The organism is Methylomonas sp. 2F7 (assembly GCF_057126975.1).
This window is the reverse complement of sequence record NZ_CP195203.1, coordinates 1,785,642-1,843,312: the sequence shown is the minus strand read 5'-3', so window position 1 is coordinate 1,843,312 and position 57,671 is coordinate 1,785,642. Positions and strand designations below refer to the sequence as shown.

Here is a 57,671-nt window from a genome sequence, read left to right as displayed (position 1 = left end):
ATGGTCCGCATTCTTGAATATAAAGCCATAAATCCTGGCGGCGAAAATGCGCTTGACCCCGCATGGTGGCGAAAGTGCTGATGATCATTTCGCCGACAAAGATCAACATCTCCTTGCCATGCTGAACCGCTTTGCCGGTGCTGACTACTAAAGCCTGCGACCAGGAAGTCTGAGTTTGGTCACGGTGCGCATCGACTCGCTCCGGCACGGCGGAAACCAGCGTCAATAAGCCCTGAATCGAGGTTGGCAGGGTAGATTTATCGACCGCGACAACTTTTTGCGAAGCGTAGTCAATCAGTTTGATTAACTCTGTGACCAGCATGCTGTCCCAACGCCTCAGGGCCTCGGTCGAGAAGACGATTTTTTCGATAGTATTGGTTTCAATCTGCGCCAATACCGGTTCCAGCGGGGGTAATTGCGCATCCAGCACCCAGTCTCCGTATAGCGCAATTTCCAAGGCCTTTGCCTGACGAATCGCGCTGATGGCACAAGTTGGAGCACTATTGGTGGTTGGCGGTAGGATCTTTGAATTTTTCATCCCTGTTGATACTAATAAAACTTAGCCACAAGTATGCGCAGAACGCCGACGCATGGCAATAGCCGACAGATAAGTATTTTTAGCGCAACACTCCTAAAAATAGCCTGATGCAACTGCTTTAACTGAATGCCCCCGCATGCTCAAAATCGGCATGTCGGCAGCGCAAAGCTTATCAGTACCTATCAAATTTTCGCCAATTCGCGAATTTCCCAGTCGGCCTTGATTTGCAAAATTTGCGGTTGGATATCCAGAAAACAGGCCACCATCGCCGGATCGAAATGCTGCCCGGCACCGTCGCGGATAGTCGCGACCGCCTTCTCGACCGGCCAAGCTTCCTTATAGGGCCGGCGCATGGTCAATGCGTCGAACACATCGGCCACTCCGACAATACGCACCGATTCGGGAATGCTTAGGCCCGCCAGCCCATTTGGGTAGCCGGTCCCATCCCATTTTTCGTGATGCGACAAGGCCACTTCGGCCGCCAGTTTAAAAATCGGTGCATCGCTTTTCGACAGGATATCGTAACCAATCTGGCAGTGCCGACGCATGATTCGCCATTCGTCTTCATCCAGCGCCCCCGGTTTACTCAGTACCGCATCGGGCACGCCGATTTTGCCGGTATCATGCATCGTCGCGGCAAACTCCAGCAATTCGGCGTCGGCACAAGTCCAGCCGACATTTAAGGCCAAGGCTTTAGCATAAGCGGCCATCCGCCAAATATGTACCCCGGTGTCGTTGTCGTTATAATGTCCGGCTTCGCCCAGCATATAGATTGCATCGCGGTGGCTTTTTTCCAATTGCGTGGCTCTCACTAGCGACAAATGAGTTTTCACCCGCGCGCGCACCAGACTGGGCACCACCGGCTTACTCAAGTAATCTACGCAACCCACCGCAAACCCCTGCTCCTCATCACCCAACTCAGATAAAGCGGTGACGAATATGACCGGGATGGTTTCGGTGGCCGGATCGGCTTTCAAAGCCCGACATACGTGGTAGCCGTCCATATCAGGCATCTGGATGTCCAACAAAATTAAACTCGGCCTATGCTTGGCAACCGCCAGCAGAGTTTCCTGACCGTTACGCGCAAACACCAAATGATATGTAGGCTCGAGAATTTCGCGGAGTATCGCCAAATTCGCGGGTTCGTCATCCACGATCAAAATAGGATTATTAGGCATGGGTATTTTACTGAGTTGGTATATCGAGCTGGTTTATTAACGCCAAAGCTAAGCTTTCAGCTTCCCGAAAATTATAGTCGCGAATTTGCGTAGCGAGCGGCGCCAATAAATCGGCGTCAACCAAGCCCTCCAGTTTAACCATTACGCGTTCGGCATGACCTGGGTTGTCTTCATCCATCGCCGTTAATAGTTCGCCCAGCAAGAATTTGGCCCCACCCAGCGCTTCGGCTTGGGTGTGATGATCAAGCGCTGATATTGTGTTTCGGCTTAAGTTGCCGATGCTGCTGATAACCACGTCAAGCGCCTGTTGCAGCGCTGCGGAGGCCGCAGCTAGAGGCTCACCGCGATTCAAGGCCGTTTCCAGTTCGGCGCTGCGTTTGGCTACATCCGTCAGTGCCAAACCATAAGCCGCGCCTTTTAGCTTGTGCGCCAAGGCCGCTACCTCGGTAAGCTTCCCTTGCTCTGCTGCAGCACTGATTTCCTGTCCGGCAGCGCGATACTGATCAACAAAGCATGTTAGATAGGATTGATATAGATCAAGCTTATGCCACATTTTTAGGCCGGCGTTAACATCGATTCCTGGCCAATCGTCTTGGCCTGGATTTGTCGGCGCAATCAAAGGGACGGATTGGTCGCTGGAAATTACCTCGTCACGCCGATCACCGGATGCAGGCCGCGTAAGTCCGAGAGGCGATTTTCTTCCTGTCCAACGCGTGATCAAAGCCAGCATTTGCGGTACGTTAAAGGGCTTGGCGATAAAATCGTTCATACCCGCTTCCAGCGCTGCATCCTGCAAGTTTTTAAATGCGCCGGCCGTGAGTGCCAGGATGGGCAAATCAGACCACGTCGGGTTTTCGCGTATCCGCCGAGTGGCGGCATAACCGTCCATGCGCGGCATTTGCACATCCATCAACACCAAATCCACTGCGTCAGGATGTCCAAACAGCCAATCCACGGCGTCTTGACCGTCGCTTGCTAAACTGACTTGCGCCCCCTCGGACTCCAAAATGCGCCTGGCCACTTCGCGATTGATGTCGCTATCGTCCACTACCAATATCCGCAAACCTTGAATCCGCGTGCCCGCCGAATTAGGCGATGTATCCGGCGCGGCTAACGGCAACGGTGGCTGCGGCGCTTTTGACAATACCGCCGCGACAGCGTTATACAATGCTGAGGGCGTTACCGGTTTACTTAATATCCCATCGACATGATTCATGTCGGCATGAGCTGCCAGCCGTTCACGGGAATAGGACGCGCTGATCATCAGAATAATGGCTATTTGCGGCTGATCGAGCTCAACAGCGGACAGAGACGCGCGGATAGCTTCGGCTGCGCTGATGCCGTCGGCTCCCGGCATGGGCCAATCCAGCAATACCACATCATAGGGAGCGGCGCTCTCAAGACTGGCTAACAGCTCGACGATTGCCGCCTGGCCCGAAGCGACCAGAGTGGTATCCCAATCAAGACCCCGCGCCGACATATGCACCGCTTCGCGCGTATTCTCGCAGTCATCGACCACCAGTAATTTCAAATTGTGCAAGGGCGGGATGGCTTGCGTCTGATTGAAATCCAGGTGGCACTGCAAGCGCAGCACAAACCAAAACTCGCTGCCTTGGCCGGCGACACTGCTTACCCGTAACTCGCCACCCATCAAATCCACCAGCTGACGACAAATTGTCAAGCCAAGGCCGGAGCCGCCAAAGCGGCGACTGATCGTATTGTCTGCCTGGGTAAAGGCGGCAAACACATCATCCAGTTGCGGTTCTGAAATACCGATTCCGGTGTCGCGCACGGCAAAACGCACCGCCACCGTATCGCCGTTTTGCCAGTCATCGACAGTAACCCGCAACACGACCTCGCCGCGTTCGGTAAATTTAATCGCGTTGCCGAGTAAGTTGATCAAGACTTGCTGGATACGCAAGCCATCGCCAATTAGGGCATCGATACCCGCCGGCGGGATGATGATCAATTCCAGATTTTTGTGGTCGGCCGATGCCGTCATCAATGCCGCGAGGTGATCGAACATATCGCTGAGCCGGAAAGGTAGGTTTTCGATTTCCAGGCGTCCGGCTTCGATTTTGGAAAAGTCCAGAATATCGTTAATGATCGCTAACAAGGAGCGCCCGGCATCGCGAATTTTCCTCACCAAACTGCGTTCTTCTTCGTTCAGGGCGTGCTGTTCCAGTAAATAACAAAAGCCCAGTACCGCATTCATGGGCGTGCGGATTTCGTGGCTCATATTCGCCACAAAACTGCTTTTTACCCGCGTCAAACGCTCTGCGCGCTGCAATGCTTGGTTGAGTTCTTCGGTACGTTGTTCGACCAAGTTTTGCAAATGATCCCGATATTGCAGCAGTTCCATCTCTTGTTTTTTACGCACGCTGATGTCCTGTACCGTGGCAACCCGGTACATCACCTTTTGCTCGGCATTTTTAACGCTGACCAAATCCACCGCCACATCAAACTCAGAGCCATCCTGGCGTCGATAAACCGATTCGTAGCGTATTTTGCCGAATTGGTCGGCTTCATGGAGATGGCGTCGGGCCGACTCGACGTGTTCAGGCGCATACAGGGACAGAATCAATTGACCTTCAAACTGATCGGCGTTGTCGTAACCCAACATGTCGGCGAAGGCCGGATTGCAGGTCACTAGACGCCCCGTCTCGGGATTGCCTATGGCTATGCCATGCCCGCAATAGCGGAAAGCATCGATCCAACGCTGCTTTTCGGCGGCCGCGCGTTTGGCCTCGGTGATGTCTTGCACTGTCCCAATTAAACGCAAGGGTTGACCATCGGCCGTGGTCTCCAGTTTGGCTTTGGACAACACCCAACGCTGCTGGCCTTGCGCGGTGCAAATACGGTATTCCAAACCGTTACCGCTATTGCCCGCCAAACAGTCCTGATGCCAGGCGCTTCTGGCTGCACGATCATCGGGATGCACGGTATCCAGTAGCTGTTCCATGGATAAAGCTTGATCGGTTTCGGGTGATAGGCCAAACAGCCGGAAGGTTTCCTCGCTCCACATCGCTTGCCCGCCCGGTAGGTAGCGGACCCACGAACCAATATGAGCGACGGCCTGAGAATCTGCCAACAACCGTTCTTTTTCTATCAGGCTTTGTTCGATTTGCCGGCGTTCGGTGATGTCTAAGACAATACCTCGATAGAGTAGCGGCCGACCTTTCTCATCCAATTCTGGTTGCCCACGCGACATTAGCCAGCGCTCCCGGCCGTCAACGAGTTCGGCAAGCCGCCATTCCACGTTCAACTCGATATTTTGCTGTACCGCTTGGTGAATTGCCGCTTGCGCGATGGCGCGATCATCCGGATGCACAGTGGACAGCCAGACGTCGTAGCAGGCTTGGCAAGAAAACGGTTCCAAGCCGTACAAGCGCCATAGACCTTCATCCCATCGATTTTCGTTGGTCTGTAAATTCCACTCCCAGATACCGGCGTTAGCAGCGCGTAGCGCTTGGTTCAAACGCCGGTGATTAACATCCGATTCCAAACTGGCCATTCGCTGCAACTCAGCTCTGGAGCGGCGCAATTGTTCGAAAGCCAGATTAAACGACAGCCCCATCAAGGCAAAAATAGCCGTGGAATAGTAATAGCGCACGTCCGCAATGTTAAAACTTCCCTCAGGCGGGATAAAAAAATAGATTCCAATAGAAACGGCGATGGCTGTTGCAATTAGACCGCTAAGTAACCCTCCCAAGTAGGCACTTAAAAATACCGCCGGGTAAAACAATATCCAGGTCAGTGGCGACAGTGCGGACCATAACGACCATTGCAGTAAACCGGCGGCGATAGGAATCGCCAAAGACAGGACCGAAGTCGAGTTTATTGGCAACTGGCGGAAGCGGATGTTAAGCATGACGATGAAACTGCCGGCAATCTGCACTTGCGGACTGCAAACAACGCCAGAACTTATACATGCAAAACCATGCTGACAGTCACTCTATTGCCGATGACACGGTAATGCAGGTTGTCAGATGCCAAGCTGTTGGCTTTTAACGATATCGCTGCGGCGCGATGGCGGGGGTTCTTGATGTCAAGGAAACTCTGAACGCGCTGATTATGTTCGTGGTTCGCCAAGCCTGTTATGAGTTCGTCGAAGGAGTTAATCCGAGCATCCTCACGCAAAAAAAAACCGCAAGGAGCGTGCAGTGTGTCTAGCGGCTGTCGTGCAGTGCTGGCAGTCGGGGTTTTAGACCCCGCGTTTTGCACACGCAGCTCCGCAAGTGCCGACCTACACGTTTCGTCACCCCCTATTGGAAACTTGTGCGAACCGAAAAGCATGCGCCCCTCTAAATTTTATTGGTACCAGTCTAACGCGTTAGCTTACCAGATGAGTTTGTTGTGGCAAATATCTAGGGCTGGCAATCTCAACAGATTAAGGGGTATCTGAAGCTAGTAGAGTTTTTGATGGCACCGAATAAACGGATTTCGCACGCTATAAAAAAGCCCCTGAGCAGGGGCTTTTTGTTTGTTATCAGGTGTCCGTTAAAATGGAATATCGTCGTCGAAATCGTCATAAGAAGCCGGCGCCGCTGGCGAGCCTGACGGCGCGGACGGGCGATTATCGTAACTGCTGGCCGGCGGCGTATTGTTGTCTGAATAGCTGGCGGTACCGCCGCTCTTGCTGTCCAGCATATGCATATTGTCGGCCACGATTTCCGTCGTATAACGCTCCTGACCGTCCTGGCCTTGCCATTTTTGCGTGCGAATCCGGCCTTCTACATAACATTGGCTGCCTTTTTTCAGATACTCGCCGGCGATTTTCGCCAGACCGCTGAAAAACACCACCCGATGCCATTCGGTTTCTTCCTTACGTTCATTGGTGTTGCGGTCTTTCCAGCGGCGGCTGGTGGCTAAGCGGATGGTGGTAATGGCATCGCCGCTCGGCATATAGCGGACTTCCGGATCGGCGCCGAGGCGGCCGATCAGCATAACTTTATTGAGCATGGTGTTCTCCGTGTAAAAATTGCGAGTAACAGCGGCTTACTGCCACTGCTTCAAAAAAATACCTAGTTGGTTTTTGTCGAGCTGCTGGTTATCGACTTTCAAATACGCGGCATTTTCTTCAAAATGCAGCCGTACTTCCTCAATGCCGTTAATCGCTAACAACTGCTTAGAAAATTCCTCTCCACGTTCGGGTTTGACCGCTTGCAATGACAACAGCAAGTTGGCCCAATAGCGCGGGGGCGACATGAACAGCGCGATCACTATCCAACTGGCGGCGATGCCCGCCGAAAACATAAACACCGCCGCGGCACCGAATTCACCGTACAACCAGCCGCCGGCGCCACCGCCCAAAAACGCGCCTAGGAATTGGGCGCTGGAATAGATGCCCATGGCCGTACCTTTGAGATCGCCGGGCGCGGTTTTGGAAATCAGTGAGGGCAAGGTCGCTTCCAACAGATTAAAACCGCAGAAGAAAACCCACAAGCAGGCAATCAAGCCGATCAATTCGCCGTGAAATAACACAAAACCAATGTTAGCTAACACCAAGGTGGTAATAGCGCCGATAAATACTTTTTTCATCTGCCGTTTTTTCTCGGCGATGATCACGAAGGGGATAATCATCGCCATCGACGTCACCAACACCGGCAGATACACCATCCAGTGACTGCCGCCTTGCAGACCCGCGTCGCGCATCAGTAGCGGCACCACGACGAAACTGGCCATCAGGATCAAATGCAGCGCAAAAATGCCGTAGTTCAGACGCAACAAATCGGCATTTTTGATCACCGAACCCAGTTCAGAAGGGATATATTCGGCATCGCGATGCGTGGTAATTTTTTCGGGATTAGGCACCACAAATAGAATCACTAAAATCGCCAGTGCCGCCAGTACGGCAATCATCCAGAAAATACCGGCAATACCAAAATGATGGGCAATAATCGGACCCATCGTAATCGCTACACCAAACGACACGCCGATGCTGGCGCCTATGGTAGCCATGGCTTTGGTGCGGTGTACTTCTTGAGTCAAGTCGGCCAACAAAGCCATTACCGCAGCGGAAATCGCCCCGCAACCCTGCAAGGCTCGCCCGATCAAAACGCCATAAATATCGGTAGCCAGCGCGGCCCAAATGCTACCCGCCACGAACAGAATCAGTCCGATCACAATCACCGTCTTACGGCTGAAACGGTCGGACAGCAAGCCGAACGGAATTTGCAGGATGGCTTGCGTCAAGCCATAGATACCCATCGTCAAACCCACTAACTTAGGCGTCGATCCCGGCATTTGTTCGGTAAACAACGACAACACCGGCAGCAGCATGAACAAACCCAGCATTCTGAGAGCATAGATACTGGCCAGCGATACGGTAGCCCGCTTCTCCATGGCCGTCATCGGACTGGTAATATCCTGAACCTGTGTCAAACCCAAACTCCCCTTTTGCGTCGAATCTTTAAAGTTGGCTATAGTACCAGTTTATTCAAATCCTCGGAATTCATGACCGCAGCCAGCGGCGGATTTACCCCTAAACCGGCAGCTATCAAATCAAATACGCCAACACCCTACCCTCTAAACAACACACGCGCCGATTCGTATCTCAAGACCAACTCGCGCCAATTCAGTGCATCGCGCACCAAGTTTGAGAGTTTTCTTTCAAATATGGCTACAGCACCTACCAACCCTACTAATCACTCGCCAAGGCCGTTTTGGCCAAAGTATGCGGACCTCCGACGTCATTTCGACTCATGAACATAATTTACAGCTAAAAAACAAGATTAACGTCCAGGGAATACGTCAAAAACGCCATTTTTAAACTCAGCTCGCTGACTAACCGTCTTTGCATGCCATTCAACGCCTACCCGCCGTCAGCCGGCACAATTACTGCTTATGGATACCATGCGACTAGCACCAGACCCTACTTCATCTATCCTTAGGCCTATGCCTTATTCCGATATCTCCCAGGTTTTCAGTTCCAGCCTGCAGAAGTTATTGCAGGATAGAGAACGCATGTTAAGTACCTTAATGAGCAACTTGAAAGGTATGGTTTACTGCTGTCTGGTAGACCAACATTGGACAATGGTTTTTGTCAGTGAAGGTTGCCAAGCGCTCACTGGCTATAGCGCAGACGACTTATTGTTTAACCGCCGTATCACATACGAAGAACTAACCCTAGAAGACGATAGGATTTGGATTCGCGAACACATCAACGCCGCGGCGCTTAGCGGCGAACAATTCGAGTTGGACTACCGCATCACCCACGCCAATGGCAGCATTCGTTGGGTCAGGGAAAGTGGCGTCGCCCTGTTTAACGAACAAGGTGAATTGGAGGCCTTGGAAGGTTTTATCCAAGACATTACCGCGCACAAGCAAAGCGAGCAACTGGCACGTGAAGCTGAGGAGCGCTACCGCTCCATTTTCGAAAATGCCATCGAAGGGATTTATCAAACCACACCGGCCGGCCAATACTTAAATTTCAATCCGGCCTTAGCCCGCATTTACGGCTACGACTCCACCGACGATCTGATGCGTGCCATCAGCGACATTCAAACCCAAATCTACGTAGAGCCGGGCAAGCGCGCAGAATATATCGCCATGATGCAGTGTGATGGTCGGGTGCTGAATTTTGAAGCCCAGGTTTACCGGAAGAACGGCGACATTATCTGGATCACCGAAAACGCTCATGAAGTGCGAGACTTAAACGGCAATTTGCTATTTTATGAGGGCACCGTCGAGGATATTTCCGAGCGCAAACAATACGAGCAGCAGATCGAATATCAAGCCACGCACGACACCCTCACCGGGCTACCTAATCGCACTATGCTGGCCGATCGGCTGCAACAGTGCATGCATTTTTGCGACCGCTATGCCAACAAATTAGCGGTGGCCTTTGTCGATCTCGACCAATTCAAACTGATCAATGACAGCATGGGCCACCATGTGGGTGATCAGCTGCTGGTGACCATGGCCGAGCGTTTGGGCGCGTGCCTGCGTGAATCGGATACAGTTGTGCGGCTGGGCGGTGATGAATTTGTATTGCTGCTCACCAACGTCCAAAAAATAGAAGATCTTACCCACACCATGCAACGCATCCTCGCCGCGGTGGTAACACCGTGTATGATCGATGGTCGCGATTTTGTCGTCTCTTGCAGCATCGGCATTGGCATTTATCCGGACGACGGGCACGACCCCAATACCCTGCTCAAACACGCCGACTCGGCGATGTACAAGGCTAAGCAATTAGGTCGCAATAATTTTCAGTTTTTCACCCCGGAGTTGAATCAAGCCTTAACCACCCGAATCAAGATCGAGTACCGTCTACGCCACGCCATCGAAAACGACGAGTTTTTATTGCACTTTCAACCTAAGGTGGATTTTGCCACCGGCGCTATCTGCGGCACCGAAGCCCTGATCCGCTGGCAACCGCCGGGCGAACCGCTAATTTCCCCAATGAGTTTTATTCCAGTGGCCGAAGAAACCGGGCAAATTGAAGAAATCGGCCGCTGGGTTTTGATCAATGCTTGCCGAAAAGCCTGTGAATTCCAACAACGCACCGGCTGCAAGTTTCCCGTCGCTGTCAACGTCTCCCCCAGGCAATTCCGGCAACTCGATTTGGTCAATACCGTTAAATCGGTTCTCCAAATAACCGGCATTGATCCCCAGTGCTTGGAGTTGGAAATCACCGAAAACAGTTTGGTCCATGATACCCGGCATTTCATTCAAACCCTACACGATCTGAAAGCCTTGGGCGTTAAACTCGCCATAGACGATTTTGGCACCGGCTATTCCAGCATGGCTTACCTAAAGGACTTTCCGGTCGATCGGCTGAAGATCGACAAAGTATTCGTCGGCAATCTGGAAACAGAGCCGACGAATGTTGCCATTCTCAAGGCCATTATCGCTCTTGGCCATGGTTTGAACATAAAAGTGGTCGCCGAAGGCGTGGAAACGGCGTATCAGCAGCAATCTTTGCAGGACATGGGCTGCGACGAGTTACAAGGCTACTATTTCAGCAAACCCTTAACGGCAGAATCCTTTGTGGCACTTCTAAAACAACAGGATGCTGAGTTGATTACTGCCCCCATCGGCATCTATGTTTAGCGACTAGATAAATCGACGAGCAGCAAATCCGCTTTGCTCGAGGCGAACCATTCCCCGTATAGTATCCCGTTGTCAAAAACTCTAGGAATGCACAGCAGTGGACACCATCAGCATACGCGGCGCCCGCACTCATAATCTAAAAAACATCGATCTGGACTTGCCGCGCGACAAGTTGATCGTCATCACCGGTCTGTCTGGTTCCGGCAAATCTTCGTTAGCATTTGATACCATTTATGCGGAAGGCCAACGCCGCTACGTGGAATCGCTGTCGGCCTACGCCCGCCAGTTTTTATCGATGATGGAGAAACCGGATGTCGATCATATCGAAGGCTTGTCACCTGCTATCTCCATCGAACAAAAATCCACCTCGCACAATCCGCGCTCGACAGTCGGCACCATCACGGAGATTTACGATTATTTGCGTCTACTGTATGCCAGAGTCGGAATTCCGCGTTGTCCGGAGCATGGCGTCTCCCTGGAGGCGCAGACCGTCAGCCAGATGGTCGATCAAGTGTTGGCGCAGCCGGAAGGCGAGCGCTGGATGCTGTTGGCGCCGGTGATCAATGACCGCAAGGGCGAGCACGTGCTGCTACTGGAAGATTTGAAGGCCCAAGGCTTTTTGCGGGCCCGCATCGACGGCGAAGTCTACGAGCTGGACGAACCCCCTGCCCTGGATTTAAAGAAAAAACACACCATCGAAGTCATCGTCGACCGCTTCAAAATCCGCGATGACATCGCCCTGCGCCTGGCGGAATCCTTCGAAACCGCGCTGCGCCTGTCTGAGGGCTTGGCAATTGCCGCGTCGATGGAAAGCGATCAGCAACTGTTGTTCTCCGAGCGTTACGCCTGCCCACATTGCGGCTATAGCCTGAGCGAGTTGGAACCGCGCATTTTCTCCTTCAATAACCCAAAAGGCGCCTGCCCCAGTTGCGACGGCCTGGGCGTGCGCCAGCATTTCGACCCGCAACTGGTGGTGCACAATCCCGAGATCAGTCTGGCCGGCGGCGCGGTGCGCGGTTGGGACCGGCGCAATGCTTATTACTACCAGATCATTTGCGCCTTGGCCGCGCACTATAATTTCGATCCGGAAGCGCCGTTTTCGCATATTTCCAAGGACATTCAGGCAGCGATTTTATATGGCAGCGGCGAGGAGAAAATAAGCTTTACCTTCCAGATGGGTAACGGCAAACCCAAAGCCAGCCGGCATGTCTTCGAAGGCATCATCCCAAATATGCAACGCCGCTACCATGAAAGCGACTCGCAAATGGTCCGCGACGAATTATCCAAATATCTGGCGCAACAGACCTGCTCGGTGTGCGACGGCGCACGGTTAAATCTCGGCGCGCGCAATGTGTTTGTCGCGGAACAACCGTTACATCACGTCACCCGCTTGCCGATAAAACAAACCTTGGGCTTTTTTAAGGGGCTAAATATTCCCGGCCACCGTGGTGAAATCGCCGCGAAGATAAATAAGGAAATTCAGGAACGCCTGGAATTTTTAGTGAATGTGGGCTTGGATTATCTGACCCTGGATCGTAGCGCCGACACCCTATCCGGCGGCGAAGCGCAACGCATCCGCTTGGCCAGCCAAATCGGTGCCGGCTTGGTGGGTGTGATGTACGTGCTGGACGAACCGTCGATTGGTCTACATCAGCGCGACAACGAACGCTTGTTAAACACGCTTTATCGACTGCGTGATTTGGGTAACACCGTCATCGTGGTGGAACACGACGAAGACGCGATCCGCGCCGCCGATCATGTGGTGGACATCGGCCCCGGCGCCGGCGTGCATGGCGGGCAAATCGTCTCACAAGGTACGCCAGCGCATATTCTGGCCGATCCCAACTCCTTGACTGGCCAATATCTGTCCGGCGGCTTGAGCATTGATATCCCCAAAAAAACCACGCCGCGCGACCCGAGCAAACAAGTCACCATTCGCAAAGCCAGCGGCAATAATCTGCAAAACGTCGATGTCAGTTTCCCGGTGGGCTTGATGACCTGCGTCACCGGTGTTTCGGGGTCGGGCAAATCCACACTAATCAACGACACTTTATATAGCCACGCCGCGCGGCTGATCAACGGCGCCAGCTGCATCCCGGCGCCGTGCGAAGCCATTGAAGGTCTGGAACAATTCGACAAAGTGGTGGACATCGACCAAAGCCCCATCGGTCGCACCCCACGCTCTAACCCGGCCACCTACACCGGCATTTTCACGCCGGTGCGCGAGTTGTTTGCCGCGACGCCGGAAGCCCGCTCCCGTGGCTACACGCCGGGCCGCTTCAGTTTCAACGTCAAAGGTGGCCGCTGCGAAGCCTGCGCCGGCGATGGAGTGATCAAGGTGGAAATGCACTTTCTGCCGGACATCTTCGTACCGTGCGACATCTGCCACGGCAAGCGCTATAACCGGGAAACCCTGGAAGTCCGCTACAAAGGCAAGACCATCCACGAAGTATTGGAAATGACAGTGGAAGACGCCACCCAATTCTTCTCCGCCATCCCCAGCCTGGCCCGCAAGCTACAAACCCTGATCGATGTGGGTTTGAGCTACATCACCCTCGGCCAAAACGCCGTGACCCTGTCTGGCGGCGAAGCGCAGCGCGTCAAACTAGCGAAAGAGCTATCCAAACGCGACACCGGCACCACGCTTTACATCCTCGACGAACCCACCACCGGCCTGCACTTCCACGACATCAAACAATTACTGACGGTGTTGCACACCCTGCGCGACCACGGCAACACGGTGATCATCATCGAGCACAATCTGGACGTGATCAAAACCGCTGACTGGATTGTGGACATGGGGCCGGAAGGCGGCAGCGGTGGCGGTATGTTGGTGGCGGAAGGCACGCCGAAGCAAATTGCCAAGCACAAGAAGTCGCACACCGGGACGTATTTGCAGCGGTTTTTCGCGTGAGTTACAACTGAAACCATGAACGAGCTACAAGCGGAATTGACCAAAGCGATTCTGGCTCATGCGGCAGTCGATGCGATTTATCTGTACGGCTCCAGGGCCAAAAATACCGCCCGACCCGATAGCGATTGGGATATTGCGGTGATTTTCAGCGATTACGAAACCGATCCGCTGGAACGGGCGGTGCTTCCGCAAATGCTGGAAGCCGAAGTCGAACGCGAATTAAAGCGCTACAACCAAATCAGCATCGTCGATCTTGAAACCGCGCCGGCCTTGCTGCAAGTTGGCATCTTGCAGTCGGCTGTCAAATGGTACGACCGCAATGTACCGCACGTTAGACGCGTCGAGCAAAGCATCTGGTCGAAATGGGAAAAGGATTATGAGAGATATTGCTTATGAACAGGCGCTGATCCGCCACCGCCGCAAAATGCTGCGTATTCCGGACGAGTACAGCCAGGAAAATATCAACAATTGGACCGAACGCGACCTGCTGGCGATACAGCGCGCATTACAGGTCTATATCGAAGCCTTCATCGGCATGGCGCGTTATTTCGTGGAGCAAAAATACCAGCTGACAGTCAGCCAGTCTCGGGAAGCGTTAGACGAATTGAAAAGCCACGGCGATTTGCCGGCCGAGCAGCATGCCGACTTGATGAAAATCCTCGGCTTCCGCAATGTGCTGGTGCACGACTACCTGGACCTCAACGACGGCATCGTGCAAGCCATTGTCACCAAAAGGCAGTATGCGATTTTGGAAGAGTGGATGGTGGTTTGGCAGCAGAAGTTGGATGAATGTAAGCCGAAATGAGTTCAATCGGTCTAGCCTTTTTGGTTCCCGCGCGCTGTGTGGTAACCAGAAAGCACCGCGTTGCGGTGCCTGAATAACCAGCCAAGCATTCCAACGCAGCGCGTTGGAACGAGACAGAACAAGTATCAACAACCTCGTTATATGCTTACGCTGAAATCACGCCTAATCGTTTCGGAAGCGTCATATATCGCAACTATTGTTCCTGCCCCTGGAGAGTAGGAACAAGTACATTTGTACATTCATTATGGAGAGCCTGTGGCAAAAATAGAGTTTCCGAAATCCCTGAGAGAACTGCTCGAGGAGAGTGATCTTCAAGCCCCCATCCGCAGCCTTGCTGACCGGGTCGGAGAAATCCTTGCAGACAATAAACTCCCATTTTTCCCCGACTACACCGACCACGGGGTTGAACATATCAACTGTGTGTTGAAGTGTGAAGTTGAGCTAGTTCCGAAACCAATTTGGGAACATAGCAAAAAGGATTCCGACCCACGCTTGCTTTGCGACGCCGACGCCGTGGTAATCATCGGTGCAACGCTGTTGCATGACATCGCCATGCATCTCAGGCCTAATGGATTTCTCGAATTAGTTGGAAAAGATTCCAGATTTCAACCTTTGCCTTGGTTCAAAGATGACCAAGAAGGCAACGTAGCCAATATTGCCTGGCATTTGTTATGGGATGACTATGCTCGAGAAGCACGGCGGTTTAGCGACCGCCAATTGACCAACATCATAGGAGAGCAATCGGCCAGAGTTTGGAAGTTCGAAGACTTCCCTGAGGATACCGGACAATGGGAAACCAACCATTACTTGATCGTCGGTGAATTTATTCGGCGCCACCATGCTCGTCTTGCCCACGAAATTGCGATCTACGGTTTTCCAGGCCTTCCAGTCGGCTCGGGTGAGGGACAGTTCCCCGCCATGGGCAAAGAGCAGGGCCACCCGTTGATGCGACTGGCCGATCTGATTGGGCTAAGCGCGCGTTCGCACGGGATGTCGCTGCGCGTTTGCAAAGCTTACTTGGATTCCAGCCCACTCTACCCCGGGACCCCAAAACCAATGGGCTCGGCTGTACTTTACCCCATGGCTCTATTACGGGTAGCCGATTACCTTCAGATTGACCAACAGCGCGCACCGGCAGCTTTGCTGCAATTGCGGGATCCGCAAAGCCCGGTTTCCATACAGGAATGGCGTAAACACCGTGCGGTGCAGCAGATTAGTCCGGCCAGCGACCCTCGCGGCAAGATGGTCACCGTCGCAACCGATATAAGCTTGTCGCTCTACCTGCAACTGCGCGACCTGTTGTCCGGACTGCAAACAGAAATGGACCATTCAACCGCAGTATTGGACGAAGCCTACGGCGCGCGGACCGACCTTGGTCTGGATCAGCTAAATCTCGCTATTCGTCGTGTCTATTCTAACCTGCATAGTCCGGCGTTTCGCGATAGCCTGCCCTATATTCCGAATCGGACCGGGTATACCGCTGATCCGAATTTACTTACTCTCCTTGTCGAGCCGCTATATGGTAAAGCACCGGGCGTCGGGGTTCGCGAATTAATGCAAAACGCAGTCGATGCCGTTTGCGAATTACACGCATGGTGTAAAAACCACAAGGTCGCTATCGAATCACTCGATTTGCCAGAGCAAGAAGGCGACGTATCGATAGACTTTATCAAGCGTGAGGATGGCTCATGGTACCTGCGTGTCCGCGACCGTGGCATCGGCATGCGTGCCGATACCATTCAAAACCATTTTTTGCGAGCCGGCGCCTCGTTTCGCAGCAACTCCGAATGGGCTAAAGAATTTCTAGACGATTCAGGCAAACCGCGTGTAATGCGCTCTGGACGCTTTGGGATAGGCGCCTTTGCAGTCTTTCTTCTAGGAGCTTCTTTCAAACTTTGGACACGGCACGTTAGCTCAGACAAATCCACGGGCAATATGTTGGAAGCATCCGCTAATAGCCAGCTCATTGAAATCCGCCGTGTCGACGGTTTGCCCATCGGAACCACTATCGAAGTCGAAGTCAGCAGTGAATCTGTGAAAGCGTTAGGACTCGAAAAAGAAAAATATTCGGGCTACGAAGGTCCAAGGAAACAAATTGACTGGTATTGCTGGGATTGGCCTAAAGTCATTAATCGCGTAATCAGAAGCCCTAATCCCGAAAAGCTGGATCAAGAATTCGTATTCCCCGTGAAAAGTAATAACTTACCGAAGGAATATTCCGTAATCTACCCAGATGGTTTCGACGCGGTTTTTTGGACTTTTGAGAAATACCCTGCTCTTTCGTGCAACGGTTTAATAATTGAAAACCGAAGTTCATACTCACTTCCCAATTTTGATTGGCCTAAGTACATCCAAACTATACGACCAAATATTGCTGTTCTCGACAGTGCTGGAAACTTACCTTTGACCACTCAGCGCTACCAGCTTTCTAAAAAGGCCGTTCCGTTTATCGATGAGTTGGCGCGAGATGTCTTATTATCCATCATCGCTTATGCACTCATTTGCGGCCCGACATCTCGGGACGAGGCTCTTTCCTGCAAATATCGGCATCCTCTTCAAAAGGATCCGGTCTCTATTTACGAATTCGGTCAAAAAAAAGATTCTCTGTTCGCTGAAGGCCTTCTACGTTGGTGTGCCACCAAAGCCGCAATGGTTCCTGTAGATCCTTGGCTTTATTCACTTCTAAATGCTGAATCCTACCTTTTGTTTGGCAGTTTGAACTCTGTCAATTCTCTAGACGGGAGGCAACTGTCGGCGTCCACTAGTTTGTTTGAACCAACTAACGAAACCGGCCATGCCGTTTTACAATGGATGGGGACCATAAATATCGAAAGCGATGAGGATTGGCTCGATAAAACTCGGTTCTGTGTTTTTAACTTTTTCAATACGCTTGCGAGTGAAGGGATTGTAGCCTTAGGCACCGCAACAGCCATTCGCTTGGTCGCCGTCGAAAGTCAAAAAGGTCTTTTCAAGCTTAATAAGACCGGAAGGTTTGCACCAGTGGTGTATGACTTATTCGAAGAGCCGACGATTTGGAAGACAATTAGCTGGCCCGGAGGAAGATCTTGTATTGAAGTGCAAACCGGCACATTCGACACGAACGTGCAGTTACAACCAATTCTTGAAATGATTGAAGAAGTTTTGGAAGCAAATAGAGAATATGTAGACGCTGTTTTTGTGGCGGAGATTAAAACGACTAGTGCAAATTCGCCAGAATCTTTGATAGCCAAAATCTGGAATGAATGCCTAGGTCCTACCGCCATCCCTTTCGATCCAATTGCGCGAGATGCGCTGATTACCAAAGGCTACCAGCATCCTGAACTAAAACGTCAAATTGATGCGTGGCAGGAACTGAAGCGCTCTGGCTCTAAATGGACGTCATATACTGGCAACCATCATTGGCGTCGGTAAAATTCCGACAAACGGTCTTTATCTAAATTCGCCAATTATTTATGATGAGCCAGGTTCGGTCGATTAGTTTTCCTATTCCGCTACCGACCGCCGCTTCTCGCTTGCGGCAAGTAGCCTCGATGTAATCGAGGATTCGGAGGGCCAACCCCTCGATTTCGCTAGCGCTGCATCGAGGCTACAGAAGCTCCATTCGATTGCCACTGATTAGAGGTGCAATTGGCTGACAACTGTCGGATAAATAAAGCAAGAAATCTACCCAATTGACCTTGCACGGTGATTTAATCGCCCTTAAACCGCGTATAAAGAGGTTCTCTTTCCCACAATGTCCCACCGCCTCGCCATCATCTCCGACACCCACGGCTTGCTTCGCCCTGAGGTGCTGGCGGCGTTGCACGGCTGCGAGCGGATTTTCCACGCCGGCGACGTCGGCAAACATGAGGTGTTGCAGCGACTGAACGAGTTGGCTCCGGTCACGGCGGTGCGCGGTAACAACGATAAAGGGGCTTGGGCTGAGGAACTGCCCATCTGTGCCAGCGTCATGGTCGGCCAAGTTTCAATTTATTTGATCCACGATCTGGCAGAGTTGCCCATCGATCCGGTCGTGGCCGGAATTCGCGTCGTCATTTCCGGCCATTCGTATAAACCGTCGCTTCAAGAGCGTGACGGCGTACTATATCTAAACCCCGGCAGCGCGGGCCCACGCCGGTTTAAATTGCCTCTAGCAGTTGCCGAACTGATCATCAACGATAAGACAGTCGAGGCCCGGATCATCGAGCTGGAAGTATGACGCGATTCGCGGGAGCCAGTGATCGATTGCTGATCAGCATTTACGCCAGCGAACTGAGCGGCTGGCATTATGCAGTGGTACGCAGTAGATTGTGCGGCCGCTCTAATTGAACTGAAGTTGGCCGCCGGTGCCGGCGCCGTCTTTGACTTCCTGGGCTTTGTAATTCCTTAAAGATTGCACCAGGTTGTTGTAGGCATCAAAAAACGCGGCGGCGGTGGATATACCTTCCGGGGTTCGGGTAAAGCTCGCCAAGCCAAAGCCGCCGACAGCATTCTCGCCTAAGAATCCGCCCCACCCCGAAGCCTGCAAAGCATTGGCGGTTGCGCTGCCCTGGGATATGCCGATTTGTACTGTCGAGCGGATATCGATCAAGGTCAGAGCTACGTCCGTACTGCGTTTATCGGCGGCACCCGCTGCGGCGCCCGCCAATGCGTCTATAAAAATCCCACCCAGCGAGATTTGCCCCGGCGGAGCGTAATGCTGATGCATGCCGCCGCCGTAAAGGCCGGCTCTGTTGCCCTGGGTGGATTCGTTGAGGACGATGACCTGCGGTTCCAGTAGATAATCGGCGGCGACCCGTTGGCCTTTTTGCTGTTTGGACCCGGCCCGGTACTCACCGGATTCACGTTGCTGTGAGGTAATAGCATTGAGTAATGCCAAGGTGGCCTGATTGCCGATGCCGGTAATCACAAAGCAGTTGGATTGCTGCACCGCCAAACGAATCAATGGGTCAACGGTGGTTACGGCGCTGGCACCGGTGATACGGCCGTCGCTGACCGCCAGGGTACCTAATGGGCTGGCGCAATGTTCCAGCGTTTTATTGGCATTGACGCTGGTAGACCCACCCGCCGAACCGCTAATGAGGTTGGCACTGCCGCCGGTTTGTACGCCCGGTTTTGTACAAGCGTTCAACGAAATCATCACTGCCAGCCAGCTTAGTTGTTTGGTTTTTATGCAGATCATACCAACACACCCCTGTCGAAATTAGCAAGCTCGGAAACTGAAATTTAGCACTCTGAGAAAATGTTAGAGTAAAACCCTAGCGGAATGCAAACAAATCGCAGTGTGTGTTAAATGCCAGGAATTTCACCGCCGAATTACGGCGCTTCGACTCCTACCCACGAGACGCCTAGAGGTTCTACTTTTAAGGGCAAAGCTCCGAAACTTTGCCAAAGCTAACGAACGAATTAACCGAAACTCGAAAAGCCCCAAAATGACTTATTATCGGAAAGGTTTCGCAGTCACTGGCGCAACTGGCTATGCGATAGCAGCAAGGCAAAACCGGAGGCGTGGGCAGTGGGTTCGGCATTGGAAGATAGGGAATCGCATACATACAGCGATTACCGGGGAGTCGCTATTTTTGCCGAAAGATTTTTTCGGGCATCCTGCTGGAAAAAATCGGCAAAAATTACGCGACCGCTTATGCCTTCGGCGCCCCGATTCGTCCGCGTCACCTCGTTCCGACCCAACAAGGGGTCGAAACATCGGCTCTCGCATGACTTAACGCCGTGTCGCGATGCCTTGCAGGTTTTCTCCGCTTCGCTGCGAAAACCCGCCCGGCGCTACGGCTATCGGGGACTAAAAATCTTCACTTCGCTGGCGCTCCGTTGTTGAGTAGACCGCAGGCACTTCCCCCGCAGCCTCTCGCAGAACGGTACGTGAACCTCTCGATTCATACCGCTCCCATCAGGCAAACGCACCTATCATTCCCGCTCGCCAATGAGCGAACAAGTTTGGATATTGATCAGCAATCTTCGCCAGAAACATCATAGCCTTGATCTTGTGCTGGCGAAGCGGCTTGAACTTACGCCTCGCCCACCTCACCAGAGTCATATTCACGTGGCGACACAGTCCGTACAACGCTGAGCGGGTATAACAACCATAATAGGCTAGCCACCCATTGATGATGGGATTCAACCATTTAGCGATCTCTCCCAAACTCAACTCGGTACGTGTTCGCACCCGTAACGTTCTAATCTTTTGCCGCATTGACTTCAGCGCCGCTTTACTCACTGCGGGCGTAAAGTTTACAAACACGCTGTTTCTCTTACGATTCCTACAAAGTCGCCGTCTAAACGTATATCCGAGAAAATCAAAGGATGTATGCTCATATTGCCCTTTGCGACTACCATCTTTACAGTAAACGATCTTGGTTTTCACCGGATGAAGTTCAAGTCCACAGGACTGAAAGCGTTGTTTCAATACTTCCAGCATACGTTGGGCTTCCGCCTCGCTACAGCAGTGCACCAGACCATCATCGGCATAACGGCACCAGACTGTATTCGGGTAATGAGTTTGCAGCCATTTGTCGAATACATAGTGCAGAAACAGATTACTGAGCACGGGACTGACAACCCCACCTTGTGGCGTGCCTTTTCCCCGACTGATCAACTCTCCATTTGGCATCTGCATCGGCGCCGTCAACCAACGTTCAATATATAACCTCACCCAGGGTGTATCCGTATGTTGATAGACCGCTTTAAGCAATAAATTGTGCGGTATATTGTCGAACAACCCCTTGATGTCAAATTCAAGCACCCAGTCGTAACGCCAACAACGTTCTCGCGTGACGCCCACCGCATCCAATGCTGACTTATTCGGCCTGTATCCGTACGAGTCAGGCAAAAAGTGCGGCTCAACCTGGGGTTCAAACTCCAGCTTGACGACCATTTGAGCAATACGATCACTCACGGTGGGTATGCCCAAAATCCGTTCGCCGCCCGCTTTCTTTGGTATGGCTACCGCTTTCACAGGCGGCGGGAAGTAACTGCCAGACGATAGCCGGTTCCATAGCTTGTAAAGATTGGCTTTCAGATTTCTTTCAAAATCTGCTAACGATTGCTTATCAACGCCAGCGGCACCGGCATTGGCTTTCACCAATTCAAATGCGCGCATGACTTGTCCTTTTGAGATGACAAATGGCTTTGCCCCGCTCACATCATCCTCCTGCCATTAGACAGTTGTGACATCAACAAAGGCTGCCTGATGTTGCCCCTTCGCTCCACGTTCATTACAAACGTTTCCTCGCTACTACGGGCAACTCCGCCCCAGTATCACGCATCGGTACTCTCATGCTCATAAATTGAGTTATTTGCATTTCTCCCTTAGCATCATGATGACTGGTTCCCACAGTTCCCATTGAAAGCCCAGTACAGAGTCACGCCCACTATACGCCGGACACCGCCTGCACAGCCTTCGGATTCGCTTACAGGCTAATCCCAAGAGTCTTGGACGCCCCTGGTTTTGATGTCAAATCTCTGAATAACGACGCGTCAACATAGGTTCGGTTTAACTCGTCTCTCTGTACCCTACCTACTAATTATGAATTAGCTTTTCCTCAACGCTCACTACCTGCACTCTTAATACAAGCAGCTTGAGGTGGTTTAAAGCCAGTTTCCGACAACAGACTTTGATGGGCCTACCATCATCTTCCAATGAGCTTATACACATCTGATCGCTATTTCCTTACAGCCTCAGTTTGTGTGCCTGTGGCACACTCCAAGATTTTCAGCGTTTGAATTGGCCGGACGATATACGTTACGAGCTGACCGATGGCGACGCTTTTGATGTCACAGGCACCTGATTTGCCGCATCAGGATGTGGCGGGGGAAACTTATTTCCAAACTCGGCAAGCACTAGCGGGCAAATCCTACCGTGCTTTTATCGCACCCGTCGATGTGCGTTTACCCAAAGCCCAGGAAGCTGACGATTCTATTGACACAGTCGTGCATCCCGACGTATTGGTAGTGTGCTGTTACTGTATTTTTGGGTGTTACTGTATGTTTGCGCAGTAACTTAGACGATTTCACTAAATCTACGCGCATAAAAAAACCATAAGTTCTTATGTGTAAAGGACTTATGGTTAATCTGGATACTGCTAAAGCTATAAATGGTGGCGATACCGGGGATCGAACCTGGAACCTCGGGGTTATGAATCCCGCGCTCTAACCGGATTGAGCTATATCGCCACTGGGAACAGCTTTGAAAAGACGCGTATTATAGGACGCGTCTTTTCTATTGTCAAACATTGAAACGAAAGTGCATCACGTCACCATCCTGGACTTTGTACTCCTTGCCTTCCAACCGCCATTTACCGGCGTCTTTGGCTCCTTGTTCGCCGTTGTAAGCTATAAAATCCGCATAAGACACCACTTCGGCGCGGATGAACCCCTTTTCGAAATCGGAGTGAATCACGCCCGCGGCTTGCGGCGCGGTGGCGTTGACAGGAATGGTCCACGCTCTGACTTCTTTGACGCCTGCGGTGAAATAAGTCGAGAGATTCAATAGTTCGTAGCCGGCACGTACCACCCTATTCAAGCCAGGCTCTTCCAACCCCAAGTCTTCGAGAAATTCTTTCTTTTCGTCTTCATCAAGTTGCACGATTTCGGCTTCTATAGCTGCGCAGACAGCGACAACCTTGGAGCCTTCGTTTTCGGCAAACGCTTTGACTTTGTCCAGCATCGGATTGTTCTCAAAACCGTCGTCTTGAACATTGGCAACATACAGCGTGGGCTTGATCGTGATCAGGCACAATTCCTTGATAAGCTTGGCTTCATCTTCGCTTAGACCTAAAGTCCGCACGGCTTCGCCGGCATTGAGGTGTTCCAGCACCCGTTCCAGAACTTCCTTTCTGGCCAGCTCGTCCTTGTTGCCGGACTTTGAAGCTTTTGCGGCTTTTTGCAACGCTCTTTCGACGGAAGACATGTCGGCCAGAGCCAGTTCGGTATTGATGACTTCTATATCGCTGATGGGATCGACTTTGCCGGCAACGTGAATCACGTTGTCGTCATCAAAACAGCGCACCACATGCACAACGGCATCGGTTTCGCGGATATTACCGAGAAATTGGTTGCCCAAGCCTTCGCCTTTCGACGCGCCGGCCACTAATCCGGCGATGTCGACGAACTCAATGGTGGTCGGTAATACGCGTTCAGGATTGACGATGGCCGCCAGTTTATCCATTCGTGGATCAGGAACCGGCACCACACCTACGTTTGGGTCTATTGTGCAAAAAGGATAGTTTTCAGCCGCAATGGTGGCTTTGGTCAGCGCGTTGAACAGAGTTGATTTACCGACGTTGGGCAGCCCAACGATTCCGCAATGTAGTGCCATGAATTTTATACAGAAGGATTAATTTAACAGGAGCCGGATAAACCGGAAGAGTGCGGGCTCGATTATACAGAGAATTTTCGGATATGACCGCGCCGACACGAGGAGTAGCGCATCGTTTGCAGACGATGCGCTATCGGATTGTTACTTGACTTGCAAAACACCACCTTGACCGCTGCCGCCACCGCCCTGTACTTCCTGCGCTTTATAGTTTCTGAGCGATTGGACCATATTGTTATAGGCATCAAAAAAGGCTGCCGCGGTAGCTATGCCTTCCGGGGTTCTGCTGTACATGCCTATGCTACCCCCGGCCGCGCCGGCAAAAAGTCCGCCCCAACCGCCAAACGCGCCGCCGCCCGAGGTACTCATATTGTTCGCGGTGGCACTGCCTTGGGAAATGGCAATTTGTACGGTAGAACGAATATCGGTCAATGTCAGTGCCACATCGGTAGTTCTCGTTTCCACGGCATGCGAAACCGCGCCGGCAATGGCGCCTAGACCGCCCAAACCGGCAGCACCTAATCCGGCACCGATTAATCCGGCCCCGATGGAGCCCCCTTGTCCGCCTGTCGATTCGTTAGCGACGATAATCTGCGGGTCAAGTAAATAGTCTGCGGCAACACGTTGGCCTTTGTGTTGTTTTGAACCTGACCGATATTCTCCGGAGTTTCTTTGTTGGTCGGTGATTCTATCCAGCATGGCGCTGGTGCTCATATTGCCAATACCGGTGATAATAAAACAATTGGATTGCTGTACCGCCAAGCGGATTAACGGATCAACTGTGGTTACACCTGATGCTCCCGAAAAACGGCCGTCGCTGACCGCTAAGGTACCCAATGGGCTGGCGCAGCGCTCCAAAGACTTATTGGCGTTGACGCTGGTCGCTCCGCCGGCAGAGCCAGAGACTAAATTTGAACTACCACCTGTCTGCAAGCCAGGCTGTTGCGCGCAGCCGGCAAAAGCAAAAACAGAGACCAGTAATGATAAATCTCGAATTGATTTAACGCTCATCCAAAAAACTCCAAAAAATTGCCGTTCAGTTAATGACGCCTAGCAAACTAAAAAATTCGAGCGATAATAGACCAAAACTTATGAAAAGAAAAAGGAAATACTCATGCATTCAAAAAAGCCTTTTTTGTCAACGCTATTTGTATTATTCGTAGCGTTTGGCCTTGTCGCGTGTACACATCAAGAGAAACAAGTTAAGTCAGACACCATCAGAATTTGCGACGAGAATGGCTGTGCGGATCGCCCGAAAGACTATGCCTCTTTTCAGCCGGAACCGGCAATGTCCGCCGAAGACGCTGCAAAAATGAAGGCACTTGAAGAGCTGGCCGCAAACGACCCACGTGCCGCTTATGATTTGGCTCTGCGTTTCTTTAGAGCTGACGGTGTTCGCCAAGATACTTATAAGTCGATCAAATGGATGCGTGAATCCGCCGAGAAAGGCAACTTCGACGCGCAAAAAGCCTTGGGCAGGGTTTATCTGACGGGTCTCGGTGAAATGGGCTCCGATCCGGGCGAGGCTGAAAAATGGTTGTCCATTACCGCCAACAAAGGCGACAAAGAAGCAAGCAGCTTACTTAAAGAGGCAGTAAAAGCCCGCCAATCGGAGCAAGCCGATTACCAATGGCGGAGACGATGGCAACAGGTTTTTTACAACAACTGGTATTCCGGCTATCGCTACAATTGGTACTGGGGAACCGGGAGGTGGTATTTGTATTAATATGAACAAACTCCGGTATTTGCTTAATTAAAAACCAAGTACCAGAATCGCAACGATCCCCCGTTTTACGCGAAGTGTAAAAGTTCACAATTTTAGCTACGGAATCAGGTTACGAATAACCTAAAAATGTTTTTAACCCTGATCTGAGCAGGCTTCGCCGAATACTATTGTTTTATCTCGGCCACTTGCTTTGGCTTGATACAAGGCGGCATCGGCGTAATTAATCATTTGATCGATGTCTGGGGTTTGTTCGGATTGAACCAAGTCGCCATTCAGGCAATACAAACCAATACTCAGGGTCAAATTAACCACCTCTTTATCGATAGACCATTCCAGAGCTTTAATTTCTTGCCGAATACGTTCCGCGAATGTTTTACCGCTATCGCAACGGGTGTTGGTAAAAATCGCGACAAACTCCTCACCACCAAAACGCACCAGAATATCGGTATTGCGAACTTGCCGCTTTAACGCGTTAGCCACGCCGGTTAATACTTGATCGCCAAACAAATGGCCGAAGCGATCATTAATCACTTTGAAATGATCAATGTCCATCACCAGCAGACAAAAACTAGTTTTGTAGCGCTTATGATGAGCGATAACGACTTCGACTTGGTCGTAAAAATACCGCCGATTATGCAGGCCTGTTAATTGGTCATGCATGGACATACTGGCAAAATGATCTTTAAGTTGATTGGTTTCGGCGACCAAGCTCTCCAACTCGGCCGTCCTCAACGCAATTTGCTGTTCCATTTGCTGAACCAGGCGCCGAGTGGTGATCAACTGACCAAGAATGTTTTTATAGACTTCCAATAAACGAATATGCCAATCGCTGAAGTAATTTGCTTGCGGATGCGATACGTTTAAAACGCCAATCAGAGTGCGGTTGAAGGTAAAAACCGGCACGCTAATAATTGAGCCGGGCGATTGGTTCACGTTTCCAGTTTTTTCAAATCGCTTATCTTCATGACAATTTTGACAATGTTGCAAAACACCGGTCGCAGCGGCCGCACCGATCAAGCCTTCCCCGACTTTAAAGCGCAAAGGCCTATCAACATTTGGTTCAGTATTGCCCAACTCACGAACACTAATACCGGCGACATTGCTTAATAAGCCTTCACTATCCACGATAAAAAAAGAGCAGCGTTCCATGTCTTGATATTGGATAAGACTTGCCAAAGCCTGTCTGATTAGGGCTTTTTCATCATCGACTTGATAGTCGATTTCAGACAGTTGTTTAACTGCGGACAGCGCATTGACGAGGTCGATCAGCAAATCTTGCATGCCGAAGCCCGCTAGTTTGGCATCTTGACTGTCTGCGCTGTGCTGATTCATCAATTCCCCATGATGGCTGCAAGTTTTTGCATAGCCGGCTGATTTTCGCCCAGTTGTTCGGCTAGCTCGCGTATATTTTCCAACGGTAACTTAATTTTCCGGCATTCCGGCTCAAACTCTTGCAGATTAATCGATTCACCGGCAATCACGGCTGCGCTTAATCGCTCACAAACCCTCAATAAAATCAGCAAGGGCAGTTCTATTCCGTCAAAATCCTTATTTTCATAATTTTGCAATAGAATCTGATACAAAGCCGGCAAATGCCATTTATGCAATAAAAAATGACCGATTTGATAATGGCTCTGCCCCATTTGTCGAGAAATTCCCTCACTCACCGGCAAGCGAGTTTTTTTGCTCTCGACAAAAACCTCATGCAGCTCTTCGGGCTGCAAATAGCCGAGCACCAATACGCCGATATTGAGCAGCAATCCGCCGGAATAAATAGTCGATGGCGTAAACTCGCGCAATTGCGGAATTTCGGCTGCCAATTTTTGCGCGGATACCGCCGTTGTTAATGAGCGTATCCAAAAATACTCGGCGTCGAATCCTTGGCATTTACGCGTATCGAATTGAACATTAAAAATAATCGCCATTGCCAGAGCTTTTACTAAATCCAGGCCCAGCACCTGAAAAATGGCGGTACGAATGTCTGAGACATTACGGCCTCGGGCAAAGTAGGCCGAATTCGCTAATCCAAGCAATCTGGCGACCAGACCAGGCGATAACGATAAGGCATCCGCCAGCTTTTCTATGGGTATGTCCGGCGTGTTAATGGCACCCAGAATTCGCAGACTCGCCTCGGGCAAAACCGGCAAGTTTTTCAGCGAACTCATCTGCAATTCAATTGTTTGCTTTACACCGGCATTCATCAACCATGACCATGACCTGAAATAATTAAACAAACCGAGAGTTTGCGGTAATCGTTGTTACTCATTGCATCTTTGGGAATTATCATCGATTGACGCCTCCCTTTATCATGCACCCAATGCAGCGCGATTAGTAATCCGGTTACCACAGTTGATGCTTGAATCTCGATAGACTGGTAATGGTCGCCACTTCCCAGCAGCGACCATCCATGCTGAGGAGTATAGCGCAGATATGCGCCGCCAATTTTGCCGGATGCCATATTGCTTCGCCAACTCAAAAATACCGCCATCGTTAGCAAGCATTGGTAAGGCATCGGCAGCGCGTTTAGCCAACATGCCGCCAGCGTCACCGCGTGGATGGCGCTAACGATGAATGTCAGCGCCCGTGAGCGCCCCACTGTAAAATTCATGCTCTGTTCAAGATTTTTCGACACAATCGCCGCACCTTTTTCGAGCTAAGGTAAACTACCCTGCTAAATTATGTTCACGTATTCCTACAAACCTTACCGCCATGCTTGAAGACCGGACAGTTCACACAAACGCTTTTAGCGAACCCAATGCATTTGCTTTATCCAGAAAAGTATTCGCATCCACCGGCCTGAGCCTCATAGAAGTTAGCGGTCAGGATGCCGCAAAACTCTTACAAGGCCAGCTAACATGTAACATTAACGATTTATCGGCATCGCAAGCCAGTATAGCTGGATTCTGCAACGCCAAAGGCCGGGTCATCAGTACGCTATTGGTGGTTAAATCGCTGGAATCTTTTTACCTGATACTGCCTGCGGACTTACTCGACACCGTGTTAAAAAAATTGCGGATGTACGTGCTGCGAGCCGATGCAAAATTGCATGATCAAACCGGAAACATGCATATCCTGGGCATATCGGGTCTTTCGCCTGAATTTGACGTTCCGACAGACAATTTCGCAATCGGGCAAATACCGTTAACGACCATTAAGTTGCCCGCCGCGCCGCGCCATCTGCTATTGGGTACGTCTGATCAGATCGATGAATTTACCGGATTACTGTTTAGCCGATACGCTTTCGAATCCGGCTGCCTGGACGAGTGGCGCTATCAGGACATCTCCACTGCCCTGCCCTGGTTTGATATTAGCCAATCGGAACAACATATTCCGCAGATGTTGGGTATTGACCAGCTTGGCGGCATCAGTTTCAGTAAAGGCTGTTACACAGGTCAGGAAATCGTAGCCCGCAGTCACTATTTGGGCAAAGTCAAACGCGCCTTGTTTATTGCCGAATGCCGTCAATCAGCAAGCGACGTCATTAACGGCTGTAAGGTGTTGGACGGCATTTCTCAGCAAAATATGGGGTGCGTACTGACGAACGCGGTCTGGACCGGAATAAACCGTGCGCTGTTGGTCCTGCAAATAGTTGATGGACTGCCAAAAAACCTTATACTTGATGACGACTATCGCACGCCTATCGCGATAATTTCGGATCAATAGCGGAAATTCAATCCATGCAATTCAAATCTGTTCAAGATTTTTTAGTCCATGTGCAAGCGGAACTGGACGCCAACCGATTAATCCTGCCGACCTTGCCGGATGTGGCCATCAAAGTCCGCGACGCTGTCAGTAAAGGCGATGCCACCGCGCAAAGCCTGGCCGAGATCATCGCAACCGACGCCGCCATTTCCGCCCGTTTGATACAAGTGGCCAACAGCCCTCTGTATCGCGGCACCATGGAAATTAAAAATATTCAAATGGCCGTAACCCGGCTCGGCAACAACACCATTCGCACGCTGATCACCAGTTTGATCATGCAGCAAATGTTCACGCCTACCACGGCGCTACTGGAAGGCTATTTCCGCAGCACCTGGGAGCAAGGCGTGAACGTCTCAGCGATCAGTCGCGCGTTGGCTGCTTTCGTGCCGCATTTAAACGCCGATGAAGCCATGCTGGCCGGGCTGATCCATCAAATCGGTAAATTACCGATATTGACACTGGTCGAGAAAATTCCGGAATTTAGAGACAGCCCATCCCGATTAGACAAGCTGCTGGAGAAAGCCCACCCGCATGTCGGCAAACTGATCATGAACACCTGGAATTTCCCGGAAGAACTTAAATTGGTGCCTTCCGAATATGTAGATTTTCAGCGCGACTCAGGCTCCAAGGCTGATTATGTCGACTTGGTGCAAGTCGCGTTTCTGCAAAGCATCGCCGGCACCGATCATCCCGCCTGCCGCGTCGACTGGAATACTGTACCCGCCTTTGTGAAACTGGGCATCCAGCCCGATACCGAAATTCTGGAAATTGAAGGCGTTTCGGAAGAGATCGAGCTCGCCCACTCAATGTTTCTTTGAGAATTAAAAGCACATGATAGACGCCCAAGACGCCGCCCGGTTTCGCCGCTTAGGCACACTGACCATCTTTGCCGTGTATTTCGTGATTCTGGTCGGCGGCATCGTCCGCGCCTCAGGCGCCGGCATGGGCTGCCCGGATTGGCCGACCTGCTTCGGGCAATGGGTGCCGCCGACGCATGAATCGCAATTGCCGGCCAATTATCACGAAATTTATGCTGCGCGCGGTTATGAAAGCACCGCCTTCAATCCGGTAAAAACCTGGACCGAATATACGAATCGTCTGGTCGGCGTGACCATCGGTTTTCTGATTTTTCTGACAGCCTGGACCTCCAGGGTTTATCTGAAGGCCGATAAAGCGATTTTTTATTTAGCGTTATCGGTTTTTTTACTGGTCGGCTTTCAGGGCTGGCTGGGTTCGGCCGTGGTGGCCAGTAACCTAAAGCCCTTAATGATAACCCTGCACATGCTGCTAGCCCTGTTTATCGTTGCGCTACTTATATACGCTATCGCTAGATCGCAAAAACCGCTGCTGCAAGCCATCGACAGCCATTGGCTGACGCCGCGTTTTGCTTTGGTTTTAAAAATTGCTATGGCCATGACCTTGTTGCAAGTAGCAATGGGTACCCAAGTCAGGGAAGCGGTCGATTACATCGCTCATGAGCACAGCTACATCGACAGACAGTATTGGCGCGATAGTTTTCCGATCATTTTTTATATCCACCGGTCTTTTTCATCGCTCATTTTGTTCACCAACCTCTGGCTGGTCTGGAAAATTTATCAGCACGCCGACAAACATAGCCTGCTGTTGCGCACCGCCTATGTGTTAATGGGATTGATCGTTACCGCCATTTTGGCCGGCGTCAGCCTCGACAGACTGGGTTTTCCAGCCGTTGCTCAACCAGTACATCTATTGATGGCTAATCTGATTTTTGGCGCGCAATTTTTCATCTTTATTTGCTTAAATTACTCTTCCAGAAAAGCAAGCTAGACAAGCCAGGATTTTACGGTAATTATCAATAAGTTAAGCAATATCGAGCCAAGTTGCGATACAATGCCGGGCATAGCTAGCCCATGGCCGGCAACTCTCTTTTTTTCTACAGGTATTATTAATGTCCGACACCCCCTCCTCCGCCACGCCTTCCTTTAAAGATTTATCGCTTTCAGACCCTATTCTCAAAGCCCTGGAAAGTGTCGGTTACGAAACCCCGTCCCCTATTCAAGCACAGATTATTCCGTTCGTGATGGCTGGCCGCGATGTGTTGGGCCAAGCACAAACCGGCACAGGCAAAACTGCCGCATTCGCCTTGCCGATTTTGTCGCGCATTAACCTCAATCAAAAAGACCCGCAAGCTTTGGTGCTAGCCCCGACCCGCGAGTTAGCGATACAGGTTGCCGAGGCGTTTCAAAGTTATGCCGCACATATCAAAGGCTTTCACGTATTACCGATCTACGGCGGCCAGGATTACACCAGCCAGTTGCGCCAATTGAGTCGCGGCGCGCATGTCGTGGTCGGTACACCGGGACGGGTCATGGACCACATGCGTCGCGGCACGCTGAAACTAGACCAACTGACTACTTTGGTATTGGACGAAGCCGACGAAATGTTGCGGATGGGTTTCATCGACGATGTGGAATGGATTCTGGAGCAAACCCCATCGACGCGCCAAACTGCACTGTTCTCGGCAACCATGCCGACTGAAATTCGCAAAATCGCGCAGAAATACCTGAACAACCCCGAACAAGTTACGATCAAGGTCAAAACCGCGACCGCCGCCAATATTCGCCAACGCTATTGGTTTGTCAGCGGCGTGCACAAAATGGATGCCCTGACCCGGATTCTGGAAGCGGAAAATTTTGACGGCATGATTATCTTCGTCAGAACCAAAACCGCCACCATCGAAGTCGCCGAAAAATTGGAAGCGCGCGGCTTCTCCGCCTCGGCGATCAACGGCGACATGTCGCAAGCCCTGCGCGAGCGCGCTATCGACAACCTAAAAAGCGGTAAACTGGATATTCTGATCGCCACGGACGTCGCCGCTCGCGGCCTGGACGTTGATCGTATTACCCACGTCGTCAACTACGACATTCCTTACGACACCGAATCTTATATCCATCGTATCGGCCGTACCGGTCGCGCCGGCCGCACCGGCGACGCGATTTTGTTTGTTTCACCGCGCGAAAAACGCCTGCTGGCCAATATCGAGCAAGCCACCAAGCAAAAAGTCGAAGAAATGCAACTGCCTTCCACCGACTTTATTAACAACGCGCGCATCAACCGTTTCAAACAGCGGATTACCGACACCCTGGCCGGCGAAGAACTCAGCTTTTATAACCAATTAATCAACCAATATCAGGTCGAGCACAACGTACCGGCGCTCGACGTTGCGGCAGCCTTGGCAAAATTGTTACAAGGCGATACGCCTTTGTTGATGAAAGAACCGAGCAAGAAGCCACGCAAAGACGCGGAAGAAAAAGGCCGTCCGGATCGTGGTGACCGTGGCCCGAGGCGCGAAAAAGGCCGGGCCGGCGCTGTGGACATGGAAACTTTCCGCATCGAAGTGGGCCATGCCGACGGGGTGAAACCCGGCAATATAGTCGGCGCCATCGCCAACGAAACCGGTATAGACGGCGATCACATCGCCCGCATCAAAATCGAGGAACACTACAGCACCGTAGAGTTGCCTGCCGGCATGCCCAAAGACTTGTTCCAGGCGTTGAAAAAAGTCCGGGTAGTCGGTAAACCTTTGGATATTTCCAAATTCGACCCGGCTTTGGTAAAAAAAGACAAAAGCAAAAAACGAGTCGGTTCACCGTCAAGACGCGGCAAAAACAAAGACCAGGCCGAATAACTGATTTGTAATCAGCCGGTCGCGGGTTCGAGCCCCATCGCCAGCTCCATATTTATCAAAGGCTTAGGTGTTTTTCACCTAGGCCTTTTTTATTTGCTGTACCAAATTTGTACCTAGTCTTGCGTTATCTGCATACTCGGCAAGATGGCCAGGCGACAAATGAGCATAACGCTGTACCATCGTTGGCTCACTCCATCCTCCCAGTTCCTGCAAAATATTTAACGGTGTGCCGTTCTGCACATGCCAACTGGCCCAGGTATGTCTTAGATCATGCCAGCGGAAGTCTTCAATTCCCGCCCGTTCTAAGGCATGACGCCAAGCCTTGGTATTGGCATTCAACAAGGGTTTGCCTTGGTACGAGAACACGTAAGTATCATGCTGGCCAATTTGCCGCCGTATTACCGCCAAACTTTCTTCGTTTAACGGTACGGCGATAGACTTTCTCGCCTTGGCTTGGTCTGCATGTATCCACGCGCAACGCCGTTGCATATCGATTTGACTCCATTGCAACCGCGTCACGTTACTTTCCCGCAGGCCGGTCGATAACGAGAACTTCACCATTTCCGCTAAATGCGGCGGCAGTTCCTGTATCAACCGGATAGCCTGACCTTGGGTTAGCCACCTGATTCGCTTTTTCGGCTCAGGTAGCAACCGTATATAAGGCACGCTATCAATCCATTCCCCTTCCTTATGTGCTCTATTCAATATGGCCCTGATCACCGCCAGTAACCTATTCACAGTAGCATTGCTCACACCCGTTCCCTTTTTTGCGTCCTTGATCCCATCCAGCATGTCCTTTGATATATCGCTTAGTTTCTGATCGAACAGGTAAGGATGGACCCAGCGAAGATGCTTTTTATCATCTTCAATGCTGGCTTTCTCAGCCTGTTCGACCAGCCATTTCTTCACGGCTTCCTGCCACACATAAGCGGGTTTCTCATTTAGCGTTTGAATACGCCACGCCTCGGCTTTTAACCGGTCGTGGAGTTCTTGCGCGGCTTGCTTGGATGTAGTCCTAGCAGATTGCTGTACTCTTCGTCCATCTGGCGTGGTAAACCGAATCCACCACGTTTCGCCTCTTTTCGATAGTGACATAATTTCACCTCTCTCGTTGTCGTTCCATCAACAACTTGCGGCATTCGCTCGACAGCAGAATATCGGCCCGAAATAAAATCGGCAAGATGTTCCTTGACGAATACCCATTTTCGGCCCGCCTTGCGGCCAGGAATCTCGCCTAGTTTGGCTTTGCGCCGCAGGACTTCCGAATTCATGTGTAAGAAGCTGGCAGCCTCTTGAAGCAATAAGGTTTCCATTACTCACCATCCCGAGCCTTCCTATACGCTTCTGCTTTTGCCTGTTTGATTTTCTCGTCGACAGCCTCACCCACACCAGGAAAGGCGACATTAAACTGTCTGGCTTTGGCAGCGGCTTTTTCCAGGACATAATCAGTAAAGCTCTTACCGTTGTAGTCGCTTTGCATATTGTGAAAGTAACGCGCGGCATTCTTAAAAGCCTCGAAACCTTCCTCTGGATCACGAATCCCTTCCCTCGCCATAAAAGAGGTTAACGCCGCCAGACCATTGATGAACAGGTAACGATCAGAGGGCAGGGCAGACGCCTTGGCCCGAATATCGATACCCACTAGTGGTACGTTCCATTCCAGCGCCAGTAAAGACTCCCAGACCGGATGCAACGGCCAACGCGATTTTGAACTGTCGGATGGATTCGGGATGGTCAATTGCAACCAAGAACCTAACGAATACCGCCATAGCGCGCTGATTTTGGCTAACAAGGTTTCGACCGTACCGGCACCCATTTCCACCAACACCGAGCGCTTGAACTGAAATTCCAAACGCCAGACCGTGGCCTCACCATCCCAACCTTTATCGGCCCATAGTTTTCGCAGGTAGTCTTTCTTAGACTCTTCAAGCTCCTTGGTCTTGTCATACAACCGAGCCGACAAATCGCCGCCCAGGCCGAAGGAATAGCCGGTAAAGTTTCGGCTAATGGTATGCGTCGAAATCCGCTTGGCCCGGCTTACCCATGCCTCTATCGGGATCTCGGCGAAAGGATAAGCGCAGACGAAATCGACGAACACATCCGCCCGGCTGACATTTGCTTGAATCTGTATCTCATCGAAGCAACCGAATTGCTCGATAATCACATCCAGCTCGGCCACCGCATCCAAAACACCGCGATGAACCAGCCAGTCGCTTTTGATCTGCACATAAGCCAATGGGGTTTGCTTGGCGCCCATCCCCGATAAGCTGATCCTAAAGGCATTATCGGACAGGATATAAGAGAATAACCCCGAGCCTTTGCTGTGAACCTCGAAGATATGCCCAGGCACCTTATAAACCGCCTCAGCTTGCTCCAATTCAATCACTGAACGCGCTTGCTCTTTGAGTATGTTCAGCTCCAAGGACTTGCTGAAACTCAAGTCACCGGGATAAGACAAATAGAGACGATCAATCCCGGAGCGCAGCACGAGAACGGGATAATCATCCCCGGTAATGCAGTTTGCGGGTGCTGTGTTACTAGGGGGCGCACCCGAAGCCCTGGCGACCTCCACGGCCATACCGGCCTCAGTGTGGCCACCGCTTCGCGCGGTTTGCGGCTGACCGCCGCAATCCCGCGTCTCGCCGGTGGCTGCATTTAGGGCGGATGGGTCGATTTGTGCGGCAGGGCATGCGGTATCGTGCTGAGTATTTTGATCGTACATAAAGAAATATCTCCGTTAATGCCGGAAGGACCATCCTTCCCGCGACGGATACGAACTTTATGCATCAAAATCCCTACGGACGATGCACTAAAAAAGAATTTCAGTGCGTTGACTCGTAGATGTTTTTATGATTTTGAAAGCGACGATATTCCGTTTTGCGCTTATTCAGGTTACTAACGTCTTCAATCCTGTTCTGCCAGCGATCCAGTCCGGCAGCATCACAAATATCCAATATCTCAGTGCCGGTTAGATCATCCAATAAATTCATGCCGTCCAGGGTGGCAAATAGCATGTAAAGAAGCGGAAATCGAATCTTGCTTTGCAGTGGCGGAATCCGTCTTCGATAGGCGAGTTTTTCCAAGAAATTGCCATCCCCCTCTCGATAAGCGCGCTCCTCGCGCGCTTGAAAATAGGGAATATGACGCATCACGGAAGGATCAATCTGAGCGGCAAAACAAAGAGAATCGTCATCGCCGGCGATGGCTTCGGCCACCAACTGAGTCATCTTCTTGCGATGAACCATCATGGCGATGCAATCATGCACACTGATCATATACAACACCATGAGGCAGCCAGCCTGTTTAGCGGCCTCTTGCTTTTCGTCCTCACTCAGTGATTCGAAGAGAGCCTGAGCTTCCTGCTTTTCCTCCGGCGTTTTGGGAATACGGAAGTCCCAGGTTGAATCAAATTCGTCGGAATCAGTATCGGTAATGCACTCGTCTAAAAAGGCAGTACGCTCTTCGTCGGTATAGCGTTCAAGTTCGGCGTTAAGATCTTTGAATTCATCTTTATCGTAAACGGCGGCAATGAATGCCTTCACGACCACATTTTCAATGGTGTAGTGCTTGGCGTAGTCAGTAAGTTTCAGATTGTTGAGGATCTCGTACATCCATGGCTGGAACTTAATCCAGCCGCCGTCCTTTCTGATTCTGGCCAGCATTTCGCCATAGTCGGGCAGGAGGCGCTGAACGTAACGGGTGGCGAATTTCTTGCTGGGTTTGGGGAGCATTTCAGATGCGCGTAATAAATAACACGCTAAAATTTAGACGATTTCCTGGAGTCGAATGCACCGAGCCGCCATTAACCATCGGTCAACAATTCATGCTAAACGTAAGGTAAACTTCGGAAAGCAGCAGTTTAGGGTGTCTGAACAGAGTCTGATTGAATACTAGGCTGGCGGCATTACCGAAACATAGAGTTATTTCGGCAATATGTCGATCAATCTTTCTGTTTGCGATACGGTTGTGTACTTGTCATTTGCGGTAACTGTAGATGACAGATCATAATCAGCGGTTGTTCTTAATGCTCTCAATTGCTTAAGGATGTAACCGATTTTTTTATCATTAGTGTCAGGGCTTTTGACTAACCCTGAAATTAGCTTTGCATGAACACCGCCGTCTGCAGAGCTATCCATCTTGTAGACATCGAGACAGTGATGATATGCCGCATAATAAGCGCGGCTTATCGAGTTTCTTATTTGAATTTCACTGTCATCAGGCAAAGCTTTTGCGAATTGTAAAAATTCCCGTTTGTCGATTGGCATTAGTTCTGGCAAGCTCTGAACGCAACTGTCATGTTACCGAGATCGATGTTAGGTTGACAGGCCAGCATTTCGCACAACTCCATATTCATCTCGATTGTTGCGTCAACATTCGAGGACGTTCCTATCCAGCTAAATAGTTCTTGAGTTTCTTCTGTATCAATCAAAGAAAGATCCAAGGTTCTGATGTCAAAATGGTGTTTAAGGCGAATGCTTTCCAGAATATTGGAAAGCATATGAAGACTATCTATAGGAATGCCTAGGCTCAAAACCACTTCTGCGTTTTCGAAAAAACCTTGCGTTTCTCTGTCAACCATAGGTAGTTGTAGTGGAATCAATGATTGATAGTGCTCTACCACTTTATCGAACAAACAGAGAAAATAAGCTGCTTTAATTGCCTTTTCAAGAAGTTGAGGAGCGTAAGGAAACCGAGTCAAGCCTTTTTCCGCCCATTGATAACTTTCAAAGATACATCCAATATTGTACAGAGATGTGCAATAAGCATCATAGTTGGAGGCCGAGCTTTCTAAGCGGAAGCTAACTCATGCTGTTTTTTGCATTCTTCTACATCATTGTCCAAGCATGCAATCATCCCTAAGATACAGGCATAAGATGCGTGATTGCCACCTTTGATTTTAGATGCTTCCCGTTTTAACCTAGCAACTTCAAACTCGGAAGGAACTCTACCATCAGCTATGTAGTGGCAAAGTTCGTCAATGAGCTGATTTTCAATTGTATTTGGCTGTAACGTCATTTAAGTTGTCCGGTAAACGGAAGTGTCAATTTTATTAGCAGCTTTTTTCTGTACAAATTAGCAGCAATTGTTAGCTGTACTTAAGTAGTAGCATTTTTTTCTACATCATAACTAACAGCAGCTATTTTCACCACAAGTTTAGATGCGTTTTTTGACCTGCAAGTTCTCAGAAATTGTTTAGAGGCCACATATCAGTTTTACGGCAACATAAGGTTTTGCCGATGATTGTCATTCCAGACACCCAGCTTATAGTCAGTAAGCTCTGGAATTTTCTCTGTTTTTCTATGGCTATCTTTTTTTCGGTCGGCAATGAGAAAAGCTATATGACCAATTCAAAAGCTACGCAACCAGATAGCCGTGGGTCGCTCCGCCCAAGATCAAATCAACAACTGAGCTAATCTAACGTTTGTGTGCTGTACCAAAATTGTACCAGCTCATGTTATTCGAGCCCTGCAACTCAAGTGTGAATGAGGTAGGGCTGGTATAAGCGAAGCCGGCAAGTTATTGATATTTAAGGTTATCGCCTTTAATGTTAGGCTTTGTAATCAGCCGGTCGCGGGTTCGAACTGTCACCAATGACTATAGAAGCTTGGGTTGAAAAACCTGAGCCTTTTTATTGCCTTCCGGCTTACTATTCCATGGCTGTAATAACCGCATCGGATCTTAAAGTAGTCCGACAACTTTTGGTGCCAGCAATTCAAGCAACAATTAAATTCAGCAACACCGCTTCACGCCATTCCATTTACGCTGCGTTTCAGCGGCAAAAAACGCTTTTCTACTTAACGGTGGAAGCTGTTCCGCGTGATGTTCGTGCCAGTGTCGCAGATAGCGTTCATAAGCGGCATCGCCGTTGAGGTGGCGCCAGAATGACCGTAAAGACAGAATGAACGCGCTCATTACGCCCCCGATTAATCTTTACGCTGCGGAGCCAGCTTGACGCATTCGAACATCAGATCGTCAAATTCGTCTTCGCTGTGTTTGTTCGGGTTATATTGCAAGCCGCATTCGCGGTCTTCACGGATATGTTTGATGTTGCCGTGTATCGACATCGCTACCCTCGATTCCGGCAGGATGATGGAAATCCGCAACTCGGCCTCTTCCACTGCTTGCCCCAGGGGTTCTTTCAAACGAATTTTAATGCCGCTGTAACTCATATCGACGACCTGGCCATCGATGATGATTTCACCGCCGGGCGGTGGCGGTTCGATAATGATGTGCGCCACGAGTCCTTCAGGATTAAAACGTATTCTGGTACGGTTATCATTCTCCACTGCAATGCTCCATATTTCGGTCCTGAGAGTATAGGCAGAAACGCCGACACGGCAAAATTTATCTGACATCAATACTCTGCCGATTCGGAGCGGGTGTCCGCCAATAGCGTTGCCGCTTTACTCGCTCTGCTTTGGGCTGAATCTTTTCATATCCAGTGCGCACTGAAATAGCGCCCTGCTCGGCCGTATTGAACCAAGCTATGCCAAGTTGTTTATAGCGTTCGATAACCTGCGGGTGCGGAAAGCCAAAGCGGTTTTTATAACCGGCGGGAATCAAAATAAGCGTGGGATTAACTTTTTCAAGCAAAGCACGGCTTGAAGAGGTTTTACTGCCGTGGTGCGGCGCCAGCAATACATCGCTGGCAAGTTCTTCACCGTACTCGCGCACCAACCAATCTTCAGCCGCTTGTTCGATGTCGCCAGTCAGCAAAAAATGCTGCCGTGCGGTGCTTACTTGTAATACACAGGAGTTATCATTATCGCCGACGAATCCACTTTCCGGAGGGGACAGCACCTTGAATGTTACCTCATCCCAACGCCAGGTTTGGCCGGCCCGACAATACTCGCCGTGTTCGCGTGCGGCCCATTCAAGAACGCTACTAGCGGTCTTGTTCACCGGCAATTCGGCAAGTATCGACTCGGCGCCGCCACTATGATCGTTGTCGCCGTGACTAATCACCAAGCTATCGACTTTAGCGATACCTTGCTCGCGTAAAAACGGCAAAACCACTGAATCGCCCGTATCGGAGTATTCCGAATAACGCGCACCGGTATCGAATACCAGAGTATGTTCCGCAGTTTGTAGCACGGCCGCTAAACCTTGGCCCACATCCAGCACCGTCAGCCAGGCTTCGCCGGGTTTGGGTTTTTCGACCTGCACGAATATCAGCGGAAAAAATAGTAACGGACTTAAATACCGGCATGGAAAGCCGCGTGGCGCCAACAGCAGGAGTACACCGATGGACGCGAATCCAACGGCATACCAGGGCGGCGGGAGGCAATAAATGCTGGCTAAGGGCAATTCGGCCATGTACGAAAGCACCCACCACAACCCTTGCAGGATATAGTCCAGGAGTTGTAGCAACAGCGCACCCAACGCGGGCCAGATGAACAGTAACACCACCGCCAGCAGTGCCGGCGGTACGATCAATATGCCGATAACCGGCACCGCAAACCAATTGGCGATAGGCGATATCAACGATACCTGCTGAAAAAACACGATCAATAACGGCGATAAGCCCACTGCTGTGGCTAATTGCGCGCCGCCGGCTTCGCGCCAGTACGAGGGTCTGCCCAATCGCCCCACCGACACGTAAATCAACAATGCCACTGCCAAAAATGATAACCAAAAACCGACCGATAACACGGCCAAAGGATCGAACAGCAATACGGCCAACAACGCCAGCAATAAAATTCGCATAGCCGCGATATTACGCTGCCAAGCGATTGCCGCAAGAGCTACGCTGAGCATAATTACAGCTCGCAGGGTTGGGACCGAGTATCCCGCCAGACCGGCGTAAAACACCGCAGCTAGCCAAGCGCACAAAGCGGCGGCCCGTTGCGGCGAAATACTCAGCACCCCAGTCCAGGCCCAAAGCCGCCTGGTCCAAAGATAAATCAGGCCGGCGATCAAACTAATATGAGAGCCGGAAATCACAATTAAATGCACAACACCCGTGATTCTGAACACTTGCCATTGCTGTTGGGTGATCGCGTTTTGGCTGCCGATAGTCAGTGCTTTTATGATGCCTAACTGCGCACTGCCGGGCAAAGCCGCATCCAGTCGTTCAGCAATTACCTGCCGACACCGGGCAAAATATTGACCGATACTCGGCGAGATACTCGTAAGTTGCGGCGCAGGTTTGTCGCGCACATAACCCGTCGCGCCGATATGGTTGGCAAATAACCAGGCTTCGAAGTCAAAGCCGCCGGGATTGAGGCGGCCGTGCGGTTTACGCAGTTTTACGTAAAACTCCCAGCTTTGGCCGGCAGCCAAGTTAAATTGCGGGTAATACCAACTCAGACGAATTTTATCCGGAAAATCGCCAGACGGCGCCGTGACAATAAAATCGAAATTGGTCCGCTGCCCTTGTTGTTGCGGCAGAGTGGCAATATAGCCTTGAACCTTCACTTCCTGGTTTTGATAGGCGTCGGGTAATTGTTGGGACAGCCGCCAGCTGCCGAATATACTCGCCCACAACACCCCGGCCAGCAACGCGAAAAATCGCCAATTTCGCCGGTACATCAACAGCAAGCAGCTACCACCTAAACCGATAAACTCAAACAGATTCGGCAAGCGGCTGAATTGTTGGACCGCAACAATTCCGGCCAGAAATAGCAAACTGGTCGCATTCATTGTGTCTCCAACCGAAGTTTATCCTTTACTAACCACCCCATGTTTTTCTACCAAACAAACTCCGCCGCCTAACGTATTTCACGCAGTCTAGTCCATTTTTTAAACTTGTCCGCCCTGCAACGGCTGTCGCGGGCTGGTTGTTGTTACATTAATCCTGCAAAATAGCCAGCTGCCGTGCCCGGCAAATTTTGTTTTTTAATTGATAGCGTCTACGGCTGCTCAGCAGGCGGACTGTCGCTAAAACGCCAACTGTTTACCTAATGCCAGAGACCCATTACCCGTTGATTGTCCGCCCGCGCTTTATCCTCAATGCCCGCAAATGGTGGCGCTTATGCCATGTTTATTTGGCACTATGTTTGGGGCTCATCTTCGCGCTCATCGGCTTGACCGGCAGTTTGAGTATTTACCGGGAAGAATTGGATAGCTTGCTCAATCCGCAATTACGCGTCGATACCCCACAATCACCTGCTTTATCGCCGGACAAAATCGTCGCTGCGGTACGCGCAGCCCAACCGGATCGGCACGGCGCCTGGACACTGGAAATGCCGCGAACGCCGGACGGCATGATCACCGCCTGGTTTGAAAAGCCCAAGGAAAGCGTGGGCGCTTTTTATGCACCGTTGATGGTCTCGGTCAATCCCTACACTGGCCAGGTTGTCGACAGCCGGCTATGGGGGCAGACGCTAACAACCTGGCTGTTGGACCTACATACCCAATTGCAATTGGACGGCTTTGGCCGGAATGCGTTAGCGGTTGTAGGCGGTTTATTAATGTTGTCGGTCTTCAGCGGCTTGTACTTGTGGTGGCCAGGCTGGCGAGCGTTGCCCCGCGCCTTTTCGGTAAGTCAAAACACTGGCTTGATGCGGCTATTGTTTGATTTACACCGACTACTGGGAGTAGCCAGCTCGGGATTTTTAATCTTGCTGGCCTTTACCGGTTTTCATCTGGCTTATCCTACCCTGCTGGAAAACCTGACCGCCGCGTCCGGCATGGGACATGGTGACGCCGGACCCAATGTGCGCAGCAGTGCCATACCCAATGACCGGCCGACCAGTCTGTCGGAAGCAATCTTAGTGGCGCGCGGGCCGTTTCCCAGTTCGGAAGTCCGGCGTATTACTACACCGGTTGGCGAGTTGGGGACGTATCGGATCAATTTACGGCAACTCAACGAGATCAATCAACACCATCCGTTCACGACGGTCTGGGTAGACCGCTGGAGCGGGCAAATTCGCGATGTGCAAAACCCCAACAAATTCTCGGCCGGGCAAACATTTACTACCTGGCTTTGGCCACTCCATACCGGCGAAGCCTTTGGTGAAAGCGGCCGTTTGCTGTGGTTTTTTGTGGGATTGACGCCGACATGCCTGTTTTTAAGCGGATTAATACATTGGTTGTACCGGCATGGCTTTGTTGCGGATCGAGAAGTAGACCTGGCACGGGTCACTGGCGCAGCAACCACTGCTTGCATAACGGCATTAAGACGCGTGGCCCAGGCAATTTTTAGGGTAGTGATCCCAGCTGCAAACAGCTTTTTGCAAAAGATGTACGGCCGAATCAGGCGTATAAAAAGACTAAAGTAGTTGTGTAGGACTTGTTTCTGAGACACTTCTTAACGAAACAGCACTTTTGCTAATTCCTGAGTTTTTAGATATTGGGTTTGCAGGTCGGCAAATATTTCAGCCTGACAAGCCGGGCTGATGGCCAGTTTCTCGAACGCCGAGACCGGCCACATCTCTTTATTGTCGAACACACTACCTACCATTTGCGTCGCAGCGCCGACTAAAGCCGCCTGCCGCCAATAGCTACCTTGATAACCCGGGTTACGATGGTACCGAATAATCGCCACCAACGCTTCGGGTATTCCCCAGGAGAGAGTCAGATGCGCCCCTACTTCGCAATAATCGGTATGCAGCAATTTACGTAGGGCTTGATTCAAATCCAATTCGGGATTGGCTTGTTTAAAACGCAGGGCCTGATGGGTTTCTTCGGGCATGATGTCGGCCATGCACAGCAAGCCGATGTTGTGCAGTATGCCGCCGGTATGCACGGTTTGCGCTAATTGCTCCTGGCCTCGCTCCGCCGCAAGCTCGTCGGCCAGCGCACGGGCAGCGTGCGCCACCAGCATGGTACTGATCCAATAGCGTTTAATATCGAAACTTCGGCAATCCCTGACATTAAACGGCTTCATCACCGACAAACCTATACCGACGCCCCGGACAATATTCAAACCCAGTTTCAAACAGGTTCTTTCCAATGACGTCACCGGTTCGCTGGAGTTGTTAAACCAGGCCGAATTGGCCAAGGCAATCAATCGGGACGAGATAGTCGCATGCCCCGCCAGAATCTTGGCTAACCGGGCATAATCCAGATTGTCGTCGGACAAGGCTTTAACGACTTGATGAACATCATGCGGCAAAGAAGGTAGCCGCTTAATATCTGCGAACCGTTCCGGCAATTCAAGATCAGTCATAATCGTTTACTTGTCTGTCGTTAGGGGGCTTATTTCGCCCGAATAAATTCCAGCCGGAAATCTTTGTCAAACATGGCCGGCACTTCGGCGGCGGTCAGAGGTTGGCTAAACAAATAGCCTTGCACCACTTGGCAGCCCAAACCGCTCATCACCATGGCTTGCTCTATCGTTTCGACGCCTTCCGCCACCAGCGAGAAATTCATCGCGTTAGCCATGCCGATAATCGTACCGAGCAGAATCGGGGTTTGCGGATTGAACAACACATCCTGAACAAAGGTGCGGTCGATTTTCAGGCAATCCACCGGCAACTGCTTCAGCGACGCCAGCGACGAAAAGCCGGTACCGAAATCGTCTATCGCGATTTTCACCCCTATCCCCTTCAGTTTTTTAAAAATCTCCAGGTCTGCGGCAGTTTGCATGGCACTTTCCGTGACTTCGATTTGCAAATAGTGAGCCGGCAATTGCGTATGTTTGAGGATTTCCCGCAACGTAAACGGGAATTGCGGATCGCGGAAATGACTTGCCGAGACGTTGACAGCCGTAGTGAGTAACGGCAACCCTTGTTTTTGCCAAGCGATTAATTGCTCGCAAGCCTGTTGAATAGCCCAGTCGCTAATTTTACCGATCAAACCCAAGGCCTCGGCCAAAGGAATAAACTCGCTGGGTCCCAACAAACCGCGCAGCGGATGTCGCCAGCGCACCAAGGCTTCGATACCTATCATTCGCCCATCTAACATACTTACCTGGGGCTGGTAATACAATTGCAACTGCTGATGCTCCAGCGCATCCCGCAAGGTTTGCTCGTCTTGCATCCGCTTAATTGCCAGCCCCGTCATCTCCGGCCGATAGTAAGCGTAGCGCTGTTTGCCGGCACTTTTTGCTGAGTACATGGCGGTGTCGGCGGCTTTCATCAGGTCGTGCTCGTTCTCGCCATCTTTTGGATAAATAGCAATACCGATACTGACACGAGGCTTTAAATGGTGGGTGTCCAGAATTAAAGGCCGGTTGATTTCCTGCAAACAACGTTCGGCAATTTCCATGGCCTGAAATTCGTCCGTAATGCTGCTGGCGATAATACAAAATTCGTCGCCGCCCAATCGCGCGGCAAAATCCTCTTCGCGCACCACGCTTTGAATGCGTTGCGCTATGGCTTTCAGGAACTGGTCGCCGATGTTGTGCCCAAAGCTATCGTTGACATACTTAAACTCGTCCAGATCCAGGAATAAAAACGCAAACTCCAGCTTGGCGCGCGCCGAGGCTTTGATGGTCTGTTGAATACGTTTGTGATAATGCACACGGCTGGCCAGACCGGTCAACTCATCGAAATACGCCAACTGGTGGATAATTTGTTCCGATTGCTTTTGCTTGGAAATATCCTGAACCGTGCCGGTGACAAAACTGTGCTGTCCGCTGCTGATCATGGCCGTATCCTGACGGACGCTGATTGGGTTTTCCAGATCCGGCCGCAACCGGTACTCCACATACTCTACCTGTTCGCCCTGGGCAGCGGCCTCTATCAAGGTCTGCACTATTTTGCGGTCCGCGGCCTCGATTAAATTTAAATAGTTGCTGAGCTCTCCGCGAAAGTAGTCGGCCGGCATTTGGCACATTTCCGCTAGAAACGGCGAGATTTCGAATTTATCTTGCTTCGGATCCCAGGTCCAGTAACCCAAACCGGCGATGCGTTGCGCGGCGGAAAGTTGCTGCTTACTGTTGCGTAATTCCGCGGTGTCATGACTGGAGCGCAGTAAAAAACGGATGTGATGGATTAACACCACATGGTTAAGCGGTTTGATGATAAAGTCGGTAGCGCCCACCTTAAATGCCCGATTTATCGATTCGATGTCTTCCAATCCGGTAGACATAATGATGGGGACATCGGTCATGGCGGGGTTGGCCGACATGCGCCGGCAGGTTTCAAAACCGTCGATACCGGGCATAATCGCGTCCACTATGACCAGATCCGGAATAGCCGTCTCCAACAACAGTAGTGCCGCTTCTCCACTCTCGGCCTCCACAACGTCGAATCCAGAGGCTTTTAACTGCTCGCCGGTAATCAATCTGAAGTTTGGATCGTCGTCTATCAGTAAAATTCGCTTGGCTTCCAGCGACAGGTCGGCTACTCGCTTATCAATGCTGGCTTGCGGCACATCGGGCTGCGCTGTGCTGGCATTGGCAATAGCGCGCAACTCGGCTAAAGCCTCCGGCAATTGCGCCTCGAATTCCGCCAGCAGTGCCGGAATTGCTGCAAGATCTGCTTGGCGGCCGACAGCTTCCAGTAATCGGCAGGTTTTGGACAAGTCCCTGGCACCCAGATTGGCGCTGGACGATTTGAGGGCGTGAGCCATATCGGCTAACAAATCCGCCTGCCCATCGGTAGCGGCTTGTCTAAGTTTTTCGGCTGTTTCCGGCGCGGTTTGCAGATAGAGTGCTATGGCTTTGTTTAATAAACTTACCCCATTCGCATCGTAAATATCCCGAAGCTGAGCTAGATCGGCCTGGCAAATCGGGCCGGGGGTGCAGTTGTCTGACATTACTGCGTCTTGATATTCCAGCGGCGCCCGCTCCAGTACATTATCCACGGCATTTGGCAGCCAATTTAGCAACAGCTGGCGCAGTTGTTCCTTACTGAACGGTTTACTTAAATAGCCGTCCATTCCGACCATTTCACATTGATCGTGTATGCCTTTTTGCACATCGGCGGTTAAAGCAATAATGGGAACTCTGGTCGAGGCCGTGGCTTGCTCATGCTCGCGAATTTTGGTCGTTGCCGAAAAGCCGTCCATAACCGGCATATGACAATCCATCAAAATCAAGTCATACCGACGCCGGCAGGCTGCTTGCAGCGCTTCCTGACCGTCTGCTACCACCTCCGCGGTGCAGCCCATGCTTTCCAAAAAGCTTTTCACCACTTCCTGATTGACCAAGTTATCTTCAGCCACCAAAATGCGTCCTGAAAACCTAATTTGCTCCGGCGTAACGGCGGAAGGCACCGTTTGCTCCACGGGTGCGAACGTGGCGATTTCCAGCAAGCAATTCAGCAGGCGTTGTTGGAAAACCGGTTTGTTCAAATAAAAGCTGATGCCGTATTCGTGGGTCAGGCCGGTTTTAATGCTGACATTTTCAGAGCTGAGCATGATCAACGGCAGTTTGGGAATACGCTGGTCGCGTTGAATGGCCTTAGCGAGCGTCAAGCCGTCCATCACCGGCAAATGCCAATCCAGCAGAGCTACTTGAAACGGATTATTTAACGTAGCCGCCTCGACCAATAGCTTCAGCGCCCTGGGGCCGCTATCGACGGTCGTGACATGGGCGCCCCATAGCGAAACTTGATCGTGGAGTATGTCGCGGTTTATCGCATTATCATCCACTACCAGGATGTGCAGACCTTCCAAAGCACTGGTATCGGCACGTTCGATGTTGGTCTGGATGCCCAACCCCAATTCTAAGTCAAAGTAAAACCGGGAACCTCGGCCGATATTGCTTTCCAGCCCCAGACTACCGCCCATTAATTCGACTAATTGCTTGGAAATGGTCAAACCTAAACCGGTACCGCCATAGCGCCGGGTTATGCTGCCGTCGGACTGCGTGAAACTATCGAAAATTTCCGCCTGGCGCTCCGCGGCAACCCCTATGCCGGTATCGATTACTTCGAATAATAATCTGACTTTATCGCGAGCCGCATTTTCCGGAAAACTCACCTTAAGCTGTACATCGCCTTCTTCGGTGAACTTGATGGCATTGCTCAGCAGGTTAACCAGCACTTGCCGTAATCGTTCCGCATCGCCTTGCACAATAAAGTGCATTTGGTGCGGAAGATTCAATATCAATTCCAAGCCTTTACGGTGGGCTTGCTCCGCCATCATTTCCACGGTGTCTTCCAATAAGCGGCGTAGATCGAATTCCTGAACGATCAACTGTAATTTGCCGGCTTCGATTTTGGAGAAATCGAGAATATTATTGATGATGCTTAATAGCGAATTGGCGGAACGATAGGCGGTATCGGCAAATCGGCGTTGCCTGTCGTCCAAACCGGATGACATCAACAACTCGGTCATGCCCAATACGCCGTTCATTGGCGTTCTGATCTCGTGGCTCATGGTTGCCAAAAATTGCGACTTGGCTTTACTGGCTTGTTCGGCTTGTTCTTTAGCGGATAGCGCTTCGGCGATGCTGATACTCAGTTCTTGATTTTTTTCTTCCAATTGCTGGGTACGTTCGACAACCTGTTGCTCCAAAGAATTGCGATGCATGGCCAGTTGGTCGTCTCGGAACTGGATTTCCGCCAGCATGGCATTGTACACATCGGCTAAATCGCCGAATTCGTCGTTGCTGGTCTTGTTAATGCGATGCGAAAAACTCTTCTCATGACCCACCGACTGCATCGCGTCCATCAGTTTAAGTAAGGGTGCCAAAAATATTTGCTGCAATTTAGTGGTTAAAATACCGATTAAGATCATGGTAAACACCACGATCAAAGCCATAGTCGAATAAAACGCTTTTAATATAGCGTAGAAGCCGCTTTGGTCATCCACCAAATGCAATACACCCACCACGTCGCCATCCAGTTCTATCGAACGGACAAAATGCAGATTATTTTCCTCATCGTATTTGAATACGTTTTTTTCGCCAGCCTTACCGACAATATTATTGGTAGGAAACAAGTTCTCATACCAATCAACGAAAACTTCGCCTATAAAACCATATACGCTTTCAGAGCTAGGAATGGATTGCGCATCGTTTAAAAGCGCGGAAGCTTTTTCCGCATCCCAATGACTAACACCGAGTTTTTGCGAGTGATAGTCGGCAAATAACTTGCCTTGCTTATCGTATAATTCGGCATTTAATATACTGTCCCGGGTTTTCATACTATTCAGCATGGTATTAGCCGACACAGTATCTTCAAAAACCAGTGCCGCTGAAATATTCGATGCAATAATATTGGCAATTAATACCAGCTGCTGCTCGGTATCTTTCTTTTTGGCATAATATTCATTTACAACAATCGCAGTGCTTGCCGAAAATAGCGTCAACACAGCGATCAAAGTCATAATAAATACTAGCTTTATCTTGATAGGCGCATTATTAAACCATTTAAACATGCGATTATCTCTCCTAATTATCGCCGACAATTTTCGCTAAGCGCAGAAGGCTGGAACTAATCGTTAGCCCCGAACTTTTAACCATGGAAAGATTGATATGTAACTGTATTTTTCCATCGGTATTCACCATAGCCACCATGCCTCCCGATCCAATAAAATCAGCTTCTTCACCTATCGTCAACACTGGGAACTGCCTGGTATCTAAAAAAACTTGCGACAAAACACTATTGGATAATTCGCTTAAAAACAGAATATGACATTGACTTAAATTACGTAATTTGTCCGAATTAATTATTTTAATCACTCTATCCCCAACCGCTTTACCGCTAATTGAATCGAAAGATTGCAATAATGCATTGTCCCCCACCAAACAAACCTGCAGGTTATTTCCGGAATTGGCAAACGCCTGCTCCGGCCATTGCGTAAAACGGGCAAAATTAAGCGTCAATGCAGCCAATACCGTATATTGCTCAAGCGCCAACGGCGCCGCGCAAGACGCGCTTGAACTAAATAACATTAATACCAACAGATAAATTTTTATTGCGTTTTGCATATCCGTCGCAACAACAATCCAATTAAATAGAAAAAATGCAAAACAGTCTACCTGCCAGCGGCGTTAGAAATTCCAACTGATTTTGCCGTACATACCCCGATCAATAAATGTCGGCAGTATCAAGTTTTCCTGTTGATACTCCAAGTGACTATTAGTTAATAAGTTTTGACCTACCAATGATATTTCCAGATCAGGTTCGGGACGCCAGGCCAAGCGCGCGTCCATCGTCACATAATCGGGTATGTAACTGTTGCCGGAAGCTGTTGCTGCGGCATTGTTGCCGACGTAGCGAAACCAAACATCAAAGTCCAAATCCGGCCGTATATTCACCGCACTGCGTAAATTCATGCGCTGCTGCGGACTGATGCCCACCACCGCCATTGCGGTTTGCGGCACTTCGGTTTTAAGCACGCTGTAATTGGCGTCCCACCGCCACCAGTCCAGCATTTGCCAAACAGTCGAGACTTCGACACCATAAGTCTTGGCTTTTAAATTATTGCTAAACGGCAAAGGCTGGACCAAAACACCGCGAATAGGATCGAAATATACGGCGCCTTGGGAAGCGTTGCGCATGTGCGCGTAATCGTTGTAAAACGCCGTCACGTCCACCGATACGGATTTGATCATGGTGGTGCGATAGCCCACTTCATAGGCAATCACGTCTTCACTGCGCAAGTTTCTATTACCTTCCAGGGCTAGTTCCACCGGGATAAAAAATGGCGACGACGGCGGCACAACCGCCGTCGTCAAGCGCATATTCGCTTCGCCGCGCGAAGGTGTGCGCACCGCTCTGGATACTCCGGCCCAAAGCCGATGATTCAGAGCCGGTGCCCACATCAGTCTGGCGGTGGGCTGGCCTTCAAAACCGGTGAAATCGTTATGTTCGAACTTGTTGCCCAAGGTCAGCCACAGCGTTTGGTCTATCAATTCCATCTCATCCTGGACGAATGCGCTGAATAACTGATTTTTCCGGTGGGCAGGAGACATGCTGAATATAGTGCTACTTTCAAGGCGATCCGAGGTTAGTTGGTAACCCAGCCCCCAAATCAATTCATGGCTATCAAACAAGCCGAAGCGATGCTGAAAATCCAAGTCAAACGTATCCCGCCCCTCGGACATCCACTCCTCATTGCGTCGATAGTAGTCGTAAAACAACTGTAGGGATATGTCGGACTGGGTGGAAAACGTGTGCTGCCAGCGCCCCATGATATTGCCGCCGTAAGCTTCGGCTTTATCACGGAAAGTTGTACTGTAGGGCGCTAAAATACTGGACTTAGACAACACTTGATTGAGATGGCTGTGATAAAGATCGCCCTGAAATTTAAGTTCGTCCGCTGACGACAGCTGAGAATCTATGCGAAACCCACCCTGTACTTTGTCCCAATCGTCGCCGGCGCCGTGGCCTTGCGCATTGGTATTTTGATCGCGTTTAAACCCCTTCGCATAAACCCGGCCAGTGGTATCCTCGCCCAGTTTGCCGCCATAGCGAAACGCACCAAACCCCTGCTCCTCAGTACCGCCGCCCGCCGCCACCAGACCGCCTTGTGTTTTCGAGCTGTGCTTGGTGATGATGTTGATCACGCCATTTACCGCGTTCGCACCCCACAGCGTTGCACCAGGCCCTCTAATCACCTCAATCCGCTCGACATCCTCCATCATCACGTCCTGGTTTTCCCAATAGGTGCCGGAAAACATGCGGCTGTAGGTATTGCGACCATCGATCAATACCAGCAACTTGTTGGAGAAACGGGCATTAAAGCCCCGAGAACTGACCGCCCACTTGTTCGAATCGATACGCGCCACGTCAAGACCCGGAGCCATACGCAATGCTTCGGGAATGCTGGTTGCTCCAGTGCGTTTGATATCATCGTGAGTAATCACAAATACTGCAGCGGCAGAATCGTTTAAGGCTTGGGCTTTCTTGGAAACTGAAGTGACTTCAACATTCAGCAAATCTTCCACATTTAGCTCAAGTACGTCTTCGGATGCAGCCTGCAAGGCGCAGACATGACCAGTCAACAATAAAAATCCGGCAATATATTTTTTCATAGGGGTTTATCAGCAGCGATTTGAGTAATCCAATGTCTATTAACCTGTCATTCCGGACGGTTAGATTCCGATTCCGGTAAGTGGCTTTGACTATCAACCAGCCTTTAATCAATGGCGACGGAGGTTCTCACAGCTTGGGTAGGCGTATGGAACACAAAGAGAAGCCAATCCAATCTGAATTTTCGGGAACGGCAATATTTGCGGGCCGGGTTAAACATAAAAGTTAGTGTGAAATGACTGTTTCGAGATTCTTTTGAGTTGTGGGCAAGTCTAGTTCAATTATCGAATTCGGACAGATGATGTGTCAGGCGCGGGATGGAGGGACCCTGCTCGGCCAAGCCGGAAAAGTTGCGCCGACTCGGCCGGAGGGAAATGGTGTGGAATCGTTGGTTCAAGCCAGGAAATTAAGTTGCTGCACACTGCCGGCTTTACCTTGTTCGGTTAAATAGATGCCGCTACTGGCTATTTCTCCCAGCGCTTGATTAGCCGTATCTTTCAATTGAAACGGCGTAGTCAGGTGACCTAAGTAAATCGCGCCGACATTTTTATCGCCCAGCGCCAATAATTGCTGAGTCCCGTCATCATGCCGTTGCCAAATTCGCAGTTGCTTGTAGATAGCATCGCCAGCATCGATAAACTGATTGTTATCGTCGTCATAAACCGCTAAATCGGCAAAGCCGTTGCCGCTGCGCGGACCGAACAATTCAGAACCATCGTTAATCAGGCCATCCTGATTTTTGTCCAATGCCAACATACCGCTGCCGGATTTCAAGCCGGCAATTTGATCCAAACGACCATCGGCATCGATATCGAATTGAAATCGGCTACTGCTCAGTTCCGCGGCTGTGCCGTCGAAATTGATGACCAATGGATCGGTTTTCACCGCATCGCCTGCGCGGATACTCAGATTGGATTCGGTGTAAAAGCTGCGGCTCATGGACAAGGACACCGAAAAACTCAGCGTTTGTCCATCCTTGGTGGTAATACTGCCTTCGGCGCTAAAACGGGTCGTTTCGCTTTCGAAATAAGACTCGGACTTTTGATATACCAGCCCGTAGCCTTCCCGCTCCGGTGCAGATTCGGCCGGTGCTTGCTGCGGCGCCTGAATAGTCACTGGATCGGCTTGCGCTTTTAGTTGATCCGGTGCGAATAATTCAAAATCCCGGCCGGTAATCTCCTTGACCATGCGTCGAATGATTTGCAGCAACAAATTATCTTTGGAATTAAGTGATGTAACGGTATCCAGGGTTTGCGCTGCGGTTGCAGAAGTTTGCGCTGACTGGCTGAGATCAAGGGTATCTTGAATGTTGTCGTGTGCCGTTTCGGGACGATGCTTTCGTACTTTATCGGGGTTATCTTCCGGCTTATCGATCCAGACCCGCAGCGATTCGCTGCGTTTGCTAATCTGTTGCGCTTGATGTTGGCTTTGCAGGTGGAAGGCGGAATTCTGGATAATCATGGCAACCCCCATAGCTCGATTGATTTGAGCTGAATAGCGGCTGACGGCCTGAAATATTAAATATTTAGTTTGTCTTCTATTTTTTGTTTGTAGTTTAGGAAATGGGCGGCCTGTAACTGCTCGTTTCGGTCTGTGCCCAACAGACGACAAGGCACATCTATTTCAGTGATGTGAAACGGATAGTCGTCGTGGTTTTTCCGATAGCCCAGTATGTGGGCGCGGATCGGTTTGAAGCTGTCGGCATTGGCAACGGAAAACTTGTGTTCGTTACAGTAAATCGCAATAGCACCGCCCTCCTCGGTCGCTATCCGGACTCTCAGATCCATCACACTGGCGCCAAGTTTGACCGGCACAGCGTGACAAGACAGCACCCCCGCTGAATTACGCTGGATTTCATAAAATTTGACACTTAAGCCATCCGGCAATTGCGCGCGCGCCAGCAAGGTTCCCAAAAACACCGAATAGTGGGTGACGACATGTTCCGGGTTGGCATTGCTATGCTGATGGACAAACAGCGCGCCTTTTTCGTCAAGCACGTAAACACCAACGTGTTTGCTGGTAGCATGATAAAAAACCTGAATCACATCAGCCAAATTCTGCGTATATAAAGACGGAATATAGGTTTGATCCAGTACGTAGGCATCAAAAAATACTGCGGAAAATTGCGGATTCGGTTTGGCTAATTCATGTAACAGTTGGTTTTGGGTGTCCAGCCGATAATAACCCAGGCTGCCGTTTCTAAGTTGGAACAAGCCATAACCGGTCTCAGCTGCCACGATATAGCGCTGCAAGCCGTCCCGGCCGGAGGCAAAAAACTTTAGCAAATTGCCGAACAAGGCTTCGATACGCAAGATGATGCTTTTGCCGCGCACCGGGTTGTAACATAGAACTTGGAGTCTATCGGCCGACAACGGCGTGGCGCTGTTGTTAAACACATCGACGAGGCAGTTAAAAACCCCCTCTATGCCTATATAGCGCTGCAAACTGGCCTCACCCCAATTGGATACGGATAAGCGCTGGATGCTCTGGATGAAACACTGGCGGCTGTCACCGTAACTTAAAGGGTCCGAGCGTTCGCTCATCACTAATTGTTGATTGTTCGCGTCGATGGCCAAACTTTCGCCCAGATTAATCAACAACAGCGAGGACGAAATGCGATTCGGCTCGCCATAAACCTCCAGATCGTTCTCCCTGCCAGGCAAATAACGGCTTAGAAACGCATTCAACTCGTTAAATAGTTGATATAAATCATTATTGGCTAACTTAAGACTGGAGGTAACCAGTTGCAGATTGAGCGATTTTTTATATAAGCCGTTTACCACCGCCCAGCTCAAAACTTCGAGTAAGCTATCGCCGGATTTAATAGCGCTTTCCGGGGAGGCTTTTTGCGACGCAATTCTGTCGTCATATAGACACCAGCGTGGCGGCGCGTCTTCAGTAAAGACTTCAACAACCACCAGCAGATCGGGTTTGGCATGGACAGTGGTTCGGGTGGTTAGCACTTCGATTTTGTCGGGGCGTAAATCCAGGGTTGCCCGCAATTTCCGGCCGATCAATTTCAAGTCTCTGTTTTCGCGCTGCGCCTGATCCAATGGCAAACCGGAAAACTTTAAAATCATCCGCAGGCATTGTTGCAGTTGATCGCGAATCACCACATGCTCAATGCTGGCTTTCTTGATATCCCAAAATTTTTGACTGGCCAAATTGTCCAACAAATCGTCCGGCCATTCCCATTGGTTTGCCACGCTGTGCAGATAATCTTCACGTTGCAGACGTACCCTGTTCTCCGTGAGATTTTCGGAGGCAGCCATGATTTTCATATAAAAACATTCCCGAATCAGATTCAACCGCCGCTTGGACTGTGCCTGGCGCAGATAGGCATCCACTTTGCGGTACATCAGCAAGTATGGATCCAGGCTTTCGACACTGAAATCGCCTTGATACACCGCCTGTTTTAATGTCAGGCACAGCCACTGCGGTTCGGGAAATTCACTGGCGTAACTTTCCATCAGCAGCAGCTTCAACAAGGACTTATGCGGGGACGTCAAAGATTTGTATATATGCCAAAGCGTAGCGCTGACGAATTCCGCCATCGGCATATCTTCTAGGCCACCGAAATCGACAACGTCGGTTTCCGAAATAAACCGGTTCTCCAGCAAATGCGCAACATATTGCTTGTAGTATTTTTCCTGTTGCGGCGGTACCAACCACCAGACCGGCACCCGCCCGGCGATGTAAATCGAGGTGCGGTAAAACTCTTCCAACAACAGATAATGTTGAGTTTCGCCGCTACTCTCTTTAGAGATCGGCGTATTTTCGCCGCGCAAAAACTGCGCCGCATCGACAAGAAAAAAATGCGTCTCAATTTTTAAGGTCGCCGCCCATTTTTCCACTTCCTGAGCTTTTTGCCGCAATTCGTTTAATTCGTCGGCTGCCAAAGTGGATGAATGGCAAAGCCAAATATCAATATCGCTGTTTTTCGAAAACGCCATACTACCGACGCTACCCATTAAAAAAATAGCCTGGATAGGATAGTGTCTTAAGGCTTTGCGCTTGTAGACAAAGCCTTTCGAAAACTGTTTGGCAACATCGGTAGCCTGCTTGTTGGGCGTGTAATCAGGAATACCGGCCGGGCCTTCCAACGACACGAAACCGGGCAACAAGGGATGGTTTTGATGAAACAGTAAAGGCAGCAGCTTCAAGAAATCCTGCTGGCGCGGCTGTAGAAAACTTTGCACATGTTGCAAACGCAACTGATTGAAGTGCTTGAATCGTTGGGCAACCGCATATAGATCTTTTTTGCTGATCTCTTCGCCCGGCGCGCCTAAATGGATGGGTAGGAATCGATTGGTCAAAATTGCCGCGCCTAAATCAAGTGTGAGGCCAGTATAGAAGAATCAACCCGGCTTGTGAAAATTAAGCTGGACGAAGCGCCCCTTACCGTCATCGAAGCTGGTAAAACGGGTTAAACAGGCGTGCGGCAAATCGATATGAAAACTTTGGGTAACCGGCAGATTGAAGGCTTCGGCGAATATTGCTCTGATCACACCGGCATGGGTAACCACCAGCACTCGCCGCCCGGCCTGGCCGGCCAATAAATTTTCCCAGCCCTGCCGCACGCGGGCGGCGAATGTTTGATAGCTTTCGGCATTGGGCGGGGTGAAATTCACAGGGTCTTTATAAAATTCCGCAAGTGCGTCGGGCCAGCGACTGGAAATTTGCTCGGCGGTTTGGCCTTCCCAAGCGCCGAAATCAATTTCACGCCATGCCGGTTCGATCACCAAGTCCAGTTGCTGTTGTTCGCACCAGGCGGCGGCAAAGGAACGGCAACGGCGCAACGGCGAACTGATCACCGCGTCCCACTGCCCTTCCCCGCATTGGCTATACATCTGCCGCCAACCGCGTTCGGTAAGCGGATCGTCTGTGACTCCGCGATAACACGAACCGCCTCGGGCTTCGCCGTGCCGCAGAAAATCGATTATGGTTGACTGATGCATTAAGATGAAATCAGGTGTTCAAGGTGTCCATCAAATCGATCATGAACTCCATTTCTTCGTCCTCGATTTTTTGCCATGCAGTGAAACCAAGAGCATTCAGCACACCGTTACCTTTTTCATCCTTATCCATCTCCAGTAGTATTTTTTGGAAGTCGTCGCGACGACTCTGCAATCTCGGACCTATCATCAGAGAATGGTAGATGACGCTAATTTGACTGCGCACCAATATGCGAAGCTGTTTTTTGATCATACCGGACAGGTTGTCGTATGCCTCAGCGAGAATAATGCCGACATCCGCCTCGCCTTTCAGCAGATGTTTTGCCACCAACACATGATTGTCCGATAACAGCGGGATGATATTGCCGGCATGCAAATCAGCGGGCTCCAACATGATCATCCCCATCAGGCGCACATCCGGATCGTCGGTGAATGCCACACGCGTATTCGGCTTTAAATCCGCCACGTCGTTAATATTGCTATCGGCATTAACAGCAATGATCGCTTCGTCGGCTTCACCCTGGGCGCGCACCAATGGCAAAAAACCTTTCTCTCTGACCAGCATGGCGGCATCGAAGGGATTGGCGTAAATCAAATCGATCTTATCCTCGGCTATGGCTTGGTGTAGATCGTGATAATGATTGTACATTTCCAAATGGATGGCTTCGGCGCTCTGTTTTTGCAACCAAGTGTTGAAGATATACCAACCCGACAGGCGGTCTGGGGCAAAATCCGGGCTAACTGTAAACATGTAAGACATGATGCTCCCCAATTAAATAAGTGTCGGATACAGCGCGATGCATTCATCGACTTTGCTGCGCGAGGGTTTGCGGCGCACCGAGGTATAGCCCACCACCTTACCAGCGCGCACATTGGGAATCACCGTAGCTTTTACCCAATAATAACCGCCATCCTTGCGTAAGTTTTTCACAAAGCCTTGCCATTTTTCACCGCGTAATACCGTATCCCATAAGTCTTTAAATGCGGCTGCCGGCATATCCGGATGT

The 57,671-nt window shown here is 50.6% G+C and carries 44 protein-coding genes and 1 tRNA gene (2 of these 45 cut by a window edge); 13 read left to right on the top strand and 32 right to left on the bottom strand.

The window, feature by feature from the left end; all coding sequences use genetic code 11:
- From ACR64Q_RS08410 to ACR64Q_RS08390, 5 genes are all read right to left on the bottom strand, one after another.
- A protein-coding gene (locus ACR64Q_RS08410) for an MlaE family ABC transporter permease (protein ID WP_313734285.1) crosses the window boundary here: on the bottom strand, positions 1 to 538 show its beginning. The gene continues 626 nt to the left of window position 1, outside the view; only the first 538 of its 1,164 coding nucleotides appear in the window; it begins with the start codon at positions 536 to 538; the stop codon falls past the left edge of the window.
- A 182-nt stretch (positions 539 to 720) separates the two neighbouring features.
- The gene (locus ACR64Q_RS08405; protein ID WP_313734284.1) at positions 721 to 1,716 is read right to left on the bottom strand and encodes a response regulator; all 996 of its coding nucleotides are present in this window, start codon (positions 1,714 to 1,716) and stop codon (positions 721 to 723) included.
- A gap of 7 nt (positions 1,717 to 1,723) precedes the next feature.
- Complete coding sequence (locus ACR64Q_RS08400; RefSeq protein WP_483823305.1) at positions 1,724 to 5,587, bottom strand: response regulator; 3,864 nt, start codon at positions 5,585 to 5,587, stop codon at positions 1,724 to 1,726.
- A gap of 629 nt (positions 5,588 to 6,216) precedes the next feature.
- Positions 6,217 to 6,678 carry a single-stranded DNA-binding protein gene (locus ACR64Q_RS08395; protein ID WP_020481898.1) on the bottom strand — a complete coding sequence of 154 codons (462 nt, stop codon included), beginning with the start codon at positions 6,676 to 6,678 and terminating at the stop codon, positions 6,217 to 6,219.
- 36 nt (positions 6,679 to 6,714) lie between these two features.
- The gene (locus ACR64Q_RS08390) at positions 6,715 to 8,100 is read right to left on the bottom strand and encodes an MFS transporter (protein ID WP_313734281.1); all 1,386 of its coding nucleotides are present in this window, start codon (positions 8,098 to 8,100) and stop codon (positions 6,715 to 6,717) included.
- Between the two features lie 582 nt (positions 8,101 to 8,682).
- Between ACR64Q_RS08390 and ACR64Q_RS08385 the strand changes: the two genes are divergently transcribed.
- The 6 genes from ACR64Q_RS08385 (at position 8,683) to ACR64Q_RS08360 (ending at position 18,690) form a co-directional block, all read left to right on the top strand.
- Complete coding sequence (locus tag ACR64Q_RS08385; RefSeq protein ID WP_313734280.1) at positions 8,683 to 10,773, top strand: putative bifunctional diguanylate cyclase/phosphodiesterase; 2,091 nt, start codon at positions 8,683 to 8,685, stop codon at positions 10,771 to 10,773.
- 97 nt (positions 10,774 to 10,870) lie between these two features.
- Positions 10,871 to 13,687 carry an excinuclease ABC subunit UvrA gene (gene uvrA, locus ACR64Q_RS08380; RefSeq protein ID WP_313734279.1) on the top strand — a complete coding sequence of 939 codons (2,817 nt, stop codon included), beginning with the start codon at positions 10,871 to 10,873 and terminating at the stop codon, positions 13,685 to 13,687.
- A gap of 15 nt (positions 13,688 to 13,702) precedes the next feature.
- Complete coding sequence (gene mntA, locus ACR64Q_RS08375) at positions 13,703 to 14,083, top strand: type VII toxin-antitoxin system MntA family adenylyltransferase antitoxin (RefSeq protein WP_313734278.1); 381 nt, start codon at positions 13,703 to 13,705, stop codon at positions 14,081 to 14,083.
- Positions 14,064 to 14,492, top strand: a complete 429-nt coding sequence (gene hepT / locus ACR64Q_RS08370; RefSeq protein WP_313734277.1) for a type VII toxin-antitoxin system HepT family RNase toxin — start codon at positions 14,064 to 14,066, stop codon at positions 14,490 to 14,492. The genes mntA and hepT overlap by 20 nt, the downstream gene beginning before the upstream one ends.
- Before the next feature lie 255 nt (positions 14,493 to 14,747).
- A complete protein-coding gene (locus ACR64Q_RS08365) occupies positions 14,748 to 17,903 on the top strand; it encodes an HD domain-containing protein (protein ID WP_313734276.1) in 3,156 nt (1,051 codons plus the stop codon).
- Between the two features lie 322 nt (positions 17,904 to 18,225).
- On the top strand, positions 18,226 to 18,690 hold the full coding sequence (locus ACR64Q_RS08360; RefSeq protein WP_313734275.1) for a metallophosphoesterase family protein: 465 nt from the start codon (positions 18,226 to 18,228) through the stop codon (positions 18,688 to 18,690).
- 102 nt (positions 18,691 to 18,792) lie between these two features.
- Here ACR64Q_RS08360 and ACR64Q_RS08355 read toward each other — a convergent pair whose 3' ends face one another.
- Both ACR64Q_RS08355 and ltrA read right to left on the bottom strand, forming a co-directional pair.
- Complete coding sequence (locus tag ACR64Q_RS08355) at positions 18,793 to 19,653, bottom strand: hypothetical protein (RefSeq protein ID WP_313734274.1); 861 nt, start codon at positions 19,651 to 19,653, stop codon at positions 18,793 to 18,795.
- Positions 19,654 to 20,376: 723 nt separating this feature from the next.
- Positions 20,377 to 21,585 (bottom strand): group II intron reverse transcriptase/maturase, encoded by a 1,209-nt coding sequence (gene ltrA, locus ACR64Q_RS08350; protein ID WP_483823304.1) that lies wholly within the window; start codon positions 21,583 to 21,585, stop codon positions 20,377 to 20,379.
- A gap of 671 nt (positions 21,586 to 22,256) precedes the next feature.
- On the opposite strand from ltrA, the gene ACR64Q_RS08345 reads away from it, so the two are divergent.
- Positions 22,257 to 22,484: a hypothetical protein gene (locus ACR64Q_RS08345; protein WP_313734272.1), complete on the top strand. Its 228-nt coding sequence runs from the start codon at positions 22,257 to 22,259 to the stop codon at positions 22,482 to 22,484.
- Positions 22,485 to 22,580: 96 nt separating this feature from the next.
- On the opposite strand, the gene ACR64Q_RS08340 is transcribed toward ACR64Q_RS08345, so the two are convergent.
- From ACR64Q_RS08340 to ACR64Q_RS08330, 3 genes are all read right to left on the bottom strand, one after another.
- Positions 22,581 to 22,658 (bottom strand) — tRNA-Met (locus tag ACR64Q_RS08340).
- Positions 22,659 to 22,710: 52 nt separating this feature from the next.
- Positions 22,711 to 23,802: a redox-regulated ATPase YchF gene (gene ychF, locus ACR64Q_RS08335; RefSeq protein ID WP_313734271.1), complete on the bottom strand. Its 1,092-nt coding sequence runs from the start codon at positions 23,800 to 23,802 to the stop codon at positions 22,711 to 22,713.
- Positions 23,803 to 23,943: 141 nt separating this feature from the next.
- On the bottom strand, positions 23,944 to 24,810 hold the full coding sequence (locus ACR64Q_RS08330; RefSeq protein WP_020481912.1) for a hypothetical protein: 867 nt from the start codon (positions 24,808 to 24,810) through the stop codon (positions 23,944 to 23,946).
- Between the two features lie 103 nt (positions 24,811 to 24,913).
- On the opposite strand from ACR64Q_RS08330, the gene ACR64Q_RS08325 reads away from it, so the two are divergent.
- Complete coding sequence (locus ACR64Q_RS08325) at positions 24,914 to 25,525, top strand: tetratricopeptide repeat protein (RefSeq protein WP_313734270.1); 612 nt, start codon at positions 24,914 to 24,916, stop codon at positions 25,523 to 25,525.
- Between the two features lie 132 nt (positions 25,526 to 25,657).
- Here ACR64Q_RS08325 and ACR64Q_RS08320 read toward each other — a convergent pair whose 3' ends face one another.
- The 3 genes from ACR64Q_RS08320 to ACR64Q_RS08310 are packed head-to-tail and all read right to left on the bottom strand — an operon-like array spanning position 25,658 to position 28,157.
- Positions 25,658 to 26,857 carry a sensor domain-containing diguanylate cyclase gene (locus ACR64Q_RS08320; protein WP_313734269.1) on the bottom strand — a complete coding sequence of 400 codons (1,200 nt, stop codon included), beginning with the start codon at positions 26,855 to 26,857 and terminating at the stop codon, positions 25,658 to 25,660.
- Complete coding sequence (locus ACR64Q_RS08315) at positions 26,857 to 27,726, bottom strand: HDOD domain-containing protein (protein ID WP_483823303.1); 870 nt, start codon at positions 27,724 to 27,726, stop codon at positions 26,857 to 26,859. Before ACR64Q_RS08315 ends, ACR64Q_RS08320 begins: the two co-directional genes overlap by 1 nt.
- Positions 27,726 to 28,157, bottom strand: a complete 432-nt coding sequence (locus ACR64Q_RS08310; protein WP_129871411.1) for a protein YgfX — start codon at positions 28,155 to 28,157, stop codon at positions 27,726 to 27,728. Before ACR64Q_RS08310 ends, ACR64Q_RS08315 begins: the two co-directional genes overlap by 1 nt.
- 77 nt (positions 28,158 to 28,234) lie before the next feature.
- Here ACR64Q_RS08310 and ygfZ point away from each other — a divergent pair, with 77 nt between their 5' ends.
- The 4 genes from ygfZ (at position 28,235) to ACR64Q_RS08290 (ending at position 32,894) form a co-directional block, all read left to right on the top strand.
- On the top strand, positions 28,235 to 29,188 hold the full coding sequence (gene ygfZ / locus ACR64Q_RS08305) for a CAF17-like 4Fe-4S cluster assembly/insertion protein YgfZ (protein WP_313734267.1): 954 nt from the start codon (positions 28,235 to 28,237) through the stop codon (positions 29,186 to 29,188).
- 14 nt (positions 29,189 to 29,202) lie between these two features.
- On the top strand, positions 29,203 to 30,045 hold the full coding sequence (locus tag ACR64Q_RS08300) for an HDOD domain-containing protein (protein WP_020481918.1): 843 nt from the start codon (positions 29,203 to 29,205) through the stop codon (positions 30,043 to 30,045).
- A gap of 13 nt (positions 30,046 to 30,058) precedes the next feature.
- On the top strand, positions 30,059 to 31,033 hold the full coding sequence (locus ACR64Q_RS08295; RefSeq protein WP_313734266.1) for a COX15/CtaA family protein: 975 nt from the start codon (positions 30,059 to 30,061) through the stop codon (positions 31,031 to 31,033).
- 121 nt (positions 31,034 to 31,154) lie between these two features.
- A complete protein-coding gene (locus ACR64Q_RS08290) occupies positions 31,155 to 32,894 on the top strand; it encodes a DEAD/DEAH box helicase (RefSeq protein ID WP_026600235.1) in 1,740 nt (579 codons plus the stop codon).
- Positions 32,895 to 32,972: 78 nt separating this feature from the next.
- On the opposite strand, the gene ACR64Q_RS08285 is transcribed toward ACR64Q_RS08290, so the two are convergent.
- From ACR64Q_RS08285 to ACR64Q_RS08240, 10 genes are all read right to left on the bottom strand, one after another.
- Positions 32,973 to 33,803: a tyrosine-type recombinase/integrase gene (locus ACR64Q_RS08285; protein WP_313734265.1), complete on the bottom strand. Its 831-nt coding sequence runs from the start codon at positions 33,801 to 33,803 to the stop codon at positions 32,973 to 32,975.
- Positions 33,804 to 33,865: 62 nt separating this feature from the next.
- Positions 33,866 to 34,207, bottom strand: coding sequence for a helix-turn-helix domain-containing protein (locus tag ACR64Q_RS08280; protein WP_313734264.1), 342 nt, complete (start codon positions 34,205 to 34,207; stop codon positions 33,866 to 33,868).
- On the bottom strand, positions 34,207 to 35,616 hold the full coding sequence (locus ACR64Q_RS08275) for a hypothetical protein (protein ID WP_313734263.1): 1,410 nt from the start codon (positions 35,614 to 35,616) through the stop codon (positions 34,207 to 34,209). The genes ACR64Q_RS08280 and ACR64Q_RS08275 overlap by 1 nt, the downstream gene beginning before the upstream one ends.
- A gap of 100 nt (positions 35,617 to 35,716) precedes the next feature.
- The gene (locus ACR64Q_RS08270) at positions 35,717 to 36,625 is read right to left on the bottom strand and encodes a hypothetical protein (protein ID WP_026600231.1); all 909 of its coding nucleotides are present in this window, start codon (positions 36,623 to 36,625) and stop codon (positions 35,717 to 35,719) included.
- Between the two features lie 189 nt (positions 36,626 to 36,814).
- Positions 36,815 to 37,159, bottom strand: a complete 345-nt coding sequence (locus ACR64Q_RS08265; protein WP_313734262.1) for a hypothetical protein — start codon at positions 37,157 to 37,159, stop codon at positions 36,815 to 36,817.
- Positions 37,159 to 37,593: a hypothetical protein gene (locus ACR64Q_RS08260; RefSeq protein WP_313734261.1), complete on the bottom strand. Its 435-nt coding sequence runs from the start codon at positions 37,591 to 37,593 to the stop codon at positions 37,159 to 37,161. Before ACR64Q_RS08260 ends, ACR64Q_RS08265 begins: the two co-directional genes overlap by 1 nt.
- A gap of 89 nt (positions 37,594 to 37,682) precedes the next feature.
- Entirely contained in the window at positions 37,683 to 37,910 is a 228-nt protein-coding gene (locus ACR64Q_RS08255; protein ID WP_313734260.1) for a hypothetical protein, read from the bottom strand.
- Positions 37,911 to 38,624: 714 nt separating this feature from the next.
- Positions 38,625 to 38,807: a CstA-like transporter-associated (seleno)protein gene (locus tag ACR64Q_RS08250; protein ID WP_081733713.1), complete on the bottom strand. Its 183-nt coding sequence runs from the start codon at positions 38,805 to 38,807 to the stop codon at positions 38,625 to 38,627.
- An 11-nt stretch (positions 38,808 to 38,818) separates the two neighbouring features.
- Positions 38,819 to 39,133, bottom strand: coding sequence for a PilZ domain-containing protein (locus ACR64Q_RS08245; RefSeq protein WP_231499555.1), 315 nt, complete (start codon positions 39,131 to 39,133; stop codon positions 38,819 to 38,821).
- 106 nt (positions 39,134 to 39,239) lie between these two features.
- A complete protein-coding gene (locus ACR64Q_RS08240; protein ID WP_026600227.1) occupies positions 39,240 to 41,537 on the bottom strand; it encodes a DNA internalization-related competence protein ComEC/Rec2 in 2,298 nt (765 codons plus the stop codon).
- Positions 41,538 to 41,797: 260 nt separating this feature from the next.
- Between ACR64Q_RS08240 and ACR64Q_RS08235 the strand changes: the two genes are divergently transcribed.
- On the top strand, positions 41,798 to 43,117 hold the full coding sequence (locus ACR64Q_RS08235) for a PepSY-associated TM helix domain-containing protein (RefSeq protein ID WP_026600226.1): 1,320 nt from the start codon (positions 41,798 to 41,800) through the stop codon (positions 43,115 to 43,117).
- A 29-nt stretch (positions 43,118 to 43,146) separates the two neighbouring features.
- Here the strand turns inward: ACR64Q_RS08235 and ACR64Q_RS08230 are convergent, their stop codons facing one another.
- The 9 genes from ACR64Q_RS08230 to ACR64Q_RS08190 all read right to left on the bottom strand — a co-directional run.
- Complete coding sequence (locus tag ACR64Q_RS08230) at positions 43,147 to 44,007, bottom strand: HDOD domain-containing protein (RefSeq protein ID WP_020481931.1); 861 nt, start codon at positions 44,005 to 44,007, stop codon at positions 43,147 to 43,149.
- Between the two features lie 29 nt (positions 44,008 to 44,036).
- The gene (locus ACR64Q_RS08225) at positions 44,037 to 49,109 is read right to left on the bottom strand and encodes a response regulator (RefSeq protein ID WP_483823302.1); all 5,073 of its coding nucleotides are present in this window, start codon (positions 49,107 to 49,109) and stop codon (positions 44,037 to 44,039) included.
- A gap of 13 nt (positions 49,110 to 49,122) precedes the next feature.
- Positions 49,123 to 49,662: a YfiR family protein gene (locus tag ACR64Q_RS08220; RefSeq protein WP_026600224.1), complete on the bottom strand. Its 540-nt coding sequence runs from the start codon at positions 49,660 to 49,662 to the stop codon at positions 49,123 to 49,125.
- Between the two features lie 63 nt (positions 49,663 to 49,725).
- Positions 49,726 to 51,711 (bottom strand): TOL_0244 family TonB-dependent receptor, encoded by a 1,986-nt coding sequence (locus ACR64Q_RS08215; protein ID WP_313734258.1) that lies wholly within the window; start codon positions 51,709 to 51,711, stop codon positions 49,726 to 49,728.
- Positions 51,712 to 52,102: 391 nt separating this feature from the next.
- Entirely contained in the window at positions 52,103 to 53,170 is a 1,068-nt protein-coding gene (locus ACR64Q_RS08210) for a hypothetical protein (protein WP_036276470.1), read from the bottom strand.
- Between the two features lie 56 nt (positions 53,171 to 53,226).
- Positions 53,227 to 56,025: a class I adenylate cyclase gene (locus ACR64Q_RS08205; RefSeq protein WP_313734256.1), complete on the bottom strand. Its 2,799-nt coding sequence runs from the start codon at positions 56,023 to 56,025 to the stop codon at positions 53,227 to 53,229.
- Between the two features lie 42 nt (positions 56,026 to 56,067).
- Positions 56,068 to 56,667: a histidine phosphatase family protein gene (locus ACR64Q_RS08200; protein WP_313734255.1), complete on the bottom strand. Its 600-nt coding sequence runs from the start codon at positions 56,665 to 56,667 to the stop codon at positions 56,068 to 56,070.
- Positions 56,668 to 56,677: 10 nt separating this feature from the next.
- A complete protein-coding gene (locus ACR64Q_RS08195) occupies positions 56,678 to 57,424 on the bottom strand; it encodes a phosphate/phosphite/phosphonate ABC transporter substrate-binding protein (RefSeq protein WP_026146835.1) in 747 nt (248 codons plus the stop codon).
- Between the two features lie 12 nt (positions 57,425 to 57,436).
- Positions 57,437 to 57,671 carry the 3' end of a PAS domain-containing protein gene (locus tag ACR64Q_RS08190; RefSeq protein WP_020481939.1) on the bottom strand. It continues 242 nt past the right edge of the window, so the window shows 235 of its 477 coding nt (coding positions 243-477); the start codon falls outside the window, past its right edge — the gene reads right to left on this strand; the stop codon is at positions 57,437 to 57,439.

Coding starts and splice junctions, on each gene's coding strand:
- ACR64Q_RS08405 (WP_313734284.1), bottom strand. CDS start 1,716: ATGCCTAATAATCCTATTTTGATCGTGGATGACGAACCCGCGAATTTG.
- ACR64Q_RS08400 (WP_483823305.1), bottom strand. CDS start 5,587: ATGCTTAACATCCGCTTCCGCCAGTTGCCAATAAACTCGACTTCGGTC.
- ACR64Q_RS08395 (WP_020481898.1), bottom strand. CDS start 6,678: ATGCTCAATAAAGTTATGCTGATCGGCCGCCTCGGCGCCGATCCGGAA.
- ACR64Q_RS08385 (WP_313734280.1), top strand. CDS start 8,683: ATGTTAAGTACCTTAATGAGCAACTTGAAAGGTATGGTTTACTGCTGT.
- mntA (WP_313734278.1), top strand. CDS start 13,703: ATGAACGAGCTACAAGCGGAATTGACCAAAGCGATTCTGGCTCATGCG.
- hepT (WP_313734277.1), top strand. CDS start 14,064: ATGAGAGATATTGCTTATGAACAGGCGCTGATCCGCCACCGCCGCAAA.
- ACR64Q_RS08360 (WP_313734275.1), top strand. CDS start 18,226: ATGTCCCACCGCCTCGCCATCATCTCCGACACCCACGGCTTGCTTCGC.
- ACR64Q_RS08355 (WP_313734274.1), bottom strand. CDS start 19,653: ATGATCTGCATAAAAACCAAACAACTAAGCTGGCTGGCAGTGATGATT.
- ltrA (WP_483823304.1), bottom strand. CDS start 21,585: ATGCGCGCATTTGAATTGGTGAAAGCCAATGCCGGTGCCGCTGGCGTT.
- ACR64Q_RS08345 (WP_313734272.1), top strand. CDS start 22,257: ATGTCACAGGCACCTGATTTGCCGCATCAGGATGTGGCGGGGGAAACT.
- ychF (WP_313734271.1), bottom strand. CDS start 23,802: ATGGCACTACATTGCGGAATCGTTGGGCTGCCCAACGTCGGTAAATCA.
- ACR64Q_RS08330 (WP_020481912.1), bottom strand. CDS start 24,810: ATGAGCGTTAAATCAATTCGAGATTTATCATTACTGGTCTCTGTTTTT.
- ACR64Q_RS08325 (WP_313734270.1), top strand. CDS start 24,914: ATGCATTCAAAAAAGCCTTTTTTGTCAACGCTATTTGTATTATTCGTA.
- ACR64Q_RS08320 (WP_313734269.1), bottom strand. CDS start 26,857: ATGAATCAGCACAGCGCAGACAGTCAAGATGCCAAACTAGCGGGCTTC.
- ACR64Q_RS08315 (WP_483823303.1), bottom strand. CDS start 27,726: ATGAATGCCGGTGTAAAGCAAACAATTGAATTGCAGATGAGTTCGCTG.
- ygfZ (WP_313734267.1), top strand. CDS start 28,235: ATGCTTGAAGACCGGACAGTTCACACAAACGCTTTTAGCGAACCCAAT.
- ACR64Q_RS08300 (WP_020481918.1), top strand. CDS start 29,203: ATGCAATTCAAATCTGTTCAAGATTTTTTAGTCCATGTGCAAGCGGAA.
- ACR64Q_RS08295 (WP_313734266.1), top strand. CDS start 30,059: ATGATAGACGCCCAAGACGCCGCCCGGTTTCGCCGCTTAGGCACACTG.
- ACR64Q_RS08290 (WP_026600235.1), top strand. CDS start 31,155: ATGTCCGACACCCCCTCCTCCGCCACGCCTTCCTTTAAAGATTTATCG.
- ACR64Q_RS08280 (WP_313734264.1), bottom strand. CDS start 34,207: ATGGAAACCTTATTGCTTCAAGAGGCTGCCAGCTTCTTACACATGAAT.
- ACR64Q_RS08275 (WP_313734263.1), bottom strand. CDS start 35,616: ATGTACGATCAAAATACTCAGCACGATACCGCATGCCCTGCCGCACAA.
- ACR64Q_RS08270 (WP_026600231.1), bottom strand. CDS start 36,625: ATGCTCCCCAAACCCAGCAAGAAATTCGCCACCCGTTACGTTCAGCGC.
- ACR64Q_RS08265 (WP_313734262.1), bottom strand. CDS start 37,159: ATGCCAATCGACAAACGGGAATTTTTACAATTCGCAAAAGCTTTGCCT.
- ACR64Q_RS08255 (WP_313734260.1), bottom strand. CDS start 37,910: ATGACGTTACAGCCAAATACAATTGAAAATCAGCTCATTGACGAACTT.
- ACR64Q_RS08250 (WP_081733713.1), bottom strand. CDS start 38,807: ATGAGCGCGTTCATTCTGTCTTTACGGTCATTCTGGCGCCACCTCAAC.
- ACR64Q_RS08240 (WP_026600227.1), bottom strand. CDS start 41,537: ATGAATGCGACCAGTTTGCTATTTCTGGCCGGAATTGTTGCGGTCCAA.
- ACR64Q_RS08235 (WP_026600226.1), top strand. CDS start 41,798: ATGCCAGAGACCCATTACCCGTTGATTGTCCGCCCGCGCTTTATCCTC.
- ACR64Q_RS08230 (WP_020481931.1), bottom strand. CDS start 44,007: ATGACTGATCTTGAATTGCCGGAACGGTTCGCAGATATTAAGCGGCTA.
- ACR64Q_RS08225 (WP_483823302.1), bottom strand. CDS start 49,109: ATGTTTAAATGGTTTAATAATGCGCCTATCAAGATAAAGCTAGTATTT.
- ACR64Q_RS08220 (WP_026600224.1), bottom strand. CDS start 49,662: ATGCAAAACGCAATAAAAATTTATCTGTTGGTATTAATGTTATTTAGT.
- ACR64Q_RS08215 (WP_313734258.1), bottom strand. CDS start 51,711: ATGAAAAAATATATTGCCGGATTTTTATTGTTGACTGGTCATGTCTGC.
- ACR64Q_RS08210 (WP_036276470.1), bottom strand. CDS start 53,170: ATGATTATCCAGAATTCCGCCTTCCACCTGCAAAGCCAACATCAAGCG.
- ACR64Q_RS08200 (WP_313734255.1), bottom strand. CDS start 56,667: ATGCATCAGTCAACCATAATCGATTTTCTGCGGCACGGCGAAGCCCGA.
- ACR64Q_RS08195 (WP_026146835.1), bottom strand. CDS start 57,424: ATGTCTTACATGTTTACAGTTAGCCCGGATTTTGCCCCAGACCGCCTG.